This window comes from Streptomyces sp. NPDC001781 (assembly GCF_053596035.1).
In genome coordinates, this window is the sequence record NZ_JBSFFI010000005.1 from 1 (window position 1) to 57,255 (window position 57,255).

Here is a 57,255-nt window from a genome sequence, read left to right on the forward strand (position 1 = left end):
AGGGGCGCCCGGAGACTCTCCGGGCGCCCCTTCTGGGTCGCGTGCTCGTGTCGAGAGGCCCTAGCGGCCCCTGCCGCCGCCCTTCGGCATCCGCATGCCCTTGGGCATCGGACCCTTGGGGAGCGGCATGTTGCTCATCAGGTCGCCCAGCGCCCGCAGCCGGTCGTTGGTGGCGGTGACCTGGGGGCCCGTCAGCACCCGCGGGTACTTCAGCATGGTCGTCCGCAGCTTCTTCAGCGGGACCTGGCCCTCACCGTCACCGACGATCACGTCGTGCACCGGCACGTCCGCGACGATGCGGTTCATCTTCTTCTTCTCGGCCGCCAGCAGGCTCTTCACCCGGTTCGGGTTGCCCTCGGCCACCAGCACGATGCCGGCCTTGCCGACCGCCCGGTGCACCACGTCCTGGCTGCGGTTCATCGCCACCGCGGGGGTGGTCGCCCAGCCCCGGCCGATGTTGTCCAGTACCGCGGCCGCCGCACCCGGCTGGCCCTCCATCTGCCCGAACGCGGCCCGCTCGGCCCGGCGCCCGAACACGATCGCCGTCGCCAGCAGACCGAGCAGCAGGCCCAGGATGCCGCCGTAGACGGGATGCCCGATCAGGAAGCCGATCGCGAGGAGGACGGCGAAAATGCCGAGCCCGACAGCCGCGAGTACAAGACCGATCGTCTTGTCGGCCTTACGGGTCATCTTGTACGTGAGGGCGATCTGCTTCAGTCGCCCTGCGCTCGCGGCGTCCGCCGCGGTTTCCTTCCTCGCCATGCCCACGAGTCTACGTGGCCGCCGGAGCACTCTCGACGGCGGTGCCCGGCGTAGGGCGGGGGTTACGGACGGGTGACGGCGCGGTCGAGGAACTGCTCCGCCTCGACCCGGTCCTTGGCGCGGCGGCGGTCCTCCAGGACGGAGGTCCAGGCGTTGCGGCGGGCGGTGCGCTGGCCGCCCTGGAGCAGCAGCGTCTCGACCGCGCGCAGGGCGACGGTGAAGGACGGGATGGCGGTGGCGCGGACGGGTGCGGCCTGCATGGTCGAGGTCCCCCCTCGGTGCGGGTGGTCTACGGGGCGTGACATCAGCGTCACTGATCGGTGTTACCAGCGCGTGACCGACCGGTCAAACGGTGGTGAAACCTCTGCGCGGGTTCCCCGCACGCCGACGCGGCCCCGCCATGTGCCCTCATCAGCGAGGACGGACGGGACCGCGTCGACTCGGCCAGTACCGGCCAGTAGGAACCTGTGCGTGATTTCACACGACTCGCTCACACCGCCTGGACGGCGATGTAGTCACCACGCTTCTCGATCGCCATCTGGTAGAGGCGTCCGGCGCGGTAGGAGGAACGGACCAGCGGCCCCGACATCACACCGGAGAAGCCGATCCGCTCGGCCTCCTCCTTCAGCTCCACGAACTCCTGCGGCTTCACCCAGCGCTCGACGGGGTGGTGGCGCACGGAGGGGCGCAGGTACTGGGTGATGGTGATCAGCTCACAGCCCGCGTCGTGCAGCTGCCGCAGCGCCTCCACGACCTCCTCGCGGGTCTCGCCCATGCCGAGGATCAGGTTGGACTTGGTGACCAGGCCGAAGTCGCGGGCCTCGGTGATGACCTTCAGCGAGCGCTCGTAGCGGAAACCGGGGCGGATGCGCTTGAAGATGCGCGGGACCGTCTCGACGTTGTGCGCGAAGACCTCGGGGCGGGACTCGAAGACCTCGGCGAGCTGCTCGGGCACCGCGTTGAAGTCGGGGGCCAGCAGCTCGACCTTGGTGCGGCCGGCCTCGCGGCCCGCGGTCTGGGCGTGGATCTGGCGCACGGTCTCGGCGTACAGCCAGGCGCCGCCGTCCTCGAGGTCGTCGCGGGCGACGCCGGTGATCGTGGCGTAGTTGAGGTCCATGGTGACCACGGACTCGCCCACGCGGCGCGGCTCGTCCCGGTCCAGGGCCTCGGGCCTGCCGGTGTCGATCTGGCAGAAGTCGCAGCGCCGGGTGCACTGGTCGCCGCCGATGAGGAAGGTCGCCTCGCGGTCCTCCCAGCACTCGTAGATGTTCGGGCAGCCGGCCTCCTGGCACACGGTGTGCAGGCCCTCGCTCTTCACGAGGTTCTGCATCTTGGTGTACTCGGGTCCCATCTTGGCCCGCGTCTTGATCCACTCGGGCTTGCGCTCGATGGGGGTCTGGCTGTTCCGGACCTCCAGGCGCAGCATCTTGCGTCCGTCGGGTGCGACTGCGGACACGACCGGCTCCCTGCTTGTTGCGAAGTAAGTCTTCGATTCTTCGGCGTACACCAGGGTACGCCCGTGTTCATTGGGTCCTGCCGGGGGTGAAAACCTCGCGGACGCAGGCCGCATTCCCGGATCAGACCGCGGCGGGCTTCTCGATCACCCTGGGGGCGAGGACGGCCTCGGCCATGACCTCGCGCAAGTGGCGTTCGACCACCGGGACGACCTCCTCGATGCTGATGTCCCGGCCCAGTTCGTCGGCGAGCGAGGCCACGCCGGCGTCGCGGATGCCGCACGGGATGATGCGGTCGAACCAGCGGTTGTCCGGGTTCACGTTGAGAGCGAAGCCGTGCATGGTGACGCCCTTGGCCACGCGGATGCCGATCGCGGCGATCTTGCGGTCCTCGCGTCGCTGGCCCGCGTTGGAGGGGGCGTACTCCGGGCCGTTCATGCGGGGGTCGAACTCGTCGTCGCCGATCCGGGGATCGAGGTCGAGGGAGAGGCCGCCGAGGCGCTGCTCGACCGGGTCGCCCAGCACCCAGACACCGCTGCGGCCCTCGACCCGGCTGGTCTCCAGCCCGTACTCCGCGCAGGCGCGGATCAGGGCCTCCTCCAGGCGGCGGACGTGGGCGATGACGTCCACGGGGCGGGGGAGCTTCTGGATCGGGTAACCGACGAGCTGGCCCGGTCCGTGCCAGGTGATCTTGCCGCCCCGGTCCACGTCGATCACGGGGGTGCCGTCCAGCGGCCGCTCGCCCGGCTCGGTGCGGCGGCCGGCGGTGTACACCGGGGGGTGTTCCAGCAGCAGCACGGTGTCGGGGACCTCGTCGGCGAACCGGGCGGCGTGCACCCGGCGCTGCTCGTCCCACGCCTCCTGGTAGTCGACGGCGTCCGCGCCGAATCCCATGTGGACGAACCGCAAGTCACTCACGGCAAGCGCCTCCCTAAGCCGGGCACCCCTCGTCGGGTCCTGTCAGGCGCGTACGGCGCCCACGCCACTGTACGTCCGGACGGGTGACGTCAGCCGCGCGGGTAATCCTCACACGATCGGATGAATGCCTGGGGAACTGTGCGAGGACTTGTTCACTCTCCGCTACATTCGCGCCGTTCGTGAGGCCAAAAGGGCTGTTCACAGCCCGTCCCGGCATCTCAGTGGCCTGTCAGGCAGGAGACCGCACCGCACATGACGGACCGACCCGCGCAGCGCACCCCCAACCGCCAGCTCGCCGCGCTCATCGCAGAGGCGGGGTTCTCCAACGCGGGTCTGGCCCGTCGCATCGATCAGCTCGGGCTGGAGCACGGGCTGGACCTCAGATACGACAAGACCTCCGTCACCCGCTGGCTGCGCGGCCAGCAGCCGCGCGGGACCACTCCCGCGCTGATCGCCGAGGTCTTCACCCGCCGCCTCGGCCGCCGTCTCACCGCCCAGGACCTCGGTCTGGACGCGTGTGCGCCGGTGTACGCCGGGCTCGAGTTCGCGGGCACCCCCGAGGAGGCCGTCGACATCGTCAGCGGGCTGTGGCGCAAGGACTCCGGCAGCCACGCCGAACTACGCAAGATCGCCTTCACCCCCGCCGGGCTGGTGGTGCCCAGCAGGGACTGGCTGATCGGCAAGGCCGACGACCGGGTGGCGCGCGAACCCGCCGTACGGGTGCCGGCCCAGGCGCGGCGCGCCGAGGCCGGGCCCGTGCGGGTCCCGGTGGCCGAGCGGCCCTCCGGGCACCGGGTGACCGGCGGGGACCTCGCCGCGCTGCGCTCGGTGGGGGAGCTGTTCCGGGCGCTGGACGACCAGTACGGCGGCGGGCACGCCCGGCAGGCCCTCGTGCGCTACCTGGAGCACGAGTGCGAGCCGATGCTGCGCGGCAGCTACTCCGAGCAGACCGGCCGCAGGCTGTTCGGCGCGGCCGCCGACCTCACCCGGCTGGCCGGCTGGACCTCGTACGACATCGCGGCGCACGGGCTCGCCCAGCGGTACTTCGTGCAGGCCCTGCGGCTCGCCCAGGCGGCGGCGGACCGTGCCTACGGCTCGTACGTGCTGGTCACCATGAGCCGCCAGGCCGTCTACCTCGGGCACGGGCGGGAGGCCGTCCAGTTGGCACGGGTCGCCCAGCAGGGGATCGGCACCGGCGCGGCGCCCGTCGTGCAGGCCCTGCTGCAAGCCGCCGAGGCGCGGGCGCACGCCGTCCTCGGAGAGACACGAGCGTGCACCGGCGCGCTGGTACGCGCCGAGCGCGCCCTGGAGACGGCCCGGCCCGGCGACGACGTGCCGCACTGGGCGCGCTTCTTCGACGAGGCCCAGCTCGCGGACGAGCTCGGCCACTGCCACCGGGACCTGCACCAGTTCCGTCCGGCCGCCCAGCACGCGGAGCGCTCGCTCCGGCTGCGCCCGGCCGCCCACGCCCGCAGCCGGCTGTTCTCCCGGGTCGTCCTGGCCACCGCCCGCCTGGGCCTCGGCGACCTCGACCAGGCCTGCGCCCTCGCCGCCGATGCCGCCGCCCAGGCCGCCGAGATGCGCTCGGTCCGCGCCGTGGAGTACATCCGTGACTTCGAACGCCGCCTTGAGCCCTACCGCGACGCGGCCCCGGCCCGGGGTTACCGGGAGCGGGTGGCGGCGCTGGGCTGAGGGCTGCCCCGTGATCCCCGGTGGATCAGGCCGGGGCCGGGCGCGGCGGCCGGACTCCGGTCAGGCCGCCCGCGGCATCGACGCCGGGGGGTCGGCCAGGTGCATCGAGGCGGCGCCCAGGTCCGTCAGGATGGCTGCCGTGGCTCGGGTGGCGGAGTGCAGGGCGCCCTGGAGGGTGGGGGTGTCACGGTGGTCGCCGCAGACGTAGAGGCCCGCGAGGAGACGCACCGGGCGGTGGGGGTCGTACGCGGGGCGTGTGGCCGGTACGGCATCCGGGGTGTGGTGGACCGCCAGGGTCTCCCAACGGTTCGTGGGCGTGCCGTACAGGCGGGCCAGGTGGGTGCGGACGGCGGAGTCCAGGTCGGCGGGCGGGGTGCCGAGCACCGTCGAGGAGATCAGCGTGCGGCCCGCCGGGGCGCGGCCGGGGTCGACGTTGCTGAGGACCGCCGTGTGCGCGACCGGGCCGCCCCGGTCGGCGTCCAGCAGCAGCGAGGTGCCCGTGGACAGCGCCGGGCCGGGGTCGTCGGTGGTGTGGTGGAGCACCGTCACCGGGTGGAAGTCGGGGACGCGCAGCCCCGGCAGCAGTTCGGCCGCCGCACGGGCGTCCGTGGCCAGCAGCACCGCGCGGCAGCGCAGCACGCCGTGCTCGGCGGTGGTGACCGAGGTGGTGGAGACCGAGGTGACCCGGACCCCGGTGCGCACCGTGCCCGGCGGCAGGGCGCGCGCCAGCTGCTCGGGCACTACCGCCGCGCCCCCCGCCGGCACGCTCAGCCGGCCCCCGGCGAACGCCCGCAGGGCGAGGTCGGCGCCCCGGCTGGACGTGGTCAGCTCCGGGTCGCACAGCAGCGCGGCGAGCAGCGGCCGCAGGAAGCCGTCGACGGTGCGGGCGGGAATCCCGCGCGTCGCCAGCGCGTCGGCGGCGGCCTGTTCCGGGCGGGCCAGCAGCCGCTCCACCGGGGTGGCCGCGATCCGGGACAGCGCGGCGTTGAGCCGGGCCTGGTCCCACGCCCCGCCCACCGGGGTCCCGGTCCGGCCGGGCAGCGCGGCGACCGGCCCCCTGGGGGCGCTCGCCAGGGCGCGCGCGACGTGGAGTGCGCCCCTGGCGCCCCCCACGGGTGCCGGGGCGCCCGCGCGATGCCTGCGGCCGTCCCGGTGCAGCAGCACGCCGGGCGCGAACTGCCTCAGTCCGAGCGGTTCGAGGCCCGGCACGGTGCGCAGTTCGGCGCCGGGTGTGGTCAGGGGCCGTCCGACACGGTCGAGACGGAAGCCGTCGACCTCCTCGGTCGACATGCGGCCGCCGGCTTCGGGGGCGGCCTCCAGGACTGCGGTCGTCACTCCTGCGCTGGTCAGCCGATGGGCCGCCGAGAGTCCGGCGACCCCGGCCCCCACGACGACGACGTCCACCTGGTACGCGGGCTCAAGCACGGGGCCCCTCCTGTGGTTGCGCGGCCGGTGGAGAGGTCATGCCCTCAACTGGCCCGCGGAATACGCGAGTTCGAGTCGAGGTTACGGTCATTGTCGGTCAGTTCCAGTCGCGCACCGGCAGGGCACGGTCGCACGGCGGTCGCACACGGTCATGACCGCCCGGTGCCCGCCAGGATCGCGCCTATGCCGCCGGACTACTCCGCCGCGCGGATGGTGTCCTCGATGCCGGGGAACGCGAACTGGAAACCGGACTCCAGCAGCCGCTTGGGCACCACCCGCTGACTGCCCAGCACGTCCTCCGCCATCCCGCCCAGCACCGTCCTCAGCAGTGCCGCCGGCACCGGGAACGGGGTCGGCCGGTGCAGCACCCGGCCCATCGCCTCGGTGATCTCCTGGTTGGTCAGCGGGTGGGGCGCCGTCAGGTTGAACGGCCCGGACAGGTCCTCACGGTCCAGGATGTGACGGATCGCGGCGACCTCGTCGTGCAGCGCGATGTACGACCAGTACTGACGGCCGCTGCCCAGCCGCCCGCCGAGCCCCGCCTTGAACAGGGGGAACATCCTGGCCCACGCCCCGCCGGCGGCGGACACCACCAGACCGGTGCGCACGAACGCCGTCCTGACGCCCGCCTCCCGCACCGGGGTGGCCGCCTCCTCCCACTCCTCGCACACCGAGGGCAGGAACCCCTCCCCGGGCGGTGCGTCCTCGTCCGTGATCCGGTCGCCGGTCTCGCCGTAGAAGCCGATCGCGCTGCCGTTCACGAAGACGCGCGGCGGCTCCGGGAGGGAGGCGACGGCCTCCGCGAGCGCGGTCGTGCCGAACACCCGGCTGTCCCGGATCACCCGCTTGTACTCCGGCGTCCAGCGCTTGTCGCCGATCCCCGCGCCCGCCAGGTTCACCACCGCGTCGACCCCGGCCAGCCCGGCCGCGTCCACGTAACTCTTCTCGGGGTCCCAGCGGACCTCGTCCGGGCCCTGTGGTGCGCGCCGGACCAGCCGCACCACCTGGTGCCCGTCGTCGGTCAGGGACCGCACCAGGGCGCTGCCGATGAGACCGGAGGCGCCGGTCACCGCGATTCGGGAGGATTCCATGATCCCAGCATGCCCCGCGAGGGCGGGATCAGAGCGCCTGTCTACTCCCTACGACGTGATCAGCTCACCCGTGTCCACCGGTGCCGTCGCCGTTCGCGCGCGGGCCGCGTCCGCCGAGACCTCCGACGCCGTCAGCACGTACCCCGTCCCGGAGCTGGAGGTGGAGCGGGCGAAGACCACACCGAAGACCCGGCCGTCGGTGGTGAGCAGGGGGCCGCCGGAGTTGCCCGGGCGGACGGTGGAACGGATGGAGTAGATCTCGCGGGTGACCGAGCGGTCGCTGTAGATGTTCTGGCCGGTCGCCCGCACCCGGTTCGCCACCGTCGCCGCCTTGAGGTCCAGGCTGCCGTCCTGCGGGTAGCCCGCGACCACCGCGGACTCGCCGCGCCGCGCGGAGGAGTCGAAGGGGAGCACCGGGGTGCGCAGAGCGGGTACGTACAGCACCGCCACGTCCTTGTCCGGGTCGAACAGCACCACCCGCGCCCGGTAGGCCGGGCCCACCCCGCCGATCCGTACCGTCGGGGCGTCGATGCCGGCCACCACGTGCGCGTTGGTCATCACCCGGCGGGGCGCGTACACGAAGCCGCTGCCCTCGCGGCCCTCGGCACCCGCCGAGCCCTCGATCTTCACCGTGCTGCGCCGGGCCGCCTCCGTGGCCGCCGGGGTCACACTGTCGCCGGAAGGCTCGGCCACCTGCGCGGTCGACTCGTTCTCGAAGGGGTTGAAGACCTGCGGGAAGCCCGCCTCCGTCAGCGCGGAGGTGGCTCGCGAGAACCAGGCGGGGGTGGTCTCCGGCATCGTCTGCTGCACCGCGCCCAGCAGGGCGGAGTTGCGGATCGCCGTGGTCACCGTCTGCGAGGGGGCCGCGCCCAGCACGCTCGCCGCGACCCACGCCACGAGGAGCACGGCGACCCCGTTGGCCGCGGCGCCCCCGATGCCGTCCGCCACCCGCAGCGGGTTCGGGCCCACCCGGTCCATCCGGCTGCGCAGCCGCAGCGCCAGGCGGCCCGCCAGCTCGTGCCCGACCATGCCCGGCACCAGCACGGTGAGCACCGCGACCACGGTGGCCGCCGCGGAGCCACGCGCCACCAGCCCCGTCACCCACGGCAGCGCCCACACGCCGATCGCCGCGCCGCCCACGAAGCCGGCCAGCGAGACACAGCCGGCCACCAGACCGCGCCGGTACCCGGAAGCCGCGTACAGCAGGATCACCAGCACGAGCAGCACGTCGAGCAGGTCCACGAAGCCGCCTTTCTCTCGGACCCCCCAATACGGGCGGGACAGGCCCGCTGATCAGTCGCAGCCCCAGGGCTTCCCGTATGTGTGTACCCACAGAAACGCCCCGGACCTGGACGATGGTTCCACCGGGTGGCACACCACACATCGCGGACCCGCCGCGCCGGACCGACAGTGGGACCATGAAGTGGACGTGCCCGTGGCGTGCCGCGCGCCTGCCCGGCGTCCTCGCGGCCCTGACCGCCGTGGCAGCGCCGCTGCTGCTCGCAGGGGGCAGCGAGCGTGCCGTCACGGCCCGTCCCGCGCAACCCGCGCCCCGCACCGCGCCCGCCCCGCACCGCGCGCCCCGCCCGGTCATCCTGCCCCGCTCCGCCTGGCTCGACCGCGCCACCCTGCGCCGTCAGCCCCCGCCGCGCTACGACGACCGGGTCGTCGCCGTCTTCGTCCACCACACCGACTCGCCGAACGACTACGACTGCGCCGACGCCCCGCGCGTCATCCGCTCGCTGTACTCCGGCCAGACCGGCGCACGGAACTGGGACGACATCGGCTACAACTTCCTCGTCGACCGCTGCGGCACCATCTACGAGGGACGGGCCGGGGGCGCCGACCGGGCGGTCACCGGGGCCCACACGCAGGGGTTCAACCACCGCTCGACGGGCATCGCGGCGCTCGGCACCTTCACCGCGGGCGCCACGGTCCCGGCGGCCATGACCGACGCCATCGCCGCGCTCGCCGCCTGGAAGCTCGGCCACTCCGGCACCGACCCCCGTGCCCGCGTCCGCCTGACCTCCACCAGCGACCTCAGCCGCTACCACTCGGGCACCCCCGCGACCCTCCCCGCGATCGCCGGCCACAACGCCGCCTACGCCACCACCTGCCCCGGCGCCGCTCTCACCGCCGCCCTCCCCGCCGTCCGGGCCAGGGCAGCGCGTCTCCAGGGCCGCGCCCCTTAGGGCTGTCCCGTAGCCCCCGACGCCGCGCGCCCGCCCGGGGTTACGGGACTGCCCTCAGGGCCTCCCGTGTGGATCATGCCGGGCTCGCGGGGTCCGGGATCCGGCCTGATCCGAACGGAAGACCCTGGCCCACCGCCCGCAGGGCGGCCGCGCGAAGGGCCCCACGAACACGCCGCGCCGCCGGCCGGCTCGACGGCCGCTCACGGCCTGAAGCGGGCCCACAGCATCGGATAGCGGTCCGCCAGGGTGCCGTCGTTCTCGAAGTCGACGGGGGCGCCGGAGGGCTCGCCGGGCGCGGGGGCTATACCGAGGTCGGGGGCGACGGTCCCGGTCAGGCGTTCGTATGCCTCGTCGGCCGCGTAGCCGAGCTCCTCGCCGTCGCCGTCCATCTCCTCGTCGAACTCGTCGAGGAGCTCCGCGAGGGAGTCGGGGTCGTGGAGGGCGCCCTCGAAGACCTCGCGGCCCTGGCCGATGAGCCAGCAGCGGAAGTAGTCGAAGGCGTCGTCGCTCGCGCCGTCCAGCAGCAGCCAGGCAGCGCCCCACAGGTCCCAGCGGTAGGCGCGGTTGTAGCGGGCCTCGAAGTGACGGGCGAAGTCCAGCACCATGTCCGGGTCGAACTGGAGGAGCCGGTCCACCAGCAGGTCGGCCTGCTCCTCGGGGTCGCCCTCGGCGGCCTCGCGGGTGGCGTCGATGAGCTCCCAGAACTCCGTCTCGTCCATCACGCCACCAGCATCGGGCCTCCACCCCCGCCCCGCACGCGGAACGGTGTGGGAACCGGCGGGAGAACGGTGAAGGGGTACGGCAGCACGCCGTACCGCTTCACCGGACCCTCAGGAGGTCACAGCCCGTACTTCTCGCGGGCTTCCTTCACCGACGTCGCCTTGACCCCGCCGCGCCTGGCGAGCTGGGCCAGGGCCGCGACCACGATCGACTCGGCGTCGACACCGAAGTGCCGGCGGGCCGCAGCGCGGGTGTCGGAGAGGCCGAAGCCGTCCGCGCCCAGCGAGGACCAGTCCTGGTCGACCCACTGCGCGATCTGGTCCGGGACCTGGCGCATGTAGTCGGAGACCGCGAGGACGGGGCCCTCGGCGCCCTGGAGCGCCCGGCGCACGAACGGCACCCGCTCCTCGCCGCGCAGCAGGGCCGCGTCGGCGTCCATCGCGTCCCGGCGCAACTCGGACCAGGAGGTCGCGGACCACACGTCGGCGGCCACGCCCCACTCCTCGGCCAGCATCCGCTGCGCGTCCAGCGCCCAGTGGATCGCCGTGCCCGAACCCAGCAGCTGGATGCGCGGGGCGTTCGCCGGGACGGTGACGCCCGCGGACTCGGCCGTGTTGAACCGGTACAGGCCCTTGACGATGCCCTCGTCGATGCCGGGGACAGCGGGCTTGGCCGGCTGCGGCATCGGCTCGTTGTAGACCGTCAGGTAGTAGAAGACGTCCCTGTCCTCGCCCGGCGCGGCCTCGCCGTACATCCGGCGCATACCCTCCTTGACGATCGCGGCGACCTCGTAGGCGAACGCCGGGTCGTACGTCAGCGCGGCCGGGTTGGTCGCGGCGATCACCGGGGAGTGGCCGTCGGCGTGCTGGAGGCCCTCGCCCGTCAGGGTCGTACGGCCGGCCGTCGCGCCGACGAGGAAGCCGCGGCCGAGCTGGTCGCCGAGCTGCCACATCTGGTCGGCCGTGCGCTGCCAGCCGAACATCGAGTAGAAGATGTAGAACGGGATCATCGCCTCGCCGTGCGTCGCGTACGCGGTGGACGCGGCGATGAAGTCGGCCATCGAACCGGCCTCGGTGATCCCCTCGTTGAGGATCTGGCCGTTCTTGGCCTCCTTGTAGTACATCAGCTGGTCGCGGTCGACCGGCTCGTACGTCTGGCCCTTGGGCGAGTAGATGCCGAGCGAGGGGAACAGCGACTCCATGCCGAAGGTGCGGGCCTCGTCGGGGACGATCGGCACCCAGCGCCTGCCGGTCTCCTTGTCGCGGACCAGGTCCTTGACCAGACGGACGAACGCCATGGTGGTGGCGACGTTCTGCGAGCCGGAGCCCTTGTCGAAGGAGGCGAACGCCTTCTCCGCCGGGGCGGGCAGCGGCGCGAGGGGGTGCACCCGGCGGGCCGGGGCCGGACCGCCGAGGGCGGCGCGGCGCTCCTGGAGGTAGCGGACCTCGGGGGAGTCGGCGCCCGGGTGGCCGTAGGGCACCTGTCCGTCGGCGAAGGCACTGTCGGAGATCGGCAGCTCCAGCAGGTCCCGCATCGCCTTGAACTCGTCCACCGAGAGCTTCTTCATCTGGTGGTTGGCGTTCTTGGAGGCGAAGCCCGGGCCGAGGGTGTGGCCCTTGACCGTCTGGGCCAGGATCACGGTCGGGGCGCCCTTGTGCTCGACGGCCGCCTTGTACGCGGCGAAGACCTTGCGGGCCTCGTGACCGCCGCGCGAGAGGTGGAAGCACTCGAGGATCTTGTCGTCGCTCAGCAGCTTCGCCATCTCCACCAGCGCCGGGTCGCCGCCGAAGAAGTCCTGGCGGATGTAGGCCGCGTCGCGCGTCTGGTAGGTCTGGATCTGGGCGTCCGGCACCTGGCGCAGCCGGCGGACCAGCGCGCCGGTGGTGTCGAGCTGGAACAGCTCGTCCCAGGCGGTGCCCCACAGCGTCTTGACCACGTTCCAGCCGGCGCCCCGGAACTGGGCCTCCAGCTCCTGCACGATCTTGAAGTTGGCGCGGACCGGGCCGTCCAGGCGCTGCAGGTTGCAGTTGATGACGAACGTGAGGTTGTCCAGCTCCTCACGCGCGGCGAGCGCGAGGGCCGCCGTCGACTCCGGCTCGTCCATCTCGCCGTCACCGAGGAACGCCCACACGTGGGACGCGGAGACGTCCTTGATGCCGCGGTTGGTCAGGTAGCGGTTGAACCGCGCCTGGTAGATCGCGGAGAGCGGGCCGAGGCCCATCGACACCGTCGGGAACTCCCACAGCCAGGGCAGCCGGCGCGGGTGGGGGTACGACGGCAGGCCGTTGCCGCCCGCCTCCTGGCGGAAGTTGTCCAGGTGCGCCTCGTTCAGCCGCCCGTCCAGGAAGGCGCGGGCGTAGATGCCGGGGGAGGCGTGGCCCTGGATGTAGAGCTGGTCACCGGAGCCGTCGGCGTCCGGGGACTCCTTGCCCTTGAAGAAGTGGTTGAAGCCGGTCTCGTACAGCCACGCGGCCGAGGCGAAGGTGGCGATGTGGCCGCCGACGCCGTGCTTGCTGCCGCGGGTGACCATCGCCGCCGCGTTCCACCGGTTCCACGCGGTGATCCGGGTCTCCATCGCCTCGTCACCGGGGACGCCCGGCTCGGCGGCGGTGGGGATGGAGTTGACGTAGTCCGTCTCCAGGAGCTTCGGCAGCGCGACACCGCCCGCCTCGGCACGCTCCAGCGTGCGCCGCATCAGGTACGCGGCGCGGTGCGGGCCCGCTTCCCTGGCCACGGCGTCCAGGGAGGCGCGCCACTCGGCGGTCTCCTCCGGGTCGCGGTCCGGGAGCTGGTCGAGCGCGCTCGGCTGGATGGCGTTGGGGTCGGTCATCTCGCCGCCTTCCTCAGTCGAAGGGGAAAGCCCTCATGGGTGAGGGTTCTGGGTTGCCCTTGGTCTTTGGCAGGACAGGGCGAGAACTCGGTAGAAGTCCGTCGGTGACAATAACTCCCTGATCGATGATCGATCAAAGGTTTGGGGGCGAAAACCAGGTCTGAACCCAAAAGTAGGCACCCGGTGTCTTTCGTACAGGCACGCCGTGCCTTGTTTTCGCAGGTGAGCGGAGTGCCGCTCAGTCGGTTCAGGGGCGGGGCGCGCAGCCCAGCACGTGGGCCTTCACCAGCTCGGCGATCCGGGGGTCGCGGCGCTGGAACGCCTGCACCAGCTCCTCGTGCTCCTCGGCGTACGACTGCTGGACGGTGCCGAGCCAGCGGATCGACAGGGCGGTGAAGACCTCGATGCCGAGCCCCTCCCACGTGTGCAGCAGCACCGAGTTGCCCGCGGCGCGGACGAGTTCGCGGTGGAAGCCGACGGTGTGGCGGACCTGGGCGGTGCCGTCTCCGGCCTGGTCGGCCTCGTAGAGGGCCGCCACGTGGGGCTCCAGGGCCTCGCAGCTCTCCGCCAGGGCCTCGGCCGCGAGCTCCGCCGCGATGGCCTCCAGGCCGGCTCGGACCGGGTAGCTCTCCTCCAGGTCGGCCGCGGTCAGGTTGCGGACGCGTACGCCCTTGTTGGGGGCCGACTCGATGAGGCGGAGGGATTCCAGTTCGCGGAGGGCCTCCCTGACCGGGGTCTGGCTGACCTCCAGCTCGGTGGCGATCCTCCGCTCCACGATGCGCTCGCCCGGCTGCCAGCGGCCGCTGACGATGCCCTCCACGATGTGCTCGCGGATCTGTTCGCGCAGCGAGTGGATTACGGGCGCGGTCATTCTGGGCTCCTTCGCGAGGCGGCTCTACGACGATACGGGGGCAGTCGCTTGCCCGTAGTGCGCATAGGGGTGCTTTTGCCCAGGTGAGACGAGGGGCACAGGGTGTTTTCGATCGGTCTCGCCAAAGGGGGGCGGGTTTGGGGCGGATGCGGCGCCGGAGTGGCCGCTCGCGCCCGCGCGGCGAGCCGCACCTCAGCACGGCCCCGCTCCCGGGGCCTGTTCCACCGGCCCGCGCCGAAACGGCGAAGCCCCCCTGTCCTCCGACAGGGGGGCTTCACAGGCCGTGGGGGTTACAGGCCGAGCTCCACCTCGAACTCGCCCGCCTCCAGGATCTGCTTGACCGTGGTCAGGTAGCGGGCCGCGTCGGCGCCGTCGACCAGACGGTGGTCGTAGGAGAGGGTCAGGTAGGTCATGTCGCGGACGGCGATGACCGTGCCCTCCTCCGTCTCCAGGACGGCCGGGCGCTTCACCGTGGCACCGATGCCGAGGATGGCGACCTGGTTCGGCGGCACGATGATCGTGTCGAACAGGGCGCCGCGCGAACCGGTGTTGGAGATGGTGAAGGTCGCACCGGACAGCTCGTCCGGGGTGATCTTGTTGGCGCGGACCTTGCCGGCCAGCTCCGCGGTCGCCTTGGCGATGCCCGCGAGGTTGAGGTCACCGGCGTGCTTGATGACCGGGGTCATCAGGCCCTTCTCGGAGTCCACCGCGATACCGACGTTCTCGGTGTCGAAGTAGGTGATGGTGCCCTCGGCCTCGTTGATGCGGGCGTTGATGACCGGGTGGGCCTTCAGCGCCTGCGCGGCGGCCTTGACGAAGAACGGCATCGGGGAGAGCTTGACGCCCTCACGGGCGGCGAAGCCGTCCTTGGCCTTGCCGCGCAGCTTCATCAGACGCGTGACGTCGACCTCGACGACCGAGGAGAGCTGGGCCTGCTCGGTCAGCGCCTTGACCATGTTGTCGCCGATGACCTTGCGGATGCGGGTCATCTTGACGGTCTGGCCACGCAGCGGGGAGACCTCCAGCGCCGGGGCCTTCTTCGCCGCGGCCGGAGCCTGCGCCGCGGCCGGAGCCGGGGCAGCGGCCTTCGCGGCCTCGGCGGCGGCGATGACGTCCTGCTTGCGGATGCGGCCACCGACACCGGTGCCCTTGACCGAGCCCAGGTCGACGCCGTTCTCGGCGGCGAGCTTGCGGACCAGCGGGGTCACGTAGGCGCCCTCGTCGGTCGCCTGGGTGGCGGTCGGCGCGCTCGGCGCGGTGGCCGGAGCCTGGGCGGGCGCGGGAGCCGGGGCGGACGGGGCCGGGTCGGGAGCCGGTGCGGTCTGCTGCTGCGGCGCCGGAGCCGAAGGGGCCTGCGGGGCCGGAGCCTGCGGGGCCGGTGCGGCGGGGGCAGCCGGAGCCGGAGCAGCCGGAGCCGGAGCGGCCGGGGCCTCGGCGGCGGGCGCCTTCGGGGCCTCGGGGGCGGCGGCCGGGGCGGCACCCGCGGCACCGATGACGGCCAGCTTGGCGCCGACCTCGGCGGTCTCGTCCTCGCCGACCACGATCTCCAGCAGGGTGCCCGAGGTGGGCGCCGGGATCTCGGTGTCGACCTTGTCCGTGGAGACCTCGAGCAGCGGCTCGTCGGCCTCGACGGAGTCGCCGACCGACTTCAGCCAGCGGGTGACGGTGCCCTCGGTGACCGACTCGCCCAGCGCCGGCAGGACCACGTCGGTGCCCTCGGCGGAACCGCCGCCGGAGGTCGCCTCGGCGGTCGGCGCCGGGGCGGGCGCCGCCTGCTCGGTGGACGGGGCGGACTGCGGGGCCTCTTCGGCGGCCGGAGCCTCGGCGGGGGCCTCGGCGGCGGCCGGGGCAGGGGCCTCGGCGGGGGCGCCGGAGCCGTCGTCGATCAGGGCCAGCTCGGCGCCGACCTCGACGGTCTCGTCCTCGGCGACCTTGATGGAGGCCAGCACACCCGCGACGGGGGCCGGGATCTCGGTGTCGACCTTGTCGGTGGAGACCTCGAGCAGCGGCTCGTCGGCCTCGACGCGCTCGCCCTCGGCCTTCAGCCAGCGGGTGACAGTGCCCTCGGTGACGCTCTCGCCGAGCGCCGGAAGGGTTACGGAAACCGCCATGGTTTCTGTTGCTCCTTAGGAATTGCGGAAGTCTGTGTCGTCGCGCCCGGGGGCCGAAGGCTCAGTCGTGGGCGTGCAGCGGCTTTCCGGCCAGCGCCAGGTGCGCCTCGCCGAGCGCCTCGTTCTGCGTCGGGTGGGCGTGGATGAGCTGGGCCACCTCGGCGGGCAGCGCCTCCCAGTTGTAGATGAGCTGGGCCTCGCCGACCTGCTCACCCATACGGTCACCCACCATGTGGACACCGACCACGGCACCGTCCTTGACCTGGACGAGCTTGATCTCGCCCGCGGTCTTGAGGATCTTGCTCTTGCCGTTGCCCGCGAGGCTGTACTTCAGGGCGACGACCTTGTCCGCGCCGTAGATCTCCTTGGCCTTGGCCTCGGTGATGCCGACGGAGGCGACCTCCGGGTGGCAGTACGTCACACGCGGGACGCCGTCGTAGTCGATCGGGACGGTCTTGAGACCGGCCAGCCGCTCGGCGACCAGGATGCCTTCGGCGAAGCCGACGTGGGCGAGCTGCAGGGTCGGGACGAGGTCACCGACGGCCGAGATGGTCGGCACGTTGGTGCGCATGTACTCGTCGACCAGGACGTAGCCGCGGTCGATGTTGACGCCCTGCTCCTCGTACCCGAGGTTCTGCGAGACCGGGCCGCGGCCGACGGCGACGAGGAGGACCTCGGCCTCGAACTCCTTGCCGTCGGCGAGGGTGACCTTGACACCGTCCTGGGTGTACTCGGCCTTCTCGAAGAAGGTGCCCAGGTTGAACTTGATGCCGCGCTTGCGGAACGCGCGCTCCAGGAGCTTGGAGGAGTTCTCGTCCTCGACCGGCACGAGGTGCTTCAGGCCCTCGATGACGGTGACGTCGGCCCCGAAGGACTTCCACGCCGACGCGAACTCGACGCCGATGACACCGCCGCCGAGGATGATCGCGGACTTGGGCACGCGGTCCAGGACGAGGGCGTGGTCGGAGGAGATGATCCGGTTGCCGTCGATCTCCAGGCCCGGCAGCGACTTCGGCACCGAGCCGGTCGCCAGCAGGACGTGGCGGCCCTCGACGCGCTGCCCGCCCACGTCCACCGACGTGGGGGAGGACAGCCGGCCCTCACCCTCGATGTACGTCACCTTGCGGGAGGCGATCAGGCCCTGGAGGCCCTTGTAGAGGCCCGAGATCACGTCGTCCTTGTACTTCTGGACGGCGGGGACGTCGATGCCCTCGAAGGTCGCCTTGACGCCGAACTGCTCGCTCTCGCGGGCCTGGTCGGCGATCTCGCCCGCGTGCAGCAGGGCCTTGGTGGGGATGCACCCCTTGTGCAGACAGGTGCCGCCGACCTTGTCCTTCTCGATCAGGGCGACGTCCAGGCCAAGCTGCGCTCCGCGCAGGGCCGCGGCGTAACCACCGCTGCCACCGCCGAGGATCACTAGGTCGAAAACGGTGCTGGCGTCGTTCGCCACGTCACGTCCTCCATGCATGTGCGCCTGTGCCGGTCTCCGATGACCGGCAGGCGGCTGGTGTCCGGCCGCTCAATGCTTCGGCCCTGTGGTGGGGGCCCTGTCCTGCCGGGCTCCATCTTTGCACCTGTCGGGGGTGCGACGGACGCCGGGCCGGGGTGTGAGACGTCCCACGTCCGCTCCGGACGTCTCACGCCGGGGGCGCGGACCGGTCGGTCCGCGCCCCCGGTGCCCTTCGCGGGGTCAGCCGAGCTCGCCGTCGGCGGCCTGCTCGGCCAGCCTGACCAGGGTGCGCACGGCGGTGCCGGTGCCGCCCTTGGGCGTGTAGCCGAAGGGGCCGCCCTCGTTGTAGGCCGGGCCCGCGATGTCCAGGTGGGCCCAGGTGATGCCCTCGCCCACGAACTCGCGCAGGAACAGGCCGGCGACCAGGCCGCCACCCATCCGCTCGCCCATGTTGGCGATGTCGGCGACGGGGGAGTCCATGCCCTTGCGCAGGTGCTCCGGGAGCGGCATCTGCCAGGCCGGCTCGCCGGACTCCTCGGCCACCTCGTGCAGCGTGGTGCGGAAGGCGTCGTCGTTGGCCATGATCCCGAAGGTGCGGTTGCCCAGTGCCAGCACCATCGCGCCGGTCAGCGTGGCCACGTCCACGATCGCGTCCGGCTCCTCGGCCGAGGCCGCCCACAGCGCGTCGGCCAGCACCAGGCGGCCCTCGGCGTCGGTGTTGAGCACCTCGACGGTCTTGCCGCTGTACATGCGCAGCACGTCACCGGGGCGGGTGGCCGAGCCCGACGGCATGTTCTCGGCGAGCGCCAGCCAGCCGGTCACGTCGACCTTGAGGCCGAGGCGGGCCGCCGCGACGACGGCGGCGAACACGGCGGCGGCACCGGCCATGTCGCACTTCATCGTCTCGTTGTGCCCGGCGGGCTTCAGCGAGATGCCGCCCGAGTCGTAGGTGATGCCCTTGCCCACGAAGGCGAGGTGCTTCTCCGCCTCCGGGTGCTTGTACGCCAGCTTCACCAGGCGCGGGGTGGCCGCCGAGCCGCCGCCGACACCGAGGATGCCGCCGTAGCCGCCGTCCTTGAGGGCCTGCTCGTCCAGCACCTCGACGGTGAGGCCGTGCTCGTCGGCCGCGGCCTGCGCGACGGCGGCGAACGCCTCGGGGTCCAGGTCGTTCGGCGGGGTGTTGACGAGGTCGCGGGCGCGGTTCAGCTCCTCGCCGACCGCCCTCGCGCGGTCGACGGCCGCCCGGTGTCCGGCCGCGTCCTCGTCGCCGGCGAGCAGCACGGCCTCGCCGAGCGGGCCGCTGGCGTCCTTCGCCTCGCCGTCCTTCGGGCTCTCCTTGTACGCGTCGAAGGCGTACGCGCCGAGCAGCACGCCCTCGGCGATCGCGGCCAGCGCGCCCGGGCCGTCGACGGGGAGAGCGAAGGACGCCTTCTTGGTGCCGGAGAGGCCACGGGCGGCCACACCGGCGGCCCGGCGCAGCGTCTCGGTGTCGTACCCGGCGTCCGCCTCGGGCTCGGCGCCCAGGCCCACCGCCACCACGAGGGGGGTGTCGAGACCGGCGGGGGCGGGCAGCTTGGTCAGCTCGCCCTCGGCGCCGGAGGCACCGAGGGTCTTGAGGACGCCGGCCAGCCCGCCGTCGTACGCCTGGTCCACGGCCTCGGCGCCGGGCGCCACGACGGGGCCCGTGCCGGCCTTGGCGACACCGATCACGATCGCGTCGGCCCGCGGGCCCGGCGCCGCGGCTGGCTTGAGAGTCAGAGCAGTCACGGTGGTGAAATCTCGCTTCCGAATGTGAGGTTTGCTGGGGCCGTTTGCGCAAGCCGGTCGTCCGTGAGGGGCGACCGCCGCAAGGGGTGGGTCGACTCCCTGTCGGCGAACACCCGGCATGAGACTACGCGCGTACGTGCGTTCGCTCACGGCCGAGGACCACCCTGCCGTCCGCGCTTCGGGCGACCCTGCCGGCCAGATGGGGCAACTCGCCTCAGGAACCGCAGAGTTGCCGCTCTCATCCGCCCGGCGGACCGGTGCCTCCCACACACAGCACGAACAGCGCGGCCGTGGCCGCCGTCTCCGCGAGGGCGCCGAACACGTCCCCGGTGACCCCGCCGAAGCGGGTGAGGCACCGGCGCAGCAGTAGTTCGGCCGGAACCATGCAGAGCGGCACGGCCGCCGCCGCGCGCACCCCCTCCCACGGCCCGAGCAGCGCCCCGCCCACCCCGGCCGCCAGCGTCACCGCCGCCCCCACCGCCACCGCCCCCGGTACCGGCACCACTCCGGCCACCGCCGCGCCCAGCCCCTCGGGCCGGGCGGCCGGCACCCCGGCGCGCGCGGCCAGCGTGAGCGCCAGCCGGGCCGCGACCCCGGAGACGACGGCCCCGAGCGCACCCCGCGCCCACGAGTCGCCGTACAGCCCGGCGAGCGCGGCGACCTGAGCGAGCAGCGTCAGCACCAGGGTGAGCACACCGAACGGCCCGATGTCGGACCGCTTCATGACGGCGAGCGCCTCCCCGGCGGGCTTGCCGCTGCCCAGCCCGTCGGCGGTGTCCGCGAGCCCGTCCAGGTGCAGCCCCCGGGTGAGCGCGGCCGGCACGGCGACGGAGGCGACGGCCGCGAGCAGCGGGCCGGTGCCCAGCAGCAGGAACGACAGCCCGAGCGCGGCGGACGCGAGGCCGGCGGCCAGTCCGGTCAGCGGCGCGCACAGCATGCCCGCCCGCGCGGCCGTCCGGTCCCAGTGGTGCACCCGGACCGGGATCACGGTGAGGGTGCCGAAGGCGAAGCGGGGTCCGTCCAGCGGGCCGGGCGGCGGGGTCTCGGGCATCGGCGCAGGCTACCTGGGCTGTCGCCGGGCCCGGCCGGCGGGCCGGGGATAAAGTGCGCACATGGGGCACTGGTGGGAGCGGAACATCCTGGAACCGGGCAAGCTTCCGCTGCTGCTGGCCCTCTTCTCCTTCGTGGTCACCTTCGTCGTGACCCGGATCATCGTCCGGCTGATCCGCGCCGGGAAGGGCCCGTTCGGCAACGTCCAGGCGGGCGGGCTGCACATCCATCACGTGGTGCCCGGTGTGGTGCTGACCGTCGTCGGTGGTTTCGGCGCCGTCGCAAGTGACCGGCACGGCGCGGGCGGTGCGATCGCCGCAGTGGTCTTCGGCATCGGCGCCGGTCTGGTGCTGGACGAGTTCGCGCTGATCCTGCACCTGGACGACGTGTACTGGAGCGCGGAGGGCCGCAAGAGCGTCGAGGTCGTGGTCGTCACCGCCGCGATGGTCGGGCTGCTGCTCGCGGGCTTCTCGCCGTTCGGCGTCAACGACCTCTCGCACGACGAGTTGCAGGACCGGGGCGAGGTCATCGCGTTCGTCGTCGCCAACTTCCTGATCTCGCTGGTCGCGTTGAGCAAGGGCAAGACCCGTACCGCCGTGTTCGGCGCGATCGTGCCCCTGCTGGCCGTCGCGGGCGCCGTCCGGCTGGCCCGCCCCGCCTCGTTCTGGGCGCGGCGCTTCTACGGCCGGCGTCCACGAGCGCGTGCCCGGTCCCTGCTGCGGGCCTACCGGCACGACCGGCGCTGGGCGGGGCCCCAGCGGGTCGTTCAGGACTGGATCGGCGGCAAGCCCGACCCGTCACCGGCCCGGCTGCCCAGCGGCGACTGAAGCCCCACCAGGCACAGGGGGCCCACGACGAGCAGCGCCGCCAGATGCTCCTTGCCGGCCAGGTTGTCCTTGAGCAGCACCTCGATCACCATCGCGGCCGGTACCGCCACCGCCGTCACGCGGGCGTGGTGCCGTACCGCGACGTACACCGCGAGCCCGACCACGGCGGCCGAGGGGCCGGTGTCCACCACCAGCGCGTCCGAGGCGGGCAGGCCGAAGGGGGCGTGCGGGCCGAGGGCGACGCCGACACGGGCGTACAGGGTCCCCGCGAGCGTCGCGGTGTAGGCGATGAGCAGGGTGCGGCGGCGGCCCAGGCAGAGTTCCGCGACGCCGAACACGCAGAGCACCTGCGCCAGCGCGCCCCACACCGGGAGGTCCAGGGCGGGCACGAACAGGGAGAGCGGGGTGCGCAGCAGGGCCAGCCACAGCGGGTCGGCGGCCCGTACGGCGCCGGCCGCCTCCACCAGGGCGAAGCCCCAGGGCTGGTTCTGCGCGAACTGGAGCAGCGCGGTCAGGCCCACCGCGCCGAACGTGAGCGGCGCCCCGAGCAGCGGGCCGCGCGCGAGCAGCACCGCCCGCAGGGCCGCGTACAGCGGGCCCCACTCGGCGCGCGCCCACGCTCTCACCGGTGGGTCTCCAGATGTCTGCGGTGCAGCCACTTCGGCAGGCCCGGCGCTTCCAGGAACCCCTCCGCGCGGGCCGCCGCCAGGGCGATGCGCGGCAGGTCCGCGCTCTTCTCGAAGAGCAGGAAGCGCGGCTCCCAGATCGGCCGGTACTTGGCGTTGGCCCGGTACAGCGACTCGATCTGCCACCAGCGGGAGAAGAAGCTCAGCAGCGAGCGCCACAGCCGCAGCACCGGCCCGGCGCCGAGGCGGGCGCCGCGCTCGAACACCGAGCGGAACACGGCGAAGTTCAGCGAGACCTGGCTGATGCCGAGCTCCCGCGACCTGCGCAGGAGGTCGATCACCATGAACTCCATCAGCCCGTTGTCGCTGTCCCGGTCACGGCGCATCAGGTCCAGCGAGAGCCCGCCGGGGCCCCACGGCACGAACGACAGCAGGGCGCGCAGCCGGCCCTCGGCGTCGGTGCACTCCAGCATCACGCACCGGCCGTCCCCGGGGTCCGCGAGCCGGCCCAGCGCCATGCTGAAGCCGCGTTCGGTGGCGCCGTCCCGCCAGTCGTCGGCCCGCTCCACGAGACGGGCCATCTCGGCCGCCGGGATGTCCTCGTGCCGCCGCATCCGCACCTCGTACCCGGCCCGCCGCACCCGGTTGTACGCCTGCCGCACGGTGCGCATCGCGCGGCCCTCCAGAGTGAACTCGGCGACCTCCACGACGGCTTCGTCACCGAGTTCGAGCGCGTCCATGCCGTGCCGGGCGTAGACGGTCCCGGCCTCCTCGCTCGCTCCCATCACCGCGGGAATCCAGCCGTGGGCGCGTGCCTCGGTGAGCCAGGGCACGATCGCGCCGGGCCATGCCTCGGGGTCGCCCAGCGGGTCTCCGGAGGCCAGGCTGACCCCGCCCACCACCCGGTAGGCGACGGCCGCCTTGCCGGTCGGGGACCACAGCACGCTCTTCTCGCGGCGCAGCGCGAAGTAGCCGAGGGAGTCCCGTTCGCCGTGCTTGTCCAGCAGTTCCCGCAACCGCTTCTCGTCGTCCTCGGTGAGCGGGTCGACGGCGCGGCGGGAGCGGAACGCGGCGTACAGGACCGCGAGGAGGAGGGCGGTGCTGAGCACGTTGACGGTGACATCGGCCCAGCCCGGCGGATCGATACCGGGGAAGCCGGACTCCTCGGTGGCCACCGACACCAGCCGCAGCGTGCCGTACTGCCAGCGCTCCAGGAAGGTCGAACGGGCCGCGTCCGGGGCCCGGTTGGTGGCCGTCACCAGCAGCGCGGCGAGCAGCGAGGCGGCCGTACCGCCACCCAGGGCCACGGACGCGGCGAGGCGGGGGTTGGCCCGGTCGCCCTTGGCGTAGAACTCCCGGCGGCCGAGCAGCAGGACGGCGACGAAGGCGGCCGTCAGCGCCAGCGAGACCCAGTTCTGCGGGGAGCGGCGGATCTCCGGGAAGGCCATGGCGACCGCGAACAGCGCCAGGAACGCCCCGCTGAGCACCAGGTTCAGGATCCACGCGGCCCGCTTGCGCCGCCGCATGGTGATGGCCAGGAACGCGGTGAACACGCCCGAGGCGAAGCCGGCCGTCAGCAGGTACGGCGTGAACAGGTTCTCCTGGTTGTGGCGTCGCACGTCCTGGCCCAGCGAGACCCACACCGCGCTGAGGAAGTTGACGAACGCGACGGCCCGCAGGTACCAGACGGCGCCGGTGGCGGCCCGGCGGGACGACACCCCGCCCGGCCGCCGCCCCGGCCGCCCGGTCCACTGGTCAGGTTCCGTCCGCCGGTCCGGTTCGCTCGACCGTTCGGCAACTCGGGCATCTCCCATGAACGGTGATCATATGTCCGCATTTGACGTAAATCGCGTTCATCGGGGCCGAGGGGCGCGGCTGGGCTGGCGCTGTGACCGGAAAGGTTTGCCGGACGCCGCGAGCCGGTGAACCTTCCCGGTCACAGCACTAGACGGTCTCCTCCGCCTCCTGGGGCTCCGCGGCCTTCTCCGCCTCCGGGCGCTCCGGAAGCTCGGCGGCCAGGGCCGCGGCCGAGCGGACCAGGGGGAGGGCGAGCAGGGCGCCCGCGCCCTCGCCCACCCGTACGCCCTGGGTGACCAGCGGCTCCATCGCCATGCGGTCCAGCGCCTTGGCCTGCCCCGGCTCACCGCTGTCGTGTCCCGCGAGCCACCAGTCCGGCGCCCGGAACGCCACCCGCTGGCCCACCAGCGCGCAGGCCGCGGCCACCACGCCGTCCAGGATCACCGGCAGCTTGCGCACCGCGCACTGGAGCAGGAACCCGGTCATCGCCGTCAGGTCGGCGCCTCCCACCGTCGCCAGCAGTGCGAGCTGGTCGCCGAGGACCGGACGCGCCCTGCGCAGCGCGTCCCGTACCGCCGCGCACTTGCGCATCCAGGCCAGGTCGTCGATGGCCTCGCCGCCGCGCCCGGTCACCACCGAGGCGTCCGTCCCGCACAGCGCGGCCACCAGCACCGCCGCCGCCGTCGTGCCGCCGACGCTCACGTCGCCGAGGACCACCAGGTCCGTGCCGGAGTCGGCCTCCTCGTCGGCCACGGCCATGCCCGCCCGGAACGCCGCCTCGGCCTCCTCGGCGGTCAGCGCGTCCTCCACGTCGATCCGGCCGCTGCCGCGCCGCACCCGGTGCCGGGTCACCTCGGCGGGAAAGGCGTCCGGTTCGCAGTCCAGCGCCAGGTCGACCACTCGTACCGGCACGTCCAGGCGGCGGGCCAGCACCGCGGCCGGGCTCGCGCCCTCCAGCACCGCCCGGACCAGGCCGGCCGCGCCGCCCCCGGGGCGGCGGGAGACGTCGAGGGCGGCGACGCCGTGGTCACCGGCGAACAGGATCAGCTTGGGCCGTTCGACGGGCCGTACCGGTACCGCGCCCTGCGCGGCCGCCAGCCACTCGCCCAGCTCGTCCAGCCGGCCCAGCGCGCCGGACGGTACGGCCAGGCGCTCCCGCCGCGCCTCGGCGTCCCGGCGCACGCCGCCGTCCGGGCGCTCGATCAGATCGGTGAAGTCGTCGAGTTGAAGGCTGTCCATTCGCGGAACAGTACCGCCCGCGCGCGCGACGCCCCGCGCCACACCGCCACCACGCCCGGCGTACGTCATTGCACCCAAGATCGGCATCCCCTACGTTCCGGTTTACCGCGAAATGCCCTACAGGAGCCGCCATGCCGTCCTCGCCCTCCGCCCCGCAGGTCAGTGGCCGGTTCCCCGGCCCGCGCCGCGAGGACTGTCCCTGGTGCGGCTCGGTCCGTCTGCGCACCCGGCTGCGCGGGCCCCGCGCCCTGGCCCTGGACGAGTGCGAGGCGTGCGCCCACGCCTTCCAGAACCCCCGGTCCCCGGCCGACGCCCCCTCGCCGGCCGCCCGCTCCCACCGCGCCACCGCCCGGGCCCTCGCCGCATGGCTGGCCGAGCCCGAGAGCTGGCTCGACGTCGGCACCGGGCACGGTCACTTCCCCGAGGCCGCGCGGGAGTTCTTCCCGTACACCAGCTTCGACGGGCTCGATCCCACCGCACGGGTCGAACGGGCGCTCGCCGAGGGCCGGGTCGAGGAGGCCCACCGGGGGCTGCTCGCCACGCCCGGCGTCACCGACCGGCTGCGCGCCCGCTACGACGTGGTCAGCATGCTCCACCACCTGGCCCACGTCCCCGACCCCCGCGCCGAACTGCGGGCCGCGCTGACCGTGCTCCGCCCCGGCGGCCACCTCGTCGTCGAGGCCGCGGCCCCCGACAGCGCCTACGCCACCCTCCTGGGCTCCCACTGGCTTCCGCACCGGCACGCCCACCTGCTCCCGCTGCCCAACCTGGAGGCCGAACTGCACGCCCTGGACTGCGCGGTCACCACCACGGCCCGCGTCCACCAGCCCCAGGACCTCGCCACGACCCTCCCCCGCCCCCTGCGCGCCCCCCTGGCGGCGGCCACCGCCCTGGACCGCCTTCTGGCCCCCCTGACCCGCCGGACCCGCTTCGCCAGCACCTACCGGGTCGTGGCCCGCAAACCGGGCCGGAGGCCCTAACCCCGCAGCACCAGCGCCTGCCCCGCCACCACCAGCACGACGTGCTCGCACTCCGCGGCGAACGCCGCGTTCAGGCGACCCAGTTCGTCGCGGTAGCGGCGGCCCGACGGAGTGGCGGGGACGATGCCGGAGCCGACCTCGTTGGAGACGGCGACCACCGTGCGCCGGGTCTCGCGCACCGCCCGGGTCAGTTCGTGGACCCGGTCGCGCAGCGCCTTCTCCCCGCCGTCGGCCCACTGCGCGTCGTCCCAGGCGCCGACCGCGTCCATCACGTCGGTGAGCCAGAGGGAGAGGCAGTCGATGAGCAGGGGCGGGCCGTCCTCCGCGAGGAGCGGGACCAGATCCGTCGTCTCCGCCGTACGCCAGGAGCCGGGACGGCGTTCGCGGTGCGCGGCGACCCGGTCCGCCCATTCGCGGTCCCCGGCGCGGGTGCCGCCGGTCGCCGCGTAGACCACGTCCGGGAAGGACCCCAGCCGCCGTTCCGCCTCCACCGACTTGCCCGAACGGGCGCCGCCCAGCACCAGCGTCCGGCGCGGCACGTCCGGCACCTCGTCGTACGCGCCCACCGTCAGCGTCACCCCGTCCGGCACCGCCCGCGCCCCCGCCGCCGCCAGCCGCCGGGGCAGTTCCGCCGCCTGCGGCACGTCGTGGTCCAGGTGGACCGCGACGACGTCGGTCGCCGGACCCACCCCGCCCGCCGCTCGCAGCCGGGCCAGCGCGTCCGGGCGCCCCACGATGTCGGCCAGCACCATGTGGTACGGCTCCGCCACCGCTTCGAGGCCCGCCGGGGACCCGCCCGGCGGCAGGTACAGCAGCTTCAGCCCGTCCGGCCCGGTGACCTCGTACCCGGTGCCGCCCGCGTCCATCGCCAGCGCCCGGACCCGGTGCCCCGTCAGCAGGGTCAGGTCGCGGCCGTCCGGCACCCGGACCGGCTGCGGCAGCCCGGCGGGGACCTCCACGGCGGGCCCCTCGTGCGGGTGGGAGAGGAGCACCTGGCGGACCCGGCCCAGCGAGTGCCCGGCGCGGGCGGCGGCGAAGGCGGCGCCCGGCGTCAGGTCCAGCAGCAGCGCCCCGTCCACCAGCAGCGCGGTGGCCGCCCGCGAGTCCGGGCCGAGCGCGCTCGCGCACACGGCGCAGGGGCAGTCGGGGCGGGGCAGCCCCGAGGGGGCACCGGTGCCGAGCAGAGTGACGTCCACGGAACCGATTTTCACCTGTCCCGGCCGGCGCCGCGCACCGGGTCACCTGAGCGGACGATGATCCACGATGGGCTGTGGGCGCCCTCGCCGACCGCATACGCTGCCCGCAGGAGTCGGATCGAAGGAGGCCCGCATGACAGCTTGGACGTGGCGGTTCGAGAAGGCCGACGGGACGGAGGTCCCGCCCGCCGTGGAGCCCGAGGAGTTCACCACGCAGGGCGACGCCGAGTCCTGGGTCGGCGAGAACTGGAAGGCGCTGCTGGAGGGCGGCGCGGAACAGGTGCGCCTCTTCGAGGAGGGCACCGAGATCTACGGGCCGATGAGCCTCGACGCCGAAGGGGTGTAGGGCAGGGCCGGACCGGCGGGGGTGGGGGCTTCCCGCTCCCGTCACCGGTGTCCTCACTGCTCCCCGAGCGTCACCTCGGCCGTGTGCCGGGAGCCCGAGCGCTGGTAGGTGACCGTGACCTTCTCGCCGGGCTTCCTCGCCGCCAGCGCTTCGGCGAGTTCCGTGGTGGAGCCGACCGCGGTGTCATCCAGCCGGATGATCACGTCACCCGCCTCGAGTCCCGCCTTCGCGGCCGGCCCGCCCCGCTTCACGGTGACCACCGCCGCACCGGCGGGCCGGTAGCCGCCGTCCACCACCGTGCGGACCGTGACACCCAGCGCGGCCCGGCCCGAGTCGGTGACCTTGCCGGTGGCGATGATCTGCCCGGCGACCGTGCGCACCATGGACGCCGGGATGGCGAAGCCGATGCCCGGCGCCGCCCCGCCCTGCATGCCGGGGTCGGCCGCGCCGAGCGTCGGGATGCCGATGACCTGGCCGTCCAGGTTCACCAGGGCGCCGCCGCTGTTGCCCGGGTTGATCGCGGCCGAGGTCTGCACCATGTTGGGGATCGTGGCACCCGTACCGCCGTCGTCGCCTGGCTCGCTGACGGTGCGTCCGGTGGCCGAGACGATGCCCTGGGTCACGCTGGAGGACAGCCCCAGCGGGGAGCCCATGGCCAGCACGATCTGGCCGACCGCCACCTTGTCCGAGCTGCCGAACACCGCCGGGCGCAGACCCGCCGGGACCTTGTCCAGCTTGATCACCGCGAGGTCCTGCTCGGGGTAGGAGTACACCAGACTCGCCGCCAGCGGTTCCTCGCTGCGGGCCGTGGTCACCCGGAAGGTCTTCTCCGAGCCCACCACGTGCGCGTTGGTGACGAGGTGGCCCTTGTCGTCGTAGACCACGCCCGAACCGAGGGACTGCCCCGCCTGGATCTGCACGACCGAGGGCAGGACGTCCTTGATGACCTTCTGGTACTGGTCCTGGAGGTCGTCCGCCGCCATCGGCAGCGCCGCCTGCGCGGTCGGCGGCCCGCCCTTCCGGGCCGGGTCCGCCGGGTCCGAGCAGCCGCCCACGAGCACGGCGGCGCACACCAGCACGACGGCCACGGCGCCCCTGCGCCCGGCCCGGATACGGGAAGCGTCCATGGACGAGTCTCCCCACGAGCCCCGCGGCACGGCCCGCCGAGTACACCCGAACGAGAGGACCCGGGGCCTCTCTTCCGGATCGTGCCGGGCTCGCGGTCCACAGCACCGGACCCCGCTCCCCGAACCGGCCCGATCCGGACGAAAGTCCCTAGCCCCGCACCCCGCACAGGTGCAGCAGTTCCGCGATCCCCCGGTAGGGGTCCGTGCGGCACGCGCGTTCCTCGACGGCGAGGAGGGCCTCCAGGTCGTCGGGGGAGACCGGGGCGGACGGGACGCGGCCGGCGAAGACCTGGACGCCGTACCAGGCGTGCAGCGGGGCGGCGATGCCGTGCAGGGTGGCCGTCAGGGCGGCGAGGCGGTCGGCGCGGCCCCCGGGAGCGGGGGCCGGACCGGTGGCACTGCCGGCCTCGGTGCGCGAGCGGGGGAGCAGGGCTGCGCCGTCCAGCGCGGCCAGCGCCCCGGCCCAGTCGCCGGCGAGGCCGGGCCCCGCGGCGAGGGCGTCGCCGTTGCGCACCAGCAGGGACAGCAGTCCGCCGGGCGCCAGCATCCGGGCCAGCCCGGCCACCAGCGCGTCGGGCTCCTCGACGTGCATCAGCACCCCGTGGCACAGCACCACGTCGAAACTGCCCGGCAGGAAGTGCACCCCGGTGTCCCGGCCCTCGCCCTGCACCAGCCGGACCCGCTCGCGGATGCCGTCCGGCTCACCGGTCAGCGCCGCACGCGCGGCCGCGACCAGTTCCGGGTCGCGCTCGACTCCGGTGACCCGGTGGCCGAGCCGGGCCAGCCGCAGCGCCTGAGCGCCCCGGCCCATACCGACGTCGAGGACCCGCAGCCGCCGCCCGACGGCGAAGGCGCGGGCGAGCTGCTCGTCCAGTTGCCGGGCGACCAGGTGCTGCCGGACCAGCTCGCCCGGCGTGCGCGGCCCCGCCGGGGCCGCCGTGCCGGGAGCGGCCTCTGCGCTCAGGGCCGCTCTCCGCGCTTGACCTGAGGCTTGGGCAGCCGCAGCCGGCGCATCTGGAGCGAGCGCATCAGGCCGTACATGACCGCGCCCCGACGGTTCGTGTCCGGGAACTTCTCGGCGAGCCGCTTGCGCAGCCGGTAGCCGCTGAAGGCGGAGTCGACGAGGATCAGCACGATCACGATCAGCCACAGCAGCAGCGCGATGCTCTGGATCGAGGGCACCCGCACCACGCTGAGGATCAGGATCACGACGGCCAGCGGCAGGAAGAACTCCGCCACGTTGATCCGCGAGTCGACCCAGTCACGGGCGAACTTGCGCACCGGCCCCTTGTCCCGGGCGGGCAGGTACCGCTCGTCGCCCCCGGCGAGCGCGCGGCGCTGCCGGTCCAGGGCCTGACGGCGGTCCTCGCGCTGCCGCTTGGCGGCGTCCTTGCGGGACACGGGCGTACTGGCGACACTGCGGCGCTGGGTCTGGGCCTCACTGCGCTTCGGCGTGGGCCGACCCTTGGGGGCCTGCGGGTCGCGGGGCTGCATGGAGCCGGTCACCTGCGCCTTGTCGGCGGGTGCCTTCTCTTCCTTCGCACGGCTACGGAACACAAAACCCAAGGGTACGGGCATCACCGGTATGGACCCCAGTCCCGACGGGAACGATCCGGCAACGCCGGACGTCTATCGGGGTACAGAGGGGACGTCCTGGACGCTTCCCGGGCGAGTCGCACACCCGGCGCGGCGTCATCCCGGGGACCACCTACTCCTCACGCCGGAGTGGCCGGGCCGGGGCTCGTCCTTGGGGAGGAGCGCATCGCCGCCCGAACGGTGCGGTAATGGTGGCAGGGCCCGTACTGTGGGTTCTGTCGCAGGATCGGTGAGCTGGAGTCCGTCAGAAGGGGGCGCGCGAAGCCCATGAGCGGTGTCATGAAGCGTATGGGAATGATCTTCCGCGCGAAGGCGAACAAGGCCCTTGACCGGGCCGAGGACCCGCGCGAGACCCTTGACTACTCGTACCAGAAGCAGCTGGAGCTGCTCCAGAAGGTGCGGCGCGGTGTCGCCGACGTGGCGACCTCCCGCAAGCGCCTGGAGCTCCAGCTCAACCAGCTGCAGCAGCAGTCCGGGAAGCTGGAGGACCAGGGCCGCAAGGCGCTGGCGCTCGGCCGGGAGGACCTCGCCCGCGAGGCGCTGTCCCGCCGCTCCGCCCTACAGCAGCAGGTCACGGACCTGGAGACGCAGCACGCCACCCTCCAGGGCGAGGAGGAGAAGCTGACCCTCGCGGCCCAGCGCCTCCAGGCCAAGGTGGACGCCTTCCGTACGAAGAAGGAGACCATCAAGGCCACCTACACCGCCGCCCAGGCGCAGACCCGCATCGGGGAGGCGTTCTCCGGCATCTCCGAGGAGATGGGCGACGTGGGCATGGCGATCCAGCGGGCCGAGGACAAGACGGCCCAGCTCCAGGCGCGGGCCGGCGCGATCGACGAACTGCTCGCCTCCGGCGCGCTGGACGACCAGTCCGGCACGGCCAAGGACGACATCCAGGCCGAGCTGGACCGCCTCTCCGGCGGTTCGGACGTGGAGCTGGAACTCCAGCGCATGAAGGCCGAGCTGGCCGGGGGCCCCTCCTCCCAGCAGCAGGCCATCGAGGGCGGTACGGGCGGTCAGCAGGCTCCGCAGCAGCCGCAGGACACCCCCCGCTTCGACAAGCAGTAGTCCGCCGCCGGGACCCGGGCCGAGGAGGCCGCAGTGATCGTACGGATCATGGGTGAGGGCCAGCTGAGGCTGGACGACTCCCGCTTCCCTGAGCTGAACGAGCTGGACGACGAACTGCTCGCCGAGGTCGAGGGCGGTGACGAGGAGGGCTTCCGGCGCACCCTGCACGCCCTGCTGGAAGCCGTCCGCAAGCGGGGCACCCCGCTCCCGGACGACTCCCTGGAGCCCTCCGAGCTGATCCTGCCCGCCCCGGACGCCACCGTGCGGGAGGTCCGGGAGATGCTCGGCGACGACGGGCTGATCCCCGGCTGATCAGCCCAGCGTGAAGACGGTGGAGCGGGACTTCCGCCACTCCGGGTGGGCGAGGTCCTTGGCCTCGGTCCCGTCCCCGTAGAGGTCGGCGCTGCCGTCGTCGGTGACGAGCCGGACCCGGCCCCCGGACACGTCCAGGTCGGGCACCGACACCACGGACTCCCAGCCGCCCGCGTCCGCCGTGGGCAGGTCGAGCACCTTCACGGGCCGGTGCCCGGCCACGCCGTCCCAGCGGAACAGGGCGTAGGGCGCGCTGTTGTCCTCGGCCGCCCAGGACCCGGCGACGATCAGGTACTGCCCCCTGTCGTTCCGGCGCAGATCGCGCACCGAAAGACCTCCGAGGTCCAGCTCGACGGGGGTGCCGAAGGCCGCCTTCGTACCGCGGACCACCTGGTCCATGTTGGTCACCGGCACGAGCAGCGCCCTGCCGCCCTCGCTCGGCGGCACCAGCGGTGCGCGGAAGCCGACGTAGGCGGTGGTGGTGGAGCCGGGAGCGAACTCCAGGCCCTCCACGTTGAAGCCGTCCACCTGCTTGGGGGTCTGGCCGTCGGCGGTGGCGGCCGCGAAGCCGTACCGGTCGCCGTTGGCCTCGTCCCAGGCCACCAGGTCGTCCCGCAGCCTGTGCCCGGCGCTGCCGAACGCCACCGAGGTCCCGGCGCCGGAGCCGGAGAGGGTGGTGGTGAAGACCGTGTTCCGGTCCGCCTTGTACACGCCGTCCTTGTTGTTCCCGAGCGATCCGGTCCAGTAGACGGTGTTCCCGACGCGGGCCGCGCCCTCGATGTCGACCTCCTTGGAGGCGCCCAGCGCGGAGGACAGGTCCCAGCTCCGCACCGGCGCGCCCGAGGCCGATCCGTCGTACAGGCGCAGGGTGTTGTCCTCGTCATCGGCCACCAGGACATAGCCGCCGCCCGCGTCCACGGCGGCGGATGCGTCCGAGGCACCGGTGAGATAGCGGGCGTCGGCCGACTGCTGGACGGCGGGGGAGGCCGCGTAGTGCAGGGTCGTGGTGGCGGACTTGCCGTCGGCGCCGGTCACCTTCAACGTGAGGTCGGCATACCCCCGGGCGCGGGCGGTCACCGCGACCGTTCGGCTGCCGCCGGTGCCGGTGATCCGGACGTCCCCGGTGCCCGCCACCGTGCTCCGGCTGCTCCCCGACGCCGTCACCGTCAGCCCCGAGGAGTCCGCGCCGCTCTGCGCCACGGTCACCGTCACCACCGGGTCGCCGGTCGCACCGACCGCGCCGGACAGGTAGGCGGCCGACAGCTTGATCGTCGGGGTGCCGGTGGACGCCGCGTGCACCGTGGCGGCCGGGCCGAGCACCGCCAGCAGGGCGACGGCGGTGGCGGTGGGGAGGAGGCGGGAGGCGGGAGGACGCACGGTCACTGCCTTTCGACGAGGCATCGGGTCCGGGCGGCCCGCTTGCCGACGAGAAGGCTCGGCCGACCCGGCCAACGACGGGCGTCCACCACCCGTACCCCCGGCGAACACCACCCGACACCTGGCGTCCCGGCGCTCCCCCGCGCTGCCGTCGCGCCCCGTACTGTTCACCGGGTGAGCACTCTCCGACGTGCCCGGCACCAGTTCAAGGCGCACCCCCTCACACTCGACGCGGTCATCGCCGCGGCCGTGCTGCTGTGCATGATCAGCAGCGCCTTCGCCGCGCCCGACGGCGACCACGGTGTGGACTGGGGCGTCCGGCCGCCCGACGCGCTGAGCCTGCTGCTGATGGTCCTGGCCGCCGCGGCCCTCGTGCTGCGCCGGCGCTCCGCACTCGCCGTACTGGCCGCCACCGGCACCTTCGCCCTGATCGAGTGCGTCACCGGCGACCCCCGCGCACCCGTGGCTATGACCACCGTCATCGCCCTCTACACCGTCGCCTCCACCACCGACCGTGCCACCACCTGGCGGGTCGGCCTGCTCACCATGACCGTGCTGACGGCGGCCGCCATGGCCGCCGGACCGCTGCCCTGGTACGCGCAGGAGAACCTCGCCCTCGTCGCCTGGACCGGCATCGGCGCCACCGCGGGCGACGCCGTCCGCAGCCACCGCGCCTTCGTCCAGGCCATCCGGGAGCGCGCCGAACGCGCCGAGCGCACGCGTGAGGAGGAGGCCCGGCGCCGGGTCGCCGAGGAACGCCTGCGCATCGCGCGCGAACTGCACGACGTGGTCGCCCACCACATCGCCCTGGTCAACGTGCAGGCGGGCGTCGTCGCACACGTCATGGACCGGCGTCCCGACCAGGCCAAGGAGGCCCTCGCGCACGTCCGCGAGGCCAGCCGCTCCGCCCTGGACGAACTGCGCGCCACGGTCGGCCTGCTCCGCCAGTCCGACGACCCCGCCGCGCCCACCGAACCCGCCTCCGGCCTCGGCCGCCTCGACGAACTCGCCGGCACCTTCCGCAACGCCGGACTGCCCGTCCAGGTGGCACGCGCCGACCAGGACACCGAACTCCCGGCCGCCGTCGACCTGGCCGCCTACCGGATCGTGCAGGAAGCCCTCACCAACGCCCAGAAACACGCCGGGTCCGGCGCCAGGGCCGAGGTCAGCGTCGTACGGGTCGGCCCCAACATCGAGGTCAGCGTCCTGGACGACGGGGCCGGCGCCTCGGCCGCCTCCGGCACCGGTGGCGGGCACGGGCTGCTCGGAATGCGCGAGCGGGTCACCGCGCTCGGCGGCACCCTCACCACCGGCCCCCGGTACGGCGGCGGCTTCCGCGTCCATGCCATCCTGCCGGTCCAGACCCGCGCCGGGGCCGAGAGGAAGCCCGTATGACCATCCGCGTCCTGCTCGCCGACGACCAGGCGCTGCTGCGCAGCGCGTTCCGGGTGCTGGTCGACTCCGAGCCCGGCATGGCCGTGGTGGGCGAGGCGTCCGACGGCGCCGAGGCGGTCCGGCTGGCCAGGGAGTGCGCCGCCGACGTCGTCCTGATGGACATCCGGATGCCCGGCACCGACGGCCTCGCCGCCACCCGCATGATCGGCGACGACCCGGCTCTCGCCCACGTCCGCGTGGTGATCCTGACCACCTTCGAGGTCGACGACTACGTGGTGCGGGCGCTGCGCGCGGGCGCCTCCGGGTTCCTCGGCAAGGGCAGCGAGCCGGAGGAGCTGCTCACCGCGATCCGGCTCGCCGCGAGCGGGGAGGCGCTGCTGTCCCCGGCCGCCACCAAGGGCCTGATCGCCCGCTTCCTCGCCCAGTCCGACGCCCCCGTCCCCGACCCGGCCCGGCTGGCCCGGCTCGACGCGCTCACCGTCCGGGAGCGCGAGGTGCTCGTGCTGGTGGCCGGCGGCCACTCCAACGACGAGATCGCCGAGCGGCTGGAGGTCAGCCCGCTCACCGTGAAGACGCACGTCAACCGGGCCATGGCGAAGCTGGGCGCCCGCGACCGGGCCCAGCTCGTCGTCACCGCCTACGAGTCCGGGCTGGTCCGCCCGAGGTCGGACTGATCCCCTCCCCGCCCTACTGCGCGGGGAGTACCGGCCCGCCCCGGAAATGGACCAGGGGCCTACGGGTCAGGTCCCGGCGATGGGCCAGGGTGTGAGGTGGGCGCACAGACGCGTCCCGCCGCAGCTTCTGCCGCTCACAGAAGAGAGAACCCGTCCCATGTCCTGGCTGTCCCGGTTCAGCCTCGCGCAACGGGCCCTGATCGGCCTGATGTCGCTCATCGCGCTGGTCTTCGGCCTGATCGCGATACCCCAGATCAAGCAGCAACTGCTGCCCACCATCGACCTGCCCATGGTCTCGGTGATCGCCCCCTACCAGGGCGCCTCGCCCGACGTGGTGGAGAAGCAGGTCGTCGAGCCCATCGAGGACGGCCTCCAGGGCGTCGACGGCGTCACCTCGGTCACCTCCACCGCCAGCGAGGGCAACGCCGTGATCATGGCGTCCTTCGACTACGGCAACGACACCAAGCGGCTCGTCACCGACGTCCAGCAGGCCGTCAACCGCGCCCGCGCCCAGCTCCCGGACGCCGTCGACCCCCAGGTCGTCTCCGGCTCCACCGACGACATGCCGACCGTGGTGCTCGCCGCCTCCTCCGGCACCGACCAGCAGGCGCTCGCCGACCGGCTGGACCGAACGGTCGTCCCCGCGTTGAAGGACATCGACGGTGTCGGCCGCGTCCAGGTCATGGGTGTGCGCGACCTCCAGGTCGCCGTCACCCCCGACGACGCCAAGCTCGCCAAGGCCGGTCTCAGCCCGGCCGCGCTCATCCCGGCGCTCCAGGCGGGCGGCGCGTCCGTCCCGGCGGGCTCCTTCGACGAGAACGGCGCCAACCGCACGGTCCAGGTCGGCGGCGGTTTCACCTCGCTGGACCAGATCAGGGAGCTGCGCGTCGCGGGCCAGGGCGGGGGCAGGGCCGTACGCCTGGCCGACGTGGCCACCGTCGCCGAGCGGCCCGCCCCGGCCGACTCGCTGACCCGTACGGACGGCAGGCCGAGTCTCGCGGTCAACGTCACGATGGACCACGACGGCAGCGCGGTCGCCATCTCCGAAGCGGTCCAGGACCAGCTCCCCGAGCTCCGGGCCGACCTCGGCAAGGACGCGAAGCTCACCGTCGTCAGCGACCAGGGGCCCGCGGTGTCCAAGGCCATCGACGGCCTGACCACCGAGGGCGCGCTCGGCCTGCTGTTCGCCGTGCTGATCATCCTGGTCTTCCTGGCCTCGGTCCGTTCCACGCTGGTCACCGCGGTCTCCATCCCGCTCTCCGTGGTGCTGGCGCTGCTCGTGCTGTGGACGCGCGGTCTCTCGCTGAACATGCTCACGCTCGGCGCGCTGACCATCGCCGTCGGCCGGGTCGTGGACGACTCGATCGTGGTGCTGGAGAACATCAAGCGGCACCTCGGCTACGGCGAGGAGCGCAAGGAGGCCATCCTCGGCGCCGTCCGCGAGGTCGCCGGCGCGGTCACCTCCTCCACCCTCACCACGGTCGCGGTCTTCCTGCCGATCGGCCTGGTCGGCGGCATGGTGGGCGCCCTGTTCGGCTCGTTCAGCATCACCGTGACGGCCGCCCTGCTGGCCTCGCTGCTGGTGTCGCTGACCGTGGTGCCGGTGCTGTCGTACTGGTTCCTGCGCGCACCCAAGGGCACCCCCGAGGACGCCGAGGAGGCCCGCCGCCGGGCCGAGGAGAAGGAGGCCGGCAGCCGCCTCCAGCGCCTCTACGTCCCCGTGCTGCGGTTCGCCACCCGGCGCCGGCTGGTCAGCCTGCTGATCGCGGTCGTCGTGCTGTTCGGCACCTTCGGCATGGCCGGGCTGCTGAAGACCAACTTCTTCGACCAGGGCGAGCAGCAGGTCCTCACCGTCAGGCAGAAGCTGAAGCCGGGCACCAGCCTCGCCGCGACCGACGCGCAGGCCCGTCGGGTGGAGAAGCTGCTCGGCGGGATCGACGGCATCAAGGACTACCAGGTCACCGTCGGCTCCTCGGGCTTCATGGCCGCCTTCGGCGGCGGCACCGACACCAACCAGGCGTCGTACCAGATCATGCTGGAGGACTCCGGCTCCGCCGCCGACGTGCAGCGGGAGCTGGAGGACGGGCTGAAGAAGCTGGACGGCGCGGGGACGACCACCGTCTCGGCGGGCGCGGCCTTCGGCAACCAGGACCTCAGCGTCGTGGTCAAGGCCGCCGACCCCGCGACCCTGCGCACGGCTGCCGAGAAGGTCCGCTCCACCGTGGCCGGTCTGGACGACGTCACCGACGTCAGCAGCGACCTCGCGCAGAGCGTGCCGCGCGTCTCGGTGCGGGCGGGCGCCAAGGCGGCCGCTGCCGGGTTCGACCAGCAGAAGCTCGGCGCGGCGGTCGCGCAGTCGGTGCGCGGTGTCCCGGCGGGCAAGGCCGTCCTGGACGACACCGAGCGCGACATCGTCGTACGGTCCGCCCGTCCGGCCGCCACGCTGGCCCAGTTGAAGGGCCTGCGGCTCGGTTCGGTGAAGCTCGGTGACATCGCCACCGTGAAGCTGGTCGACGGGCCGGTGTCGATGACGAGGATCGACGGTCAGCGGGCCGCGACCGTCACGGCCAGGCCGACCGGGGACAACACCGGCGCGGTCAGCGCCCAGCTCCAGTCGAGGATCAAGGCCCTGAAGCTCCCGGCGGGTGCCACGGCCGAGATCGGCGGTGTCTCCTCCGACCAGGACGACGCCTTCAAGAACCTGGGTCTGGCCATGCTGGCGGCCGTCGCCATCGTGTTCATGCTGCTGGTGGCCACGTTCCGCTCGCTGGTCCAGCCGTTGATCCTGCTGGTCTCCATCCCGTTCGCGGCGACCGGCGCGATCGGCCTGCTCATCGTCACCGGCACCCCGATGGGCGTCCCGGCGATGATCGGCATGCTGATGCTCATCGGCATCGTGGTGACCAACGCGATCGTGCTGATCGACCTGATCAACCAGTACCGCTCCCAGGGACACGGGGTCGTCGAGGCCGTCGTGGAGGGCGGCCGCCACCGGCTCCGCCCGATCCTCATGACCGCCCTGGCGACGATCTTCGCCCTCCTCCCGATGGCGCTCGGAGTCACCGGCGAGGGCGGCTTCATCGCCCAGCCCCTGGCGGTCGTGGTGATCGGCGGCCTGGTCACGTCGACCTTGCTGACCCTCCTCCTCGTCCCGACGCTCTACGCGATGGTCGAACTCCGCAAGGAACGCCGGGCGGCGAAGAAGGCGGCGAAGCGGGGGGACCCGACGGAGCCGGAGGCTTCGGCGGACGAGCCGGAGCCGGTGAAGGCGTAGCCGGCGTCCCCGGCGGCCGGCGGCCCGGAACGCAACACCCGTGCGTTCCGGGCCGTGCCTTCCGTGGCTCACCACGGTGTTCAGGCCTCCAAGGAGGGGGCATGAGCCGGGGGCCCACACGGGAGTGCTCGACTGGCGGCGCCGCCGCCCGGCGAAGAGGGTGATCGTCCGGATCGCCCACGGGGTCGGCACGGGGGACACGCTGCTGTCCGGCGCGATCGCCTACGGCGGGGAAGGGGAGCCCGCCGCGATTCCGGGCGTCGCTGAGGCTTGCGACGACCACTTCCACTTCAGGGCCGACTCCGAACCGCCGTTCGGCGCCGGCGGCTGGTCCCGAGGTCGCGGATCGGGTGCGTGCAGGAGGGGACGGCGCCGGGGGAGCTGGTGGTCACCTTCGATCCGCCGGCCCGCTTCCGAGCCGTCGTGGTCACGCCCGTGCTGCACACCGACAAGTGGCGGGCGTCGGACCCCGGCTGAACGCGGACGCGAGGGCCCGCACGGCACACCTTGTGCCGTGCGGGCCCTCCGCCGTCGGTCGCCGGGGGTTACGGCAGCGCGAGCATCCGCTCCAGCGCCAGCTTCGCGAACGCCTCCGTCTCGGGGTCGACCTCGATGCGGTTGACCAGGGTGCCCTCGGCGAGGGACTCAAGGGTCCAGACCAGGTGGGGGAGGTCGATACGGTTCATGGTGGAGCAGAAGCAGACCGTCTTGTCGAGGAAGACGATCTCCTTGCCCTCGGGTGCGAACCGGTTCGCCAGCCGGCGGACGAGGTTCAGCTCGGTGCCGATGGCCCACTTGGAGCCCGCCGGGGCGGCCTCCAGCGTCTTGATGATGTACTCCGTGGAGCCGACGTAGTCCGCCGCGGCCACGACCTCGTGCCGGCACTCGGGGTGCACCAGGACGTTCACGCCGGGCACCCGCTCGCGTACGTCCTCGACCGACTCCAGGCTGAAGCGCCCGTGCACGGAGCAGTGCCCGCGCCACAGGATCATCTTCGCGTCCCGGAGCTGCTCGGCGGTGAGCCCGCCGTTCGGCTTGTGGGGGTTGTAGAGGACGCAGTCCTCCAGGGACATCCCCATGTCACGGACGGCGGTGTTGCGGCCGAGGTGCTGGTCGGGCAGGAACAGCACCTTCTCGCCCTGCCGGAAGGCCCACTCCAGTGCCCGCTCGGCGTTGGAGGAGGTGCAGATGGTGCCGCCGTGCTTGCCGGTGAACGCCTTGATGTCCGCGGAGGAGTTCATGTAAGACACCGGGACGACCTGCTCGGCGACGCCCGCCTCGGTCAGGACGTCCCAGCACTCCGCGACCTGCTCGGCCGTGGCCATGTCGGCCATCGAGCAGCCGGCCGCGAGGTCCGGCAGGACGACCTTCTGGTCGTCGGTGGTGAGGATGTCGGCGGACTCGGCCATGAAGTGCACACCGCAGAACACGATGTACTCGGCGTCCGGGCGGGCGGCCGCGTCGCGGGCCAGCTTGAAGGAGTCACCGGTGACGTCCGCGAACTGGATGACCTCGTCCCGCTGGTAGTGGTGGCCGAGGACGAAGACCTTGCTGCCGAGCTTCTCCTTGGCCGCGCGGGCGCGCGCCACGAGGTCGGGGTCGGACGGCTCGGGCAGGTCGCCGGGGCATTCGACGCCCCGCTCGCTCCTCGGGTCGGCCCCGCGGCCGAGCAGCAACAGGGCGAGCGGAGACGGCTGAACGTCGAGCTGCGGGGTCTGGGCGGTGGTCACGGCACCTACCCTTTCTACTTTTCGTCTAACTGACGTTATCTATCATAACCGCTTCACGTCACTTTGACGACGGCGATAGCGTCCATGTGACGTGAATCCCGGCCCCTCCGGCGCCGGGCCCGCTGCCCCCGCTTCCGCCCGTGTGCGAGCATGAGATGAGAAGCGAACCGCGGCCAGACGGTCCGCCCGGCCCGGAATGATTCGGCCGGCGCGCCGGTTGCACTGGTCGGAAAGCAGTCTCCGTACAACTTGGGAGAGATGTAGATGTCCGTATCGGACGAGACCAGCACCGTCACCGACGGCATCATCGTGACCGACGCCGCCGCGGCCAAGGTCAAGGCGCTGCTCGACCAGGAAGGCCGGGACGACCTCGCCCTGCGGGTGGCCGTCCAGCCCGGCGGCTGCTCCGGTCTGCGCTACCAGCTCTTCTTCGACGAGCGCTCGCTCGACGGCGACGTCGTGAAGGACTTCGACGGCGTCAAGGTCGTCACCGACCGCATGAGCGCCCCGTACCTGGGCGGCGCCACCATCGACTTCGTGGACACGATCGAGAAGCAGGGCTTCACGATCGACAACCCGAACGCGACGGGCTCCTGCGCCTGCGGCGACTCCTTCAGCTGAACCGGCCCGACAGCCGGAACGACGGCGGCGGCCCCTCCCCGCGGGGGGCCGCCGCCGTCTTCGTGTACCGGGGATTCCCTCAGGGGGCCAGGCCGTGCTCCGCCTCCGGCACCCGGCCGCCGTCGGTACCGACCACCGCGCGGTCCGCGAGAGGGGCGTCCAGCGAGACGGTCCGGGCGTACTCCTTGCCCAGCGCGATGCAGTTGCCCGGCCGGCGCTTCTCGGTGACCGCGACCGTCACCCGGCCCGCGCTCTCCCGAGCCGCCGCGCGGTACTCGGCGCACACCCCGCCCAGGAAGCGCACGGTCAGGTTCCGTCCCTCGGCGCGGTAGCCCGACACCGTCACGCCCCCCTTCGGCGCCCCGGCCGACGAGGAGGGGGAGGGGGAGGGGGAGGCGAGGTATTTCGGGTCGACCGCCGGATGCGCCACGGTGAAGCGGCCGCGCGCCGCCGAGCCGCGTACCTCGAACAGCCAGGACGGCACGAGGGCCTGGCGGCCGTCCACCGACTGCGCCGCAAGACCGAACACCGCCTTCTCGACCGTCACCGCCTCCCGCCCGGGGGCGGCCGGGGAACCGGTGGCGGCGCCGCACGGCTGCTCCAGGCGGTCCTTCAGCGGCACCGGGCTCGCACATCCGCCGATGCCCATCCGGTGGCCCTCGGCGGGCCGCTCGTTCATCAGCTTCACCGTGTCGGCCGCGCCCAGCACGGGATAGGTGCCGCCGTCGGTGAGACGCGCCAGCATGCCGTGGCCGCCGACGATGTCGCCCTTCTCGTCCACGGTCAGGCCGGTCGTCCACCCGTAGGTGGGCAGACCGTCCACCACCGGGTCGGCGTTCACCACCCGCCGGCCGCCCATCACCTGGCTCGCGTCGATCTTCGCGTCGTCCTGCCCGAGCGCCTTCAGCACCGGCCGCGCCACCCGCTCCGCCTCCGCCGCGCCGGCCGGCTCGTCCGCCGGGGCGGCCGGGTCCTGCGAACACACGGTGATTTTGCGGCAGTTGTCGGTACCGGGGGCGTAGCGGGTGTACGACCAGTCGGCGCCGGTCACCCGGAGCACCGGGCCGCCCTCCCGCTCCCCGGCCCGCCAGCCGTTCCCGTCGGCCACCGGGGTGCCGTCGATGCCCAACGCCTCGGCCAGACGGGCGACTCCGGCCTTGCCGGCCTTGCCCTCCGCGAGGTGGACGGGGGCGGAGCGGGGGCCGTCGGGGAGGTCGCCCCCGACGACGTAGTGGACGGCGCCGCCGGGGTCGGGCTCGCCGACGGCGATACCGGGCGAGCCGGTACCGGGGTCGCCGTCGAGGGCGAGCGGCGGGGGAGCGCCCCTGCTTCCGGCCGGCTTCTGATCGGACCCTGACCCTGACCCGGACCCGGAGGCCAGCCAGGCGCCCCCGCCGCCGACGAGCAGCACGGCGGCGGCGACGGAGGCGACGATCGCGGCCGTACGAGGCCGCCCGGCGGGTGCGGGAGGGGCCTCCCCGCCCGTCCGGCCCTCACCGGCCTCGGCGCGCTCGGTGGTCTCCGAGGTCGCGGCAGGCTCCTTCGCGGCAGCCCGCTTCGGCTCCGGCCCGGCTTCCGGCCGGTCCGCGTCGCCGGGGTTCTCGGGGTTCTCGGCTCGCTCCTTGGTCACCGCATCGCTCCTCGCTTCTCGTGCCCCGCGTCTCCCGCACGGGGGACGGCGGTGGGACGTGCGAGGGGAGCGCGCGGTTCCCGTCCGCGCGCCCCGGAGGGGACCGGATCAGCCGCCGTACTCGGACATCGCGTCCACCAGTCGCGCCGAGCGGGCCGGCACCCGGACCCCGTGGATCAGCGAGGGCGGGACCGGCCGGGCGGCCGGGTGCTCGGGCGGGGTCCAGTGCGGGGCCATACGGGCGCAGTCGCCGCGCAGCGAGGGGAGATCCACATCGAGGTCGTCGGGCCTGAGGTTCGTCATGAGCGCACCGTAGGCACGGCAGGGCCGGTGAAGAAAGCTCTACTATCGGGTAGTTTTCCCTGCTTCAGCGGCTGCGTGATTACGGGTAGCGTGAACTGTCAGCTCCCCCCTCCCGCCAGGAGAACGCCTGCCGTGCGCATCGCAGTCACCGGCTCCATCGCCACCGACCACCTCATGACCTTCCCCGGCCGCTTCGCCGACCAGTTCGTCGCGGACCAACTGCACACGGTCTCGCTGTCCTTCCTCGTCGACAACCTGGACGTGCGCCGGGGCGGCGTGGGCGCCAACATCGCCTTCGGCATGGGCCAGCTCGGCACCCGGCCGATCCTCGTCGGCGCGGCGGGCTTCGACTTCGACGAGTACCGCTCATGGCTCGACCGCCACGGCGTGGACACCGAGTCGGTCCGCATCTCGGAGACCCTGCACACCGCCCGCTTCGTGTGCACCACCGACTCCGACCACAACCAGATCGGCTCCTTCTACACCGGCGCCATGAGCGAGGCCCGGCTGATCGAGCTGAAGACGGTCGCGGACCGGGTCGGCGGCCTGGACCTCGTCCTGATCGGCGCCGACGACCCGGAGGGCATGCTCCGCCACACCGAGGAGTGCCGCTCCCGCGCGATCCCCTTCGCCGCCGACTTCTCCCAGCAGATCGCCCGGATGGAGGGCGAGGAGATCCGGATCCTGCTGGACGGCGCCACGTACCTGTTCTCCAACGAGTACGAGAAGGGGCTCATCGAGTCCAAGACCGGCTGGAGCGACGAGCAGATCCTCTCGAAGGTCGGGCACCGGCTGACCACGCTCGGCTCGCGGGGTGTACGGATCGAGCGGGTCGGTGAGGACCCGATCGAGGTCGGGTGCCCCGACGAGGAGCGCAAGGCCGACCCGACGGGCGTCGGCGACGCCTTCCGCGCCGGGTTCCTCTCCGGGCTCGCCTGGGGGGTCTCCCTCGAGCGGGCCGCTCAGGTCGGGTGCATGCTGGCCACGCTCGTCATCGAGACCGTCGGCACCCAGGAGTACCAGCTTCGGCGGGCGCACTTCATGGACCGGTTCACCAAGGCGTACGGCGAGGACGCGGCGGCTGAGGTTCGTGAGCACCTGGGCTGACCGCCCGCGCCGGCGGGTCCGTGGTTCGCCGCGGGCCCGCCGCGGCCCGTCGCGCTGACCCGGCGGGGCCGCGGATCCGGTGCGGCCCCGCGCCCCGGAGTTCAGCGGGCCGCCGCTGTCAGCTCACCCGGCGGACGACGTAGGCACTGCCCCGCTCCGCCTCCTCCTCGCCCACGTACTCCTGCCCCCGCATCTCGCACCACGCCGGGATGTCCAGGCGGGCCGCCTCGTCGTCCGAGAGGACGCGGACCGTGCCGCCCACCGGGACGCCGCCGAACACCTTGGCCAGTTCGATCACCGGGATCGGACAGCGCTTGCCCAGGGAGTCGACCACCCGTTCCGCCGCGCGTTCCTCCACCCGGGGCTCCGGGGCTCCGAGCCGGGAGCGGACCCCCGCCACCACGCCCGGCAGCACCTCCAGGAAGCGGTCGACCTCCTCCGACGCGACGCCCGGCGGCAGCGACACGCGGACGTTGCCCTCGCTCAGGACACCCATCGCCCTGAGCACATGGCTCGGGGTCAGGGTGCCGCTGGTGCAGGAGGAGCCGGAGGAGACGGAGAAGCCGGCCCGGTCCAGCTCCGTCAGCAGCACCTCGCCGTCGACGTACAGACAGGAGAACGTGACGATCCCCGGCAGCCGCCGCTCCGGATCGCCCACCACCTCCACGTCCGGCACCAGCCGCGGAACCCGCGCCCGGATCCGCTCGGTCAGCGCCCGCAGCCGTACCGCCTCCGCGTCGGCCTCGGCCCGTACCGCCCGCAGCGCGGCCACCGAGGCCACGATGGCCGGGATGTTCCCGAAGCCGGAGACACGCCCCGACTCCCGTTCCTCGCCCGGCCCCTGGGCGGCGAAGCGGACACCCTTGCGCACCACCAGCAGGCCCACGCCGGAGGGGCCGCCCCACTTGTGCGCGCTGGCCGCCAGCAACGACCAGCCCTCGGGCACCGGGCCCCAGCCCAGCGACTGCGCCGCGTCCACCAGCAGCGGCACGCCGGCCGCCCGGCACGCCGCGGCCACCTCGGCCACCGGCTGCACGGTGCCCACCTCGTGGTTGGCCGACTGCAGACACGCCAGCGCGGTGTCCTCCCGCAGGGCCGCCGCCCACGCCGACGGGTCCACCGCTCCCGCCCGGCTGACGCCCACTCGGGTGACAGTGCCGCCCCCGGCCTCGAACGCTTCCGCCGAATGGAGGACCGAGGAGTGTTCGACCGCTGACACGATCAGGTGACGTCCGACGCGCCGCCGCCCGGCCAGTGCCCCCGCCACACCGTCGTGCACGGCCCGCGTCCCGGACGAGGTGAACACCACCTCGTCCGCCCGGCAGCCCACCGCCTCGGCCGCCGCCTCCCGGGCCGCGTCCAGCAGTATCCGGGCCCGCCGCCCCTCCCGGTACAACCGACCGGGATCGGCCCACCCCTCGTCCAGCGACGCCAACAGCGCCTGTCGCGCCACAGGGTGAAGCGGAGCACCGGAAGCCACATCGAAGAAAGCCACGGGGCAACGTTAGAACGCCGGTGGACGAGCCCGGCGCGGGGGCGCGGGAAGCGGACCCCGGCCCAGGCGGTACCGCGCAAACCCCCAAACCGGAACAACAACGGCGATTGGCCCCCCGGCGACACCCCTCAGAACGACCCGACGACGCGTATGCCCCCCTCCCCGCGAACCGTCGGAGACCGTCGGCTAGGGTTTGGTCCGCATAAACATCCAAACCCCTGCCCGACGCAGGGCGGCGACCGACCAGCGAGAAGGCCGCAGCCGACCGCGCGGGCGAGACTCTCGGGAAGGCGCTACGTGAGTCCCAACGGCTCCGACCTCCCCCTTCGCCCGAAAGGCGTGGGCGGTACCCCCAAGCCGCGGCGCGCGACGCGGCGGAAGCTGCTGCAGGCACTGACCGCGGGCCTGGTCCTTGCGACCGCGACCGGTTGCACATACAAGGACTTCCCCCGCCTTGGCATGCCCACCCCGACCACGGAAGAGGCTCCCCGCATCCTCTCCCTGTGGCAGGGCTCGTGGGCGGCCGCGCTCGCTACCGGCGTGCTGGTGTGGGGCCTGATCCTGTGGAGCGCCATGTTCCACCGGCGCAGCCGCACCAAGGTCGAGGTTCCGCCGCAGACGCGGTACAACATGCCCATCGAGGCGCTGTACACGGTGGTTCCGATCATCATCGTCTCGGTGCTCTTCTACTTCACCGCGCGGGACGAATCGAAGCTCCTCAGCCTGGAGAAGAAGCCGGACGTCACGGTCAACGTGGTCGGCTTCCAGTGGAGCTGGGGCTTCAACTACATCGAGAACGTGCCGGGTTCCACCGGTGACGCCAAGAAGGACCCGAACCTCGCGGCCATCCCCACGCGGTTCCTGGACCAGTTCCCGGCCAACGCCGGTGGCGTCTACGACGTCGGTACGCCGGGTACGCGGAACCCGCAGACCGGCAACCCCGGCCCGACGCTGTGGCTGCCCAAGGGCAAGACGGTCCGCTTCGTGCTGACCTCGCGGGACGTCATCCACGACTTCTGGGTCGTGCCCTTCCTGATGAAGCAGGACGTCATCCCCGGCCACACCAACGCCTTCCAGGTGACTCCCAACAAGGAGGGCACCTTCATGGGCAAGTGCGCGGAGCTCTGCGGCGTCGACCACTCCCGGATGCTGTTCAACGTGAAGGTCGTCTCCCCCGAGCGCTACGAGCAGCACCTCAAGGACCTCGCCAAGAAGGGGCAGACCGGTTACATTCCCGCCGGCATCGCGCAGACGAGCCACGAGAAGAACCGGGAGACGAACAACCTGTGAGCATCCTCAATGAACCCCAGGGTGCCGGCGCGACCGAGGGACCGGACGACAACGAGTTGTTGATCCGGCGCAAGCAGCCCGGCAACGTCGTGATCAAGTGGCTGACGACCACTGACCACAAGACGATCGGCACGCTGTATCTGGCGACGTCGTTCGCGTTCTTCCTCATCGGTGGCGTGATGGCGCTGCTCATGCGTGCCGAGCTGGCGCGCCCGGGCATGCAGATCATCTCCAACGAGCAGTTCAACCAGGCGTTCACGATGCACGGCACCGTGATGCTGCTGATGTTCGCGACGCCGCTGTTCGCCGGTTTCGCCAACTGGATCATGCCGCTGCAGATCGGCGCGCCCGACGTGGCGTTCCCGCGGCTGAACATGTTCGCCTACTGGCTCTACCTGTTCGGTTCGACCATCGCCGTGGGTGGCTTCCTCACCCCGCAGGGCGCGGCCGACTTCGGCTGGTTCGCCTACTCCCCGCTGTCGGACGCGGTCCGTTCGCCGGGTGTCGGCGCCGACATGTGGATCATGGGTCTGGCCTTCTCCGGCTTCGGCACGATCCTCGGCTCGGTCAACTTCATCACCACCATCATCTGCATGCGCGCTCCGGGCATGACGATGTTCCGCATGCCGATCTTCGTGTGGAACGTGCTGCTGACCGGTGTGCTGGTCCTGCTGGCCTTCCCGGTGCTGGCCGCCGCGCTGTTCGCCCTGGAGGCGGACCGCAAGTTCGGAGCCCACATCTTCGACGCCGCCAATGGCGGGGCCTTGTTGTGGCAACACCTCTTCTGGTTCTTCGGCCATCCAGAGGTGTACATCATCGCGCTGCCGTTCTTCGGCATCATCTCCGAGATCATCCCGGTGTTCTCGCGCAAGCCGATGTTCGGCTACATGGGCCTCATCGCGGCGACGATCGGCATCGCCGGTCTGTCCGTGACCGTGTGGGCGCACCACATGTACGTCACCGGCGGTGTGCTGCTGCCGTTCTTCTCCTTCATGACGTTCCTCATCGCGGTCCCGACCGGTGTGAAGTTCTTCAACTGGATCGGCACGATGTGGAAGGGCTCGCTGTCCTTCGAGACGCCGATGCTGTGGACGACCGGCTTCCTGATCACCTTCGTCTTCGGTGGTCTGACCGGTGTCATCCTGGCCTCGCCGCCGATGGACTTCCACGTCTCGGACTCGTACTTCGTGGTGGCCCACTTCCACTACGTGGTGTTCGGCACCGTGGTGTTCGCGATGTTCGCCGGCTTCCACTTCTGGTGGCCGAAGTTCACCGGCAAGATGCTGGACGAGCGGCTCGGCAAGATCACCTTCTGGACGCTGTTCATCGGCTTCCACGGCACCTTCCTGGTCCAGCACTGGCTGGGCGCCGAGGGCATGCCGCGCCGGTACGCCGACTACCTGGCGGCCGACGGCTTCACCGCGCTGAACACGGTCTCGACGATCGCCTCGTTCCTGCTCGGCCTGTCGATCCTGCCGTTCCTCTACAACGTGTGGAAGACCGCCAAGTACGGCAAGCCCGTCGAGGTGGACGACCCGTGGGGCTACGGCCGCTCGCTGGAGTGGGCGACCTCCTGCCCGCCGCCGCGGCACAACTTCCTCACCCTGCCGCGGATTCGCAGCGAGTCCCCGGCGTTCGACCTGCACCACCCCGAGATCGCCGCGCTGGAGCAGCTTGAGCACGCCGGTCACGGCGCCGCCATCGCGGGCAGCAAGGAGGCCGGCAAGTGAAGATCCAAGGTCGGATGTTCTTCTGGCTGAGCGTCTTCGTCCTGGTCATGGCCGTCGTGTACGGCGTGTGGTCGAAGGAGCCGGCCGGCACCACGGCGCTCTTCCTGGCCTTCGGCCTGTGCATCATGATCGGCTTCTACCTGGGCTTCACCGCCCGGCGGGTCGACGCGGGCGCGCAGGACGACAAGGAGGCCGACGTCGCGGACGGCGCGGGCGAGCTGGGCTTCTTCAGCCCGCACAGCTGGCAGCCGCTGTCCCTGGCGGTCGGCGGCGCGCTGGCCTTCCTCGGCATCGCGGTCGGCTGGTGGCTGCTGTACTTCTCGGCGCCCCTGATCGCCGTCGGCCTCTTCGGCTGGGTGTTCGAGTACTACCGCGGTGAGAACCGCACCCAGTAACACCCCCGGCTGCACGGCACGGGACACGGCGGGAGCCCGGACACTCCATCAGGAGGGTCCGGGCTCCTCGCTTTGCCGCGGTGACCGTTTGCCGCAGTGTCTGTCCCTCGTACGGGTTACGTGCCGAGCCAGTGAGGTCTTCATCTCATAGCGTGATCGTATGAATCACACTGCGCGGACCCGCACCGTGGTCAGCTCCGCCATGCTGGTGGCCGCCCTCGGCGCGGGCGTCACCGGCTGCGGCTCGGACGGCAACGCCCTGTCGTCCGATCCGTACGACGCGGCCGACCAGATCGTCTTCAACGCGCCCACCGACAAGGCGAAGCAGGCCGATCCGGACAAGCCTCTGGAGGTCACGCTGAAGAGCGGCGAAGGCCGGATCACGGACGTCACCGCCATGGACGCCACAGGGCGCTACGTGGCGGGCGAACTCGCAGCAGACGGCGGGCGCTGGCACAGCACCTCCCCGCTGGCCGCCAACGCCCACTACACGGTCCGCGTGAGCACCGAGGACGACGACGGCGCCCCCGGCCGCAAGATCCTGAACTTCGACACCACCAGGACGGCGAGCAAGAAGAGCCTGGGTGTCACCTTCGGGCCCGAGTCGGGGGAGTACGGCGTCGGGCAGCCCATCACCGCCAACCTCGACCAGCCGGTCAAGGACAAGGCCCAGCGCGCCGTGGTGGAGAGCGGGCTGCGGGTGGACTCCGTGCCCGCCGTGCAGGGTTCCTGGTACTGGGTCAGCGACAAGGAGCTCCACTACCGGCCCAGGGAGTACTGGCCCGCCCACGCCACCGTCCAGGTGCACAGCAACCTCGACGGGATCAAGATCACCGACCGGCTGCGCGGTGGCAAGAGCAAAGACCTGAAGATCACCATCGGGGACAAGGTGGAGGCCGTCACCGACGCCGCCACCCACCAGCTCACGTTCTACAAGAACGGTGAGGTGATCAACACCATCCCGGTCACCACCGGCAAGCCCGGCTTCGATACCCGCAACGGCGTCAAGGTGATCCTGGAGAAGCAGTACATGGTACGGATGCGCGGAACCACCGTCGGCATCGCCGAGGGCAGTTCCGACTCGTACGACCTGTCGGTGTACTACGCCACTCGCGTCACCTGGTCGGGTGAATACGTGCACGCCGCTCCCTGGTCCGTAGGCTCCCAGGGATACGCCAACGTCAGTCACGGCTGCACCGGCATGAGCACGGGGAACGCCGAGTGGTTCTTCGACCACGTCCGCGCCGGCGACGTCGTGAAGGTCGTCAACTCCAACGGCCACGCCATGGAGGACTTCGGCAACGGCTTCGGCGACTGGAACCTGGACTGGAAGAAGTGGGGTGCCGGCAGCGCCCTCACCGGGGCGGCCCAGAACAGCTCCGCCCCGCGGGACTCCGTACGCCTGCGCCCCGCCGCCGCATGACGCCGGAGGGTGCGGGGGCCGGGCGGGTCCCCGCACCTCTTCAGCGGGCCGTTCTAGGCGTTCTGGAGGTGTTTGCGGCGCAGCAGGGAGGCCAGCGCCTCCGCGAACTCCATCGGGTCGACCGGCAGCGTCACCGCCGCGTCGGCCCTGCTCCAGGTCGCCAGCCAGGCGTCCTGGGGACGCCCCATGAGCAGCAGCACCGGGGGCGCGCCGAAGACTTCGTCCTTGAGCTGGCGGCAGACCCCCATGCCGCCCATGGGCACCGCCTCGCCGTCCAGCACGCAGACGTCGATGCCGCCCCGGTCCACCTCGCGCACCACGGCCTCGGGCGTGGCGCACTCGACGAACTCCACCAGGGGCACGTCCGGAGCCGGCCGGCGTCCGGCTGCGAGCCGTACCTGTTCACGGGTGTTGGAGTCGTCGCTGTACACCAGCACGGTGGCGGTCGGCTGCATGCTTCCTCCGAGACGTCGGCGTCTTGCGGACGGGCCATTGTGGGCCGGATGCTACTCCCCCGGGCAGCACGTCAACACCGGTTCGACGGGCGAAGACACTCCGAATGGCACCCCCGGAGTGAGGGCGAGATAAGCGACCGACATAATGTCGGTCGTGGCGACAGCAACGACAGTAGATACCGGGCACGCGCACCCGTCGGTCAACCGGCCGAACCTCACCAGCGTCGGAACCATCATTTGGCTGAGTTCCGAGCTGATGTTCTTCGCGGCCCTCTTCGCGATGTACTTCACCGCTCGATCGGTGACCGGACTGGATCACTGGAAGGAGATGGCGCATGCGCTGAACGTGCCCTTCTCCGCGACGAACACCACGATCCTGGTGCTCTCCTCCCTGACCTGCCAGCTCGGCGTGTTCGCCGCCGAGCGCGGGGACGTGAAGAAGCTCCGCGGATGGTTCATCGTCACCTTCGTGATGGGTGCGATCTTCATCGGCGGACAGATCTTCGAGTACACGGAACTGGTGAAGAAGGACGGCATCTCGCTGTCCTCCGACGTCTACGGCTCCGTGTTCTACCTGACCACCGGCTTCCACGGCCTGCACGTGACGGGCGGACTCATCGCCTTCCTGCTGGTCCTCGGCCGCACCTACGCGGCCAAGAGGTTCACTCACGAGCAGGCGACCGCCGCAATCGTCGTGTCCTACTACTGGCACTTCGTCGATGTGGTCTGGATCGGCCTCTTCGCCACGATCTACTTGATCAAGTAGCGGGCACCACCCGCACATCCAGAAGCACCGACGCAGAAGATCCTGACACCGGGGTAATCCGTGAAAAAGCTCTCCGCACGACGACGCCATCCGCTGGCGGCGGTCGTCGTACTACTCCTCGCGCTGGCGGCCACTGGGGGGCTGTACGCCGCGTTCGCGCCCGCGGGCAAGGCGCAGGCCGATGAAACCTCCCAGTCCCTGACCATCAAGGAGGGCAAGAAGCTCTACGAGGTCGGCTGCGCAAGCTGCCACGGGACCGGTGGCCAGGGCTCCTCCGACGGCCCGAGCCTGGTCGGCGTCGGCGCCGCCGCGGTCGACTTCCAGGTCGGCACCGGCCGGATGCCCGCCTCCAGCTCGCAGATGGCCCAGATCCCGGCCAAGAAGACGATCTACACCCAGGCCCAGATCGACCAGCTCGCCGCGTACGTCGCGTCGCTGGGCGCCGGCCCGAACGTGCCGACCAAGGAGCAGTACTCCAAGGAAGGCGCGGACATCGCCAAGGGTGGCGAGCTGTTCCGCACCAACTGCGCGCAGTGCCACAACTTCGTCGGCAAGGGCGGTGCCCTCACCAAGGGCAAGTACGCCCCGAGCCTCGAGGGCGTCGATCCCAAGCACATCTACGAGGCCATGCAGACCGGCCCGCAGAACATGCCGTCCTTCCCCGACACCACCATGACGGAGAAGAACAAGAAGGACATCATCGCGTACCTGAACGCGGTCAACGGCAGCGAGACCGAGAACCCCGGCGGCCTTGAGCTGGGCGGACTCGGCCCGGTCAGTGAAGGTCTGTTCGCCTGGATCTTCGGCCTCGGCGCGCTGATCGCGGTCGCCATCTGGGTCGCCGCTCGGACCGCAAAGGCCAAGAAGTCATGAGTAGCCAAGACATTCCAGAAGAGAACCTGCCCGCCGCGCAGGACCACCCGCACGGCTCGGTGAGCGTCGCGGACGAAGAGACCCCGTTCGCCGACCCGGGCATGCCGCCGCACGAGCACCGTGTGCAGGACATCGACGAGCGGGCCGCCAAGCGGTCCGAGCGCGTGGTCGCCCTGCTGTTCACGATCTCGATGCTGGCCACCGTCGGCTTCATCGCGTCGTACGTGACGATCCCGCACGACAAGTCGATCTTCGTCTTCCCGATCGGTCACATCAGCGCGCTCAACTTCGCGCTGGGCCTGACCCTCGGTGTGGCGCTGTTCTGCATCGGCGCGGGCGCCGTCCACTGGGCGCGCACCCTTATGTCCGACGTCGAGATGGTGGCCGAGCGCCACCCGATCGCCGCGGATCCCGCGGTCCGCGCCCAGGTCTTCGACGACTTCCGCCAGGGAGCCGCCGAGTCGGGCATCGGCCGTCGCAAGCTGATCCGCAACACGATGTTCGGCGCCCTGGCCCTGGTGCCGCTCTCCGGCGTCATGCTGCTGCGCGACCTCGGTCCGCTGCCGCACAGCTCGCTCCGCCACACCCTGTGGGCGAAGGGCAAGCTCCTCGTCAACGTCAACACCAACCAGCCGCTGCGTCCCGAGGACGTGGCCGTCGGCTCGCTGACCTTCGCCAAGCCCGAGGGCCTGGAGGAGACGGACGAGGACTTCCAGGACGAGATCGCCAAGGCCGCCCTGATGATCGTCCGGCTCCAGCCGAACGACATCAAGGACAAGCAGGAACTCGCCTGGTCCCACGAGGGCATCGTCGCGTTCTCCAAGATCTGCACCCACGTGGGCTGCCCGATCTCCCTGTACGAGCAGCAGACGCACCACGTGCTCTGCCCGTGCCACCAGTCCACCTTCGACCTCTCCGACGGTGCCCGAGTGATCTTCGGCCCCGCCGGTCACGCCCTGCCGCAGCTCCGCATCGGTGTGAACGACGAGGGCTACCTCGAGGCGCTCGGCGACTTCGCGGAGCCCGTCGGTCCTGCATTCTGGGAGCGCGGATGAGTACTGAAGCGAACGAAGCCCCCCGCTCGCGCGGGAAGGCGCCGGCCGGCGAGCGCGTCGCCGACTGGGCGGACGGCCGGCTGGGGATCTTCTCCCTGGCCAAGGCCAACATGCGCAAGGTCTTCCCGGACCACTGGTCGTTCATGCTGGGCGAAGTCTGCATGTACAGCTTCCTCATCATCATCCTGACCGGTGTGTACCTGACGCTGTTCTTCCACCCGTCGATGAACGAGGTGGAGTACCACGGCAGCTACGTCCCGCTCCAGGGACAGCTCATGTCGGAGGCGTTCAACTCGACCCTGCACATCTCCTTCGATGTGCGCGGTGGTCTGCTCATCCGGCAGATCCACCACTGGGCCGCGCTGATCTTCCTCGCGGGCATGTTCGTGCACATGATGCGCGTGTTCTTCACCGGCGCGTTCCGCAAGCCGCGTGAGGTCAACTGGCTGTTCGGCTTCCTGCTGTTCGTCCTCGGCATGTTCACCGGTTTCACCGGTTACTCGCTCCCGGACGACCTGCTCTCCGGCACCGGTGTGCGCTTCACCGAGGGCGCGATCCTGTCCATGCCGATCGTCGGCACGTACATCTCGTTCTTCCTCTTCGGCGGGCAGTTCCCCGGCCACGACTTCGTGGCCCGGTTCTACTCGATCCACATCCTGCTGCTGCCGGGCATCATGCTCGGCCTGATGGTGGCGCACCTGATCCTGGTCTTCTACCACAAGCACACGCAGTTCGCGGGTCCGGGGAAGAAGGAGACCAACGTCGTCGGCATGCCGCTGCTGCCGGTGTACATGGCCAAGGCCGGAGGCTTCTTCTTCCTGGTCTTCGGTGTCATCGCGGTCATCGCGGGAATCACGCAGATCAACCCGATCTGGGCGATGGGCCCGTACCGGCCCGACCAGGTCTCCACCGGCGCCCAGCCCGACTGGTACATGGGCTTCGCCGAGGGTCTGGTCCGCTACATGCCGGGCTGGGAGGTCAACTTCTGGGGCCACACGCTGGTCCTGGGCGTGTTCATCCCGCTGGTCCTGTTCGGTGTCGTGCTGATGGCCATCGCCGTCTACCCCTTCATCGAGTCCTGGGTCACCGGTGACAAGAGCGAGCACCACATCCTGGACCGCCCGCGCAACGCCCCGACGCGTACCGCGTTCGGCGTCGCCTGGGTCACGGTGTACATGATCGGTCTGGTCGGCGGTGGCAACGACCTGTGGGCCACCCACTTCCACCTGTCGATCAACCAGGTGACCTGGTTCGTCCGGATCTTCTTCTTCGCCGGACCGGTGATCGCCTTCATCGCCACCAAGCGGATCTGCCTCGGCCTCCAGCGCCGGGACAAGGACAAGGTGCTGCACGGCCGCGAGACCGGCATCATCAAGCGCCTGCCGCACGGTGAGTTCATCGAGGTGCACGAGCCGCTCAGCCAGGAGCAGCTCCACACCCTGACGGCGCACCACCAGTACGAGCCCGCCGAGATCGGCCCCACGGTCGACGAGAACGGGGTCGAGCGCAAGGTGAAGTCCACCGAGCGGCTGCGGGTCAAGCTGTCCAACGCCTACTACGGCAAGGACAACCAGATCGCCAAGCCCACCGTCGACGAGTACAAGGAGATCACGAGCGGCCACGGCCACCACTGATCCCCGCGCGCGTCGCCACGCCGCGGCCGAAGGGCCCCGTCCGGATCACCGGCGGGGCCCTTCGCCCTGTTCGGGCTGGATAGGGTGGGAGAGGGCACCCCGCGTGCCCCACAGCACCTGTCTTCCTCACACACACCCAGGAGCGGCCCCATGAGCGCTGTGACCCCCGCTGGAGGCGACACCGCGGCGGGCCGTTCCTGGCCCGAGGTACTGAACGCCCTGCTGGAGGGCCGGGACCAGAGTGCCGACGCCACCGCCTGGGCGATGGACCGGATCATGCGCGGCGAGGCCACGGACGCCCAGATCGCGGGCTTCCTGGTGGCGCTGCGGGCCAAGGGCGAGACGGTCGAGGAGATCACCGGGATCGTCCGGGCGATGTACGACCACGCCAATGTGATCGAGGTGCCCGGCAGGACCGTGGACATCGTCGGCACCGGCGGGGACGGCGCCAAGACGGTGAACATCTCCACGATGTCCTCCATCGTGGTCGCCGGCACCGGCGCGAAGGTCATCAAGCACGGCAACCGGGCCGCGTCCTCGGCGTCCGGCTCCTCGGACGTGCTGGAGCGGCTCGGAGTGAACCTCGAGCTGACGCCCGAGCGGGTGGCGGAGGTCGCGGAGGAGGCGGGGATCACCTTCTGCTTCGCGGTCAAGTTCCACCCGGCGCTGCGCCACGTCGGCGCCGCCCGCGGCCAGCTCGGCATCCGTACCGTCTTCAACGTGATCGGGCCGCTGACCAACCCGGCGCGAGTGCGGTCGCAGGCGGTGGGCGTGGCCAACCTGGCCATGGCGCCGATCGTCGCGGGCGTCTTCGCCGAGCGCGGCAACTCCTCGCTGGTCTTCCGGGGCGAGGACGGGCTGGACGAGCTGACCACCACCTCGCCCTCGCGGGTGTGGATCGTGCGCGACGGCACGGTCACCGAGGAGGTCTTCGACCCCCGTGACGTCGGCATCGAGCCGGTGCCGGTGGACGCGCTGCGCGGCGGTGACCCGGCCTACAACGCGATGGTGGCCCGCATGGTGCTGGAGGGTGAGCGGGGGCCCGTGCGGGACGCGGTGCTGCTGAACTCGGCGGCGGCGCTGGTCGCGCTGGACCCTACGGAGGAGCCGCTGGCCGACCAGCTGAGGGCCGGCATGGCGAGAGCGGCGGAGTCCATCGACTCCGGGGCCGCGGAGCGCACGCTGGAGCGGTGGGTGACCGCCAGCAACCGGTGAGAGCCGTTCCTCCGGCGCGGCGGGGAGCGCCCGCTCCCCGCCGCGCCGCGTTCCGGCATCCGGACCGCGGTTGCGCCGCGCGCCCCGTCCGGCTAGCTTCCTGATCAGGTCATGAGCGACAGCCATGCGGCCCCGGCCGGCTGTCCGGCAACCCTCCGTCCGTGGCGGGGTGCTCCGGGTGAGGACCAGGTCGTATTCCAGAAGGTCTACGGCAAGCGCGGACCCCTCGAGAACCAGGGGTCCTGGTCGTACGAGGGAGCTTTTCTCCGTGAGCAAGCGAATGCGCCGGGGCCGCTGAGCCCCGCCCCCGCACACCCCTTCCACCCCCTTTCTCCGGTGCCGTGTCCGCATGTCCTGCGCACGGTGACTCCGGCCTGCCTCACGGGAGTCCAGCCATGTCCGTCTCCACCGCCTTCGCCCCCGCCCCCGCCGACGTCGTCCCCGCCCCCCTGCCGGTGCTCGGCCGGGACGTCCGCGTGCCGCTCGTCACCGGGGGCGAGGTGGGCTACGCCGCGCTCGACTGCGCCGCCAGCGCCCCCGCGCTCCAGCGGGTCTGGGACGACGTCGCCGCCTACGCCCCTTACTACGGCAGCGTGCACCGGGGTGCCGGGCACCTCTCGCAGCTCTCCACCGATCTGTTCGAGAACGCCCGCCGCACGGTCGCGGAGTTCCTCGGCTGCCGGGACACCGACCAGGTCGTCTTCACCCGCTCCACCACCGACTCCCTGAACCTGCTGGCCCGCGCGCTGCCCGCCGGATGCGAGGTGTACGTCTTCGAGACCGAGCACCACGCGGCGCTGCTGCCCTGGCGCGAGGCCGACGTGACCTTCCTGGACGCCCCGCGCAGCCCCGAGGAGGCCGTACGCGCGCTGGAGCGGGCCCTGGCCGGCCGGGACACCGCGCGCCCGGCGCTCGTCTGCGTCACCGGTGCCTCCAACGTCACCGGTGAGGTCTGGCCGGTGCGTGAGCTGGCGGCGGCCGCGCACGCCCTGGGGGCGCGGATCGTGCTGGACGCCGCCCAGCTGGTGCCCCACCAGCCGGTGAGCGTGCGGGAGCTGGACGTCGACTGGATCGCGTTCTCCGGGCACAAGCTGTACGCGCCCTTCGGGTCCGGAGTGCTGGCCGGGCGGGCCGACTGGCTCTCCGCGGCCGAGCCGTACCTCGCGGGCGGCGGCGCCAGCCGCACGGTGGCCCGGCGGGCCGACGGCTCGGTGCGGGTGGAGTGGCACGAGGGCGCGGCCCGGCACGAGGCGGGGTCCCCCAACGTCATCGGCGCCTACTCGATCGCCTCGGCCTGCCGGGCGCTCGCCGAGGCCGGCCCCGAGGCTCTGGCCGCCCGTGAGCGGCACCTGCTCGGCCTGCTGCGTGC

50 protein-coding genes and 1 riboswitch (1 of these 51 only partly in view) are annotated in these 57,255 nt (G+C 72.2%); of the genes, 23 read left to right on the plus strand and 27 right to left on the minus strand.

Translation table 11 applies throughout. The features are described from left to right. Positions 1-60 precede the first annotated feature (60 nt). The 4 genes from ACWCV3_RS05985 to lipB all read right to left on the minus strand — a co-directional run bounded on the left by ACWCV3_RS05985 (position 61) and on the right by lipB (position 3,134). A complete protein-coding gene (locus ACWCV3_RS05985) occupies positions 61-762 on the minus strand; it encodes a DUF4191 domain-containing protein (protein ID WP_451218998.1) in 702 nt (233 codons plus the stop codon). A 62-nt stretch (positions 763-824) separates the two neighbouring features. Next, the gene (locus tag ACWCV3_RS05990; protein ID WP_451219001.1) at positions 825-1,022 is read right to left on the minus strand and encodes an SCO2195 family GlnR-regulated protein; all 198 of its coding nucleotides are present in this window, start codon (positions 1,020-1,022) and stop codon (positions 825-827) included. Positions 1,023-1,252: 230 nt separating this feature from the next. Next, entirely contained in the window at positions 1,253-2,218 is a 966-nt protein-coding gene (lipA, locus tag ACWCV3_RS05995) for a lipoyl synthase (protein ID WP_451219004.1), read from the minus strand. Positions 2,219-2,339: 121 nt separating this feature from the next. Beyond that, positions 2,340-3,134, minus strand: coding sequence for a lipoyl(octanoyl) transferase LipB (gene lipB, locus ACWCV3_RS06000; RefSeq protein ID WP_451219007.1), 795 nt, complete (start codon positions 3,132-3,134; stop codon positions 2,340-2,342). Between the two features lie 252 nt (positions 3,135-3,386). Here lipB and ACWCV3_RS06005 point away from each other — a divergent pair, with 252 nt between their 5' ends. Continuing rightward, complete coding sequence (locus ACWCV3_RS06005) at positions 3,387-4,826, plus strand: regulator (protein WP_451219010.1); 1,440 nt, start codon at positions 3,387-3,389, stop codon at positions 4,824-4,826. A gap of 60 nt (positions 4,827-4,886) precedes the next feature. On the opposite strand, the gene ACWCV3_RS06010 is transcribed toward ACWCV3_RS06005, so the two are convergent. The 3 genes from ACWCV3_RS06010 to ACWCV3_RS06020 form a co-directional block, all read right to left on the minus strand. Further along, a complete protein-coding gene (locus ACWCV3_RS06010; protein ID WP_451219013.1) occupies positions 4,887-6,251 on the minus strand; it encodes an NAD(P)/FAD-dependent oxidoreductase in 1,365 nt (454 codons plus the stop codon). Between the two features lie 194 nt (positions 6,252-6,445). Further along, on the minus strand, positions 6,446-7,342 hold the full coding sequence (locus ACWCV3_RS06015; protein ID WP_451219016.1) for a TIGR01777 family oxidoreductase: 897 nt from the start codon (positions 7,340-7,342) through the stop codon (positions 6,446-6,448). 48 nt (positions 7,343-7,390) lie between these two features. After that, positions 7,391-8,584, minus strand: coding sequence for a MarP family serine protease (locus tag ACWCV3_RS06020; protein WP_451219019.1), 1,194 nt, complete (start codon positions 8,582-8,584; stop codon positions 7,391-7,393). 176 nt (positions 8,585-8,760) lie between these two features. Here ACWCV3_RS06020 and ACWCV3_RS06025 point away from each other — a divergent pair, with 176 nt between their 5' ends. After that, positions 8,761-9,534 carry a peptidoglycan recognition protein family protein gene (locus ACWCV3_RS06025; protein WP_451219022.1) on the plus strand — a complete coding sequence of 258 codons (774 nt, stop codon included), beginning with the start codon at positions 8,761-8,763 and terminating at the stop codon, positions 9,532-9,534. Between the two features lie 200 nt (positions 9,535-9,734). Here ACWCV3_RS06025 and ACWCV3_RS06030 read toward each other — a convergent pair whose 3' ends face one another. The 7 genes from ACWCV3_RS06030 to ACWCV3_RS06060 form a co-directional block, all read right to left on the minus strand. Further along, complete coding sequence (locus ACWCV3_RS06030; RefSeq protein WP_451219659.1) at positions 9,735-10,253, minus strand: DUF4240 domain-containing protein; 519 nt, start codon at positions 10,251-10,253, stop codon at positions 9,735-9,737. 119 nt (positions 10,254-10,372) lie between these two features. Continuing rightward, complete coding sequence (gene aceE, locus ACWCV3_RS06035; protein WP_451219025.1) at positions 10,373-13,084, minus strand: pyruvate dehydrogenase (acetyl-transferring), homodimeric type; 2,712 nt, start codon at positions 13,082-13,084, stop codon at positions 10,373-10,375. A gap of 247 nt (positions 13,085-13,331) precedes the next feature. Continuing rightward, positions 13,332-13,955 carry a GntR family transcriptional regulator gene (locus ACWCV3_RS06040; protein WP_451219028.1) on the minus strand — a complete coding sequence of 208 codons (624 nt, stop codon included), beginning with the start codon at positions 13,953-13,955 and terminating at the stop codon, positions 13,332-13,334. A 290-nt stretch (positions 13,956-14,245) separates the two neighbouring features. Further along, the gene (sucB, locus tag ACWCV3_RS06045) at positions 14,246-16,066 is read right to left on the minus strand and encodes a 2-oxoglutarate dehydrogenase, E2 component, dihydrolipoamide succinyltransferase (RefSeq protein WP_451219031.1); all 1,821 of its coding nucleotides are present in this window, start codon (positions 16,064-16,066) and stop codon (positions 14,246-14,248) included. 61 nt (positions 16,067-16,127) lie between these two features. Next, a complete protein-coding gene (lpdA, locus tag ACWCV3_RS06050) occupies positions 16,128-17,516 on the minus strand; it encodes a dihydrolipoyl dehydrogenase (protein ID WP_451219034.1) in 1,389 nt (462 codons plus the stop codon). 240 nt (positions 17,517-17,756) lie between these two features. Next, positions 17,757-19,283 carry a leucyl aminopeptidase gene (locus tag ACWCV3_RS06055; RefSeq protein WP_451219037.1) on the minus strand — a complete coding sequence of 509 codons (1,527 nt, stop codon included), beginning with the start codon at positions 19,281-19,283 and terminating at the stop codon, positions 17,757-17,759. A 238-nt stretch (positions 19,284-19,521) separates the two neighbouring features. After that, complete coding sequence (locus ACWCV3_RS06060) at positions 19,522-20,334, minus strand: adenosylcobinamide-GDP ribazoletransferase (protein WP_451219040.1); 813 nt, start codon at positions 20,332-20,334, stop codon at positions 19,522-19,524. A gap of 61 nt (positions 20,335-20,395) precedes the next feature. On the opposite strand from ACWCV3_RS06060, the gene ACWCV3_RS06065 reads away from it, so the two are divergent. After that, positions 20,396-21,160: a hypothetical protein gene (locus ACWCV3_RS06065; protein WP_451219043.1), complete on the plus strand. Its 765-nt coding sequence runs from the start codon at positions 20,396-20,398 to the stop codon at positions 21,158-21,160. On the opposite strand, the gene ACWCV3_RS06070 is transcribed toward ACWCV3_RS06065, so the two are convergent. From ACWCV3_RS06070 to cobT, 3 genes are all read right to left on the minus strand, one after another. Next, positions 21,100-21,786, minus strand: a complete 687-nt coding sequence (locus ACWCV3_RS06070; RefSeq protein ID WP_451219045.1) for a hypothetical protein — start codon at positions 21,784-21,786, stop codon at positions 21,100-21,102. The genes ACWCV3_RS06065 and ACWCV3_RS06070 overlap by 61 nt on opposite strands. Then, the gene (locus tag ACWCV3_RS06075; protein WP_451219048.1) at positions 21,783-23,600 is read right to left on the minus strand and encodes a phosphatidylglycerol lysyltransferase domain-containing protein; all 1,818 of its coding nucleotides are present in this window, start codon (positions 23,598-23,600) and stop codon (positions 21,783-21,785) included. Before ACWCV3_RS06075 ends, ACWCV3_RS06070 begins: the two co-directional genes overlap by 4 nt. A 130-nt stretch (positions 23,601-23,730) precedes the next feature. Further along, complete coding sequence (gene cobT / locus ACWCV3_RS06080; protein ID WP_451219050.1) at positions 23,731-24,822, minus strand: nicotinate-nucleotide--dimethylbenzimidazole phosphoribosyltransferase; 1,092 nt, start codon at positions 24,820-24,822, stop codon at positions 23,731-23,733. Positions 24,823-24,953: 131 nt separating this feature from the next. Here cobT and ACWCV3_RS06085 point away from each other — a divergent pair, with 131 nt between their 5' ends. Next, the gene (locus tag ACWCV3_RS06085) at positions 24,954-25,802 is read left to right on the plus strand and encodes a class I SAM-dependent methyltransferase (protein ID WP_451219053.1); all 849 of its coding nucleotides are present in this window, start codon (positions 24,954-24,956) and stop codon (positions 25,800-25,802) included. On the opposite strand, the gene ACWCV3_RS06090 is transcribed toward ACWCV3_RS06085, so the two are convergent. Continuing rightward, complete coding sequence (locus tag ACWCV3_RS06090; RefSeq protein WP_451219056.1) at positions 25,799-26,998, minus strand: bifunctional adenosylcobinamide kinase/adenosylcobinamide-phosphate guanylyltransferase; 1,200 nt, start codon at positions 26,996-26,998, stop codon at positions 25,799-25,801. The genes ACWCV3_RS06085 and ACWCV3_RS06090 overlap by 4 nt on opposite strands. A gap of 133 nt (positions 26,999-27,131) precedes the next feature. Between ACWCV3_RS06090 and ACWCV3_RS06095 the strand changes: the two genes are divergently transcribed. Continuing rightward, on the plus strand, positions 27,132-27,344 hold the full coding sequence (locus ACWCV3_RS06095; protein ID WP_451219059.1) for a hypothetical protein: 213 nt from the start codon (positions 27,132-27,134) through the stop codon (positions 27,342-27,344). A 53-nt stretch (positions 27,345-27,397) separates the two neighbouring features. On the opposite strand, the gene ACWCV3_RS06100 is transcribed toward ACWCV3_RS06095, so the two are convergent. The 3 genes from ACWCV3_RS06100 to ACWCV3_RS06110 all read right to left on the minus strand — a co-directional run bounded on the left by ACWCV3_RS06100 (position 27,398) and on the right by ACWCV3_RS06110 (position 30,028). Then, positions 27,398-28,471 carry a S1C family serine protease gene (locus ACWCV3_RS06100; RefSeq protein WP_451219062.1) on the minus strand — a complete coding sequence of 358 codons (1,074 nt, stop codon included), beginning with the start codon at positions 28,469-28,471 and terminating at the stop codon, positions 27,398-27,400. 148 nt (positions 28,472-28,619) lie between these two features. Continuing rightward, the gene (locus ACWCV3_RS06105) at positions 28,620-29,360 is read right to left on the minus strand and encodes a class I SAM-dependent methyltransferase (RefSeq protein ID WP_451219661.1); all 741 of its coding nucleotides are present in this window, start codon (positions 29,358-29,360) and stop codon (positions 28,620-28,622) included. A gap of 71 nt (positions 29,361-29,431) precedes the next feature. Continuing rightward, the gene (locus ACWCV3_RS06110; RefSeq protein WP_451219065.1) at positions 29,432-30,028 is read right to left on the minus strand and encodes a DUF3043 domain-containing protein; all 597 of its coding nucleotides are present in this window, start codon (positions 30,026-30,028) and stop codon (positions 29,432-29,434) included. Between the two features lie 306 nt (positions 30,029-30,334). Here ACWCV3_RS06110 and ACWCV3_RS06115 point away from each other — a divergent pair, with 306 nt between their 5' ends. Both ACWCV3_RS06115 and pspAA read left to right on the plus strand, forming a co-directional pair. Next, positions 30,335-31,132, plus strand: coding sequence for a PspA/IM30 family protein (locus ACWCV3_RS06115; protein ID WP_451219068.1), 798 nt, complete (start codon positions 30,335-30,337; stop codon positions 31,130-31,132). Positions 31,133-31,165: 33 nt separating this feature from the next. After that, entirely contained in the window at positions 31,166-31,444 is a 279-nt protein-coding gene (gene pspAA, locus ACWCV3_RS06120; protein WP_451219071.1) for a PspA-associated protein PspAA, read from the plus strand. On the opposite strand, the gene ACWCV3_RS06125 is transcribed toward pspAA, so the two are convergent. Then, positions 31,445-32,845, minus strand: coding sequence for a hypothetical protein (locus ACWCV3_RS06125; RefSeq protein ID WP_451219074.1), 1,401 nt, complete (start codon positions 32,843-32,845; stop codon positions 31,445-31,447). It abuts the gene before it with no gap. A gap of 150 nt (positions 32,846-32,995) precedes the next feature. Between ACWCV3_RS06125 and ACWCV3_RS06130 the strand changes: the two genes are divergently transcribed. From ACWCV3_RS06130 to ACWCV3_RS06145, 4 genes are all read left to right on the plus strand, one after another. Further along, positions 32,996-34,216: a sensor histidine kinase gene (locus ACWCV3_RS06130; RefSeq protein ID WP_451219077.1), complete on the plus strand. Its 1,221-nt coding sequence runs from the start codon at positions 32,996-32,998 to the stop codon at positions 34,214-34,216. Continuing rightward, positions 34,213-34,890, plus strand: coding sequence for a response regulator (locus tag ACWCV3_RS06135; RefSeq protein ID WP_451219080.1), 678 nt, complete (start codon positions 34,213-34,215; stop codon positions 34,888-34,890). The genes ACWCV3_RS06130 and ACWCV3_RS06135 overlap by 4 nt, the downstream gene beginning before the upstream one ends. Positions 34,891-35,047: 157 nt before the next feature. After that, on the plus strand, positions 35,048-38,164 hold the full coding sequence (locus ACWCV3_RS06140; RefSeq protein ID WP_451219083.1) for an efflux RND transporter permease subunit: 3,117 nt from the start codon (positions 35,048-35,050) through the stop codon (positions 38,162-38,164). Positions 38,165-38,518: 354 nt separating this feature from the next. Further along, the gene (locus ACWCV3_RS06145) at positions 38,519-38,641 is read left to right on the plus strand and encodes a hypothetical protein (RefSeq protein WP_451219087.1); all 123 of its coding nucleotides are present in this window, start codon (positions 38,519-38,521) and stop codon (positions 38,639-38,641) included. A gap of 68 nt (positions 38,642-38,709) precedes the next feature. Here the strand turns inward: ACWCV3_RS06145 and nadA are convergent, their stop codons facing one another. Beyond that, positions 38,710-39,894: a quinolinate synthase NadA gene (gene nadA, locus ACWCV3_RS06150; RefSeq protein WP_451219090.1), complete on the minus strand. Its 1,185-nt coding sequence runs from the start codon at positions 39,892-39,894 to the stop codon at positions 38,710-38,712. Positions 39,895-40,158: 264 nt separating this feature from the next. On the opposite strand from nadA, the gene erpA reads away from it, so the two are divergent. Then, entirely contained in the window at positions 40,159-40,515 is a 357-nt protein-coding gene (gene erpA / locus ACWCV3_RS06155) for an iron-sulfur cluster insertion protein ErpA (protein WP_030807593.1), read from the plus strand. Between the two features lie 79 nt (positions 40,516-40,594). On the opposite strand, the gene ACWCV3_RS06160 is transcribed toward erpA, so the two are convergent. After that, a complete protein-coding gene (locus ACWCV3_RS06160; RefSeq protein ID WP_451219093.1) occupies positions 40,595-42,145 on the minus strand; it encodes a hypothetical protein in 1,551 nt (516 codons plus the stop codon). 108 nt (positions 42,146-42,253) lie between these two features. Beyond that, positions 42,254-42,448 (minus strand): hypothetical protein, encoded by a 195-nt coding sequence (locus ACWCV3_RS06165; RefSeq protein WP_451219096.1) that lies wholly within the window; start codon positions 42,446-42,448, stop codon positions 42,254-42,256. 132 nt (positions 42,449-42,580) lie between these two features. Here ACWCV3_RS06165 and ACWCV3_RS06170 point away from each other — a divergent pair, with 132 nt between their 5' ends. After that, entirely contained in the window at positions 42,581-43,555 is a 975-nt protein-coding gene (locus ACWCV3_RS06170; RefSeq protein ID WP_451219099.1) for a carbohydrate kinase family protein, read from the plus strand. A 118-nt stretch (positions 43,556-43,673) separates the two neighbouring features. Here ACWCV3_RS06170 and ACWCV3_RS06175 read toward each other — a convergent pair whose 3' ends face one another. Then, positions 43,674-45,050 (minus strand): aminotransferase class V-fold PLP-dependent enzyme, encoded by a 1,377-nt coding sequence (locus tag ACWCV3_RS06175; protein ID WP_451219102.1) that lies wholly within the window; start codon positions 45,048-45,050, stop codon positions 43,674-43,676. A 297-nt stretch (positions 45,051-45,347) separates the two neighbouring features. Between ACWCV3_RS06175 and ctaC the strand changes: the two genes are divergently transcribed. From ctaC to ACWCV3_RS06195, 4 genes are all read left to right on the plus strand, one after another. Beyond that, positions 45,348-46,340 (plus strand): aa3-type cytochrome oxidase subunit II, encoded by a 993-nt coding sequence (ctaC, locus tag ACWCV3_RS06180; protein WP_376117014.1) that lies wholly within the window; start codon positions 45,348-45,350, stop codon positions 46,338-46,340. Continuing rightward, positions 46,337-48,070 (plus strand): aa3-type cytochrome oxidase subunit I, encoded by a 1,734-nt coding sequence (gene ctaD / locus ACWCV3_RS06185; protein WP_451219106.1) that lies wholly within the window; start codon positions 46,337-46,339, stop codon positions 48,068-48,070. The genes ctaC and ctaD overlap by 4 nt, the downstream gene beginning before the upstream one ends. Beyond that, positions 48,067-48,465 (plus strand): cytochrome c oxidase subunit 4, encoded by a 399-nt coding sequence (locus tag ACWCV3_RS06190; RefSeq protein ID WP_451219110.1) that lies wholly within the window; start codon positions 48,067-48,069, stop codon positions 48,463-48,465. The genes ctaD and ACWCV3_RS06190 overlap by 4 nt, the downstream gene beginning before the upstream one ends. A gap of 160 nt (positions 48,466-48,625) precedes the next feature. Further along, entirely contained in the window at positions 48,626-49,888 is a 1,263-nt protein-coding gene (locus tag ACWCV3_RS06195) for an Ig-like domain-containing protein (protein WP_451219113.1), read from the plus strand. Positions 49,889-49,941: 53 nt separating this feature from the next. On the opposite strand, the gene ACWCV3_RS06200 is transcribed toward ACWCV3_RS06195, so the two are convergent. Beyond that, a complete protein-coding gene (locus ACWCV3_RS06200; protein ID WP_451219116.1) occupies positions 49,942-50,343 on the minus strand; it encodes a hypothetical protein in 402 nt (133 codons plus the stop codon). A 145-nt stretch (positions 50,344-50,488) separates the two neighbouring features. On the opposite strand from ACWCV3_RS06200, the gene ctaE reads away from it, so the two are divergent. From ctaE to ACWCV3_RS06230, 6 genes are all read left to right on the plus strand, one after another. Further along, the gene (ctaE, locus tag ACWCV3_RS06205) at positions 50,489-51,109 is read left to right on the plus strand and encodes an aa3-type cytochrome oxidase subunit III (RefSeq protein ID WP_030810341.1); all 621 of its coding nucleotides are present in this window, start codon (positions 50,489-50,491) and stop codon (positions 51,107-51,109) included. Between the two features lie 60 nt (positions 51,110-51,169). Beyond that, complete coding sequence (qcrC, locus tag ACWCV3_RS06210; protein ID WP_451219119.1) at positions 51,170-51,982, plus strand: cytochrome bc1 complex diheme cytochrome c subunit; 813 nt, start codon at positions 51,170-51,172, stop codon at positions 51,980-51,982. Continuing rightward, the gene (gene qcrA, locus ACWCV3_RS06215) at positions 51,979-53,037 is read left to right on the plus strand and encodes a cytochrome bc1 complex Rieske iron-sulfur subunit (RefSeq protein WP_451219122.1); all 1,059 of its coding nucleotides are present in this window, start codon (positions 51,979-51,981) and stop codon (positions 53,035-53,037) included. The genes qcrC and qcrA overlap by 4 nt, the downstream gene beginning before the upstream one ends. Continuing rightward, positions 53,034-54,671 carry a cytochrome bc1 complex cytochrome b subunit gene (gene qcrB / locus ACWCV3_RS06220; RefSeq protein WP_451219125.1) on the plus strand — a complete coding sequence of 546 codons (1,638 nt, stop codon included), beginning with the start codon at positions 53,034-53,036 and terminating at the stop codon, positions 54,669-54,671. The genes qcrA and qcrB overlap by 4 nt, the downstream gene beginning before the upstream one ends. Before the next feature lie 150 nt (positions 54,672-54,821). After that, entirely contained in the window at positions 54,822-55,886 is a 1,065-nt protein-coding gene (gene trpD / locus ACWCV3_RS06225) for an anthranilate phosphoribosyltransferase (RefSeq protein WP_451219128.1), read from the plus strand. Between the two features lie 107 nt (positions 55,887-55,993). Then, positions 55,994-56,110, plus strand: a riboswitch (SAM riboswitch). A gap of 171 nt (positions 56,111-56,281) precedes the next feature. Then, a protein-coding gene (locus ACWCV3_RS06230) for an aminotransferase class V-fold PLP-dependent enzyme (RefSeq protein WP_451219131.1) crosses the window boundary here: on the plus strand, positions 56,282-57,255 show its 5' portion. The gene runs 376 nt beyond the window's last position; 974 of the gene's 1,350 nt are visible here — the first part of the coding sequence; it begins with the start codon at positions 56,282-56,284; its stop codon lies beyond the right edge, outside the window.

Bases quoted from the DNA above. Each gene is read 5' to 3' on its own strand.
- erpA (WP_030807593.1), top strand. From the start codon at position 40,159: ATGTCCGTATCGGACGAGACCAGCACCGTCACCGACGGCATCATCGTG.
- ACWCV3_RS06060 (WP_451219040.1), bottom strand. From the start codon at position 20,334: ATGCCCGAGACCCCGCCGCCCGGCCCGCTGGACGGACCCCGCTTCGCC.
- ACWCV3_RS06125 (WP_451219074.1), bottom strand. From the start codon at position 32,845: ATGCCTCGTCGAAAGGCAGTGACCGTGCGTCCTCCCGCCTCCCGCCTC.
- ACWCV3_RS06075 (WP_451219048.1), bottom strand. From the start codon at position 23,600: ATGGGAGATGCCCGAGTTGCCGAACGGTCGAGCGAACCGGACCGGCGG.
- ACWCV3_RS05985 (WP_451218998.1), bottom strand. From the start codon at position 762: ATGGCGAGGAAGGAAACCGCGGCGGACGCCGCGAGCGCAGGGCGACTG.
- qcrA (WP_451219122.1), top strand. From the start codon at position 51,979: ATGAGTAGCCAAGACATTCCAGAAGAGAACCTGCCCGCCGCGCAGGAC.
- ACWCV3_RS06005 (WP_451219010.1), top strand. From the start codon at position 3,387: ATGACGGACCGACCCGCGCAGCGCACCCCCAACCGCCAGCTCGCCGCG.
- ACWCV3_RS06195 (WP_451219113.1), top strand. From the start codon at position 48,626: ATGAATCACACTGCGCGGACCCGCACCGTGGTCAGCTCCGCCATGCTG.
- ACWCV3_RS06040 (WP_451219028.1), bottom strand. From the start codon at position 13,955: ATGACCGCGCCCGTAATCCACTCGCTGCGCGAACAGATCCGCGAGCAC.
- ACWCV3_RS06135 (WP_451219080.1), top strand. From the start codon at position 34,213: ATGACCATCCGCGTCCTGCTCGCCGACGACCAGGCGCTGCTGCGCAGC.
- ACWCV3_RS06100 (WP_451219062.1), bottom strand. From the start codon at position 28,471: ATGGACGCTTCCCGTATCCGGGCCGGGCGCAGGGGCGCCGTGGCCGTC.
- cobT (WP_451219050.1), bottom strand. From the start codon at position 24,822: ATGGACAGCCTTCAACTCGACGACTTCACCGATCTGATCGAGCGCCCG.
- ACWCV3_RS06030 (WP_451219659.1), bottom strand. From the start codon at position 10,253: ATGGACGAGACGGAGTTCTGGGAGCTCATCGACGCCACCCGCGAGGCC.
- ACWCV3_RS06065 (WP_451219043.1), top strand. From the start codon at position 20,396: ATGGGGCACTGGTGGGAGCGGAACATCCTGGAACCGGGCAAGCTTCCG.
- ACWCV3_RS06025 (WP_451219022.1), top strand. From the start codon at position 8,761: ATGAAGTGGACGTGCCCGTGGCGTGCCGCGCGCCTGCCCGGCGTCCTC.
- ACWCV3_RS05990 (WP_451219001.1), bottom strand. From the start codon at position 1,022: ATGCAGGCCGCACCCGTCCGCGCCACCGCCATCCCGTCCTTCACCGTC.
- ACWCV3_RS06140 (WP_451219083.1), top strand. From the start codon at position 35,048: ATGTCCTGGCTGTCCCGGTTCAGCCTCGCGCAACGGGCCCTGATCGGC.
- ACWCV3_RS06115 (WP_451219068.1), top strand. From the start codon at position 30,335: ATGAGCGGTGTCATGAAGCGTATGGGAATGATCTTCCGCGCGAAGGCG.
- ctaE (WP_030810341.1), top strand. From the start codon at position 50,489: ATGTCGGTCGTGGCGACAGCAACGACAGTAGATACCGGGCACGCGCAC.
- sucB (WP_451219031.1), bottom strand. From the start codon at position 16,066: ATGGCGGTTTCCGTAACCCTTCCGGCGCTCGGCGAGAGCGTCACCGAG.
- aceE (WP_451219025.1), bottom strand. From the start codon at position 13,084: ATGACCGACCCCAACGCCATCCAGCCGAGCGCGCTCGACCAGCTCCCG.
- ACWCV3_RS06095 (WP_451219059.1), top strand. From the start codon at position 27,132: ATGACAGCTTGGACGTGGCGGTTCGAGAAGGCCGACGGGACGGAGGTC.
- ACWCV3_RS06085 (WP_451219053.1), top strand. From the start codon at position 24,954: ATGCCGTCCTCGCCCTCCGCCCCGCAGGTCAGTGGCCGGTTCCCCGGC.
- qcrB (WP_451219125.1), top strand. From the start codon at position 53,034: ATGAGTACTGAAGCGAACGAAGCCCCCCGCTCGCGCGGGAAGGCGCCG.
- ACWCV3_RS06015 (WP_451219016.1), bottom strand. From the start codon at position 7,342: ATGGAATCCTCCCGAATCGCGGTGACCGGCGCCTCCGGTCTCATCGGC.
- ACWCV3_RS06200 (WP_451219116.1), bottom strand. From the start codon at position 50,343: ATGCAGCCGACCGCCACCGTGCTGGTGTACAGCGACGACTCCAACACC.
- ACWCV3_RS06165 (WP_451219096.1), bottom strand. From the start codon at position 42,448: ATGACGAACCTCAGGCCCGACGACCTCGATGTGGATCTCCCCTCGCTG.
- trpD (WP_451219128.1), top strand. From the start codon at position 54,822: ATGAGCGCTGTGACCCCCGCTGGAGGCGACACCGCGGCGGGCCGTTCC.